General features: G+C 35.4%; 65 protein-coding genes and 1 pseudogene (2 of these 66 running past the window's edge). 41 read left to right on the top strand and 25 right to left on the bottom strand.

All coding sequences use genetic code 11. The features are described 5' to 3' along the window. The 5 genes from AC0L3Q_RS19210 to AC0L3Q_RS19190 form a co-directional block, all read left to right on the top strand. On the top strand, positions 1-1,561 hold the 3' portion of the coding sequence (locus AC0L3Q_RS19210; protein ID WP_473282066.1) for a TonB-dependent receptor domain-containing protein. It extends 1,103 nt beyond the left edge of the window; only the last 1,561 of its 2,664 coding nucleotides appear in the window; the start codon falls outside the window, past its left edge; the stop codon is at positions 1,559-1,561. An 85-nt stretch (positions 1,562-1,646) separates the two neighbouring features. Continuing rightward, positions 1,647-2,951 (top strand): MGH1-like glycoside hydrolase domain-containing protein, encoded by a 1,305-nt coding sequence (locus AC0L3Q_RS19205; RefSeq protein WP_473282065.1) that lies wholly within the window; start codon positions 1,647-1,649, stop codon positions 2,949-2,951. A 26-nt stretch (positions 2,952-2,977) separates the two neighbouring features. Beyond that, complete coding sequence (locus AC0L3Q_RS19200; RefSeq protein ID WP_473282063.1) at positions 2,978-3,580, top strand: GNAT family N-acetyltransferase; 603 nt, start codon at positions 2,978-2,980, stop codon at positions 3,578-3,580. A gap of 4 nt (positions 3,581-3,584) precedes the next feature. Beyond that, a complete protein-coding gene (locus AC0L3Q_RS19195; RefSeq protein WP_473282061.1) occupies positions 3,585-5,192 on the top strand; it encodes a sodium:solute symporter family protein in 1,608 nt (535 codons plus the stop codon). A 10-nt stretch (positions 5,193-5,202) separates the two neighbouring features. Further along, complete coding sequence (locus tag AC0L3Q_RS19190) at positions 5,203-6,330, top strand: glycerate kinase (protein ID WP_473282059.1); 1,128 nt, start codon at positions 5,203-5,205, stop codon at positions 6,328-6,330. Between the two features lie 134 nt (positions 6,331-6,464). On the opposite strand, the gene AC0L3Q_RS19185 is transcribed toward AC0L3Q_RS19190, so the two are convergent. Together AC0L3Q_RS19185 and AC0L3Q_RS19180 are read right to left on the bottom strand one after the other, a co-directional pair. After that, positions 6,465-6,875 carry a hypothetical protein gene (locus AC0L3Q_RS19185; RefSeq protein ID WP_473282057.1) on the bottom strand — a complete coding sequence of 137 codons (411 nt, stop codon included), beginning with the start codon at positions 6,873-6,875 and terminating at the stop codon, positions 6,465-6,467. Further along, complete coding sequence (locus AC0L3Q_RS19180) at positions 6,872-7,780, bottom strand: M28 family metallopeptidase (RefSeq protein WP_473282055.1); 909 nt, start codon at positions 7,778-7,780, stop codon at positions 6,872-6,874. Before AC0L3Q_RS19180 ends, AC0L3Q_RS19185 begins: the two co-directional genes overlap by 4 nt. Before the next feature lie 214 nt (positions 7,781-7,994). On the opposite strand from AC0L3Q_RS19180, the gene AC0L3Q_RS19175 reads away from it, so the two are divergent. From AC0L3Q_RS19175 to AC0L3Q_RS19165, 3 genes are read left to right on the top strand one after another with little or no spacing between them, the layout of a single operon-like run. After that, positions 7,995-8,468, top strand: coding sequence for a histidine kinase (locus AC0L3Q_RS19175; RefSeq protein WP_473282053.1), 474 nt, complete (start codon positions 7,995-7,997; stop codon positions 8,466-8,468). A 53-nt stretch (positions 8,469-8,521) separates the two neighbouring features. After that, positions 8,522-8,791 (top strand): hypothetical protein, encoded by a 270-nt coding sequence (locus AC0L3Q_RS19170; protein ID WP_473282051.1) that lies wholly within the window; start codon positions 8,522-8,524, stop codon positions 8,789-8,791. Next, a complete protein-coding gene (locus AC0L3Q_RS19165) occupies positions 8,788-9,471 on the top strand; it encodes a LytR/AlgR family response regulator transcription factor (RefSeq protein ID WP_473282049.1) in 684 nt (227 codons plus the stop codon). Before AC0L3Q_RS19170 ends, AC0L3Q_RS19165 begins: the two co-directional genes overlap by 4 nt. 34 nt (positions 9,472-9,505) lie before the next feature. Here the strand turns inward: AC0L3Q_RS19165 and AC0L3Q_RS19160 are convergent, their stop codons facing one another. Then, a complete protein-coding gene (locus AC0L3Q_RS19160; RefSeq protein WP_473282047.1) occupies positions 9,506-10,435 on the bottom strand; it encodes a helix-turn-helix domain-containing protein in 930 nt (309 codons plus the stop codon). A gap of 33 nt (positions 10,436-10,468) precedes the next feature. Further along, positions 10,469-11,611 carry an MBL fold metallo-hydrolase gene (locus AC0L3Q_RS19155; RefSeq protein ID WP_473282045.1) on the bottom strand — a complete coding sequence of 381 codons (1,143 nt, stop codon included), beginning with the start codon at positions 11,609-11,611 and terminating at the stop codon, positions 10,469-10,471. A gap of 552 nt (positions 11,612-12,163) precedes the next feature. Here AC0L3Q_RS19155 and AC0L3Q_RS19150 point away from each other — a divergent pair. The 6 genes from AC0L3Q_RS19150 (at position 12,164) to AC0L3Q_RS19125 (ending at position 16,054) form a co-directional block, all read left to right on the top strand. Further along, positions 12,164-12,439: a hypothetical protein gene (locus AC0L3Q_RS19150; RefSeq protein ID WP_473282043.1), complete on the top strand. Its 276-nt coding sequence runs from the start codon at positions 12,164-12,166 to the stop codon at positions 12,437-12,439. Between the two features lie 121 nt (positions 12,440-12,560). After that, positions 12,561-12,716 carry a hypothetical protein gene (locus AC0L3Q_RS19145; RefSeq protein WP_473282041.1) on the top strand — a complete coding sequence of 52 codons (156 nt, stop codon included), beginning with the start codon at positions 12,561-12,563 and terminating at the stop codon, positions 12,714-12,716. Positions 12,717-12,778: 62 nt separating this feature from the next. Continuing rightward, a complete protein-coding gene (locus AC0L3Q_RS19140; RefSeq protein WP_473282039.1) occupies positions 12,779-13,255 on the top strand; it encodes an Hsp20/alpha crystallin family protein in 477 nt (158 codons plus the stop codon). A gap of 78 nt (positions 13,256-13,333) precedes the next feature. After that, the gene (locus tag AC0L3Q_RS19135; RefSeq protein ID WP_473282037.1) at positions 13,334-13,756 is read left to right on the top strand and encodes an Hsp20/alpha crystallin family protein; all 423 of its coding nucleotides are present in this window, start codon (positions 13,334-13,336) and stop codon (positions 13,754-13,756) included. A gap of 150 nt (positions 13,757-13,906) precedes the next feature. Beyond that, positions 13,907-14,395 (top strand): hypothetical protein, encoded by a 489-nt coding sequence (locus AC0L3Q_RS19130; protein WP_473282036.1) that lies wholly within the window; start codon positions 13,907-13,909, stop codon positions 14,393-14,395. Between the two features lie 123 nt (positions 14,396-14,518). Then, positions 14,519-16,054: a Do family serine endopeptidase gene (locus AC0L3Q_RS19125; RefSeq protein ID WP_473282034.1), complete on the top strand. Its 1,536-nt coding sequence runs from the start codon at positions 14,519-14,521 to the stop codon at positions 16,052-16,054. 197 nt (positions 16,055-16,251) lie between these two features. Here the strand turns inward: AC0L3Q_RS19125 and AC0L3Q_RS19120 are convergent, their stop codons facing one another. The 12 genes from AC0L3Q_RS19120 to AC0L3Q_RS19065 form a co-directional block, all read right to left on the bottom strand. Then, positions 16,252-16,929 (bottom strand): SDR family NAD(P)-dependent oxidoreductase, encoded by a 678-nt coding sequence (locus AC0L3Q_RS19120; RefSeq protein ID WP_473282032.1) that lies wholly within the window; start codon positions 16,927-16,929, stop codon positions 16,252-16,254. Between the two features lie 90 nt (positions 16,930-17,019). Continuing rightward, positions 17,020-17,910 (bottom strand): helix-turn-helix domain-containing protein, encoded by an 891-nt coding sequence (locus AC0L3Q_RS19115; RefSeq protein WP_473282030.1) that lies wholly within the window; start codon positions 17,908-17,910, stop codon positions 17,020-17,022. A gap of 49 nt (positions 17,911-17,959) precedes the next feature. Beyond that, positions 17,960-18,217 carry a hypothetical protein gene (locus AC0L3Q_RS19110; protein ID WP_473282028.1) on the bottom strand — a complete coding sequence of 86 codons (258 nt, stop codon included), beginning with the start codon at positions 18,215-18,217 and terminating at the stop codon, positions 17,960-17,962. Between the two features lie 218 nt (positions 18,218-18,435). Then, on the bottom strand, positions 18,436-19,296 hold the full coding sequence (locus AC0L3Q_RS19105; protein ID WP_473282026.1) for a DUF6503 family protein: 861 nt from the start codon (positions 19,294-19,296) through the stop codon (positions 18,436-18,438). A 119-nt stretch (positions 19,297-19,415) separates the two neighbouring features. Beyond that, positions 19,416-19,610, bottom strand: a complete 195-nt coding sequence (locus tag AC0L3Q_RS19100; protein ID WP_473282024.1) for a hypothetical protein — start codon at positions 19,608-19,610, stop codon at positions 19,416-19,418. Positions 19,611-19,648: 38 nt separating this feature from the next. Further along, complete coding sequence (locus tag AC0L3Q_RS19095; RefSeq protein WP_473282022.1) at positions 19,649-20,488, bottom strand: aldo/keto reductase; 840 nt, start codon at positions 20,486-20,488, stop codon at positions 19,649-19,651. A 99-nt stretch (positions 20,489-20,587) separates the two neighbouring features. Further along, positions 20,588-21,208: a helix-turn-helix domain-containing protein gene (locus tag AC0L3Q_RS19090; RefSeq protein WP_473282020.1), complete on the bottom strand. Its 621-nt coding sequence runs from the start codon at positions 21,206-21,208 to the stop codon at positions 20,588-20,590. Beyond that, positions 21,205-21,492, bottom strand: a complete 288-nt coding sequence (locus AC0L3Q_RS19085; RefSeq protein WP_473282018.1) for a hypothetical protein — start codon at positions 21,490-21,492, stop codon at positions 21,205-21,207. Before AC0L3Q_RS19085 ends, AC0L3Q_RS19090 begins: the two co-directional genes overlap by 4 nt. A gap of 92 nt (positions 21,493-21,584) precedes the next feature. Next, positions 21,585-23,054 carry a TolC family protein gene (locus AC0L3Q_RS19080; protein ID WP_473282016.1) on the bottom strand — a complete coding sequence of 490 codons (1,470 nt, stop codon included), beginning with the start codon at positions 23,052-23,054 and terminating at the stop codon, positions 21,585-21,587. An 87-nt stretch (positions 23,055-23,141) separates the two neighbouring features. Continuing rightward, positions 23,142-23,783 carry an NADPH-dependent F420 reductase gene (locus AC0L3Q_RS19075; RefSeq protein ID WP_473282014.1) on the bottom strand — a complete coding sequence of 214 codons (642 nt, stop codon included), beginning with the start codon at positions 23,781-23,783 and terminating at the stop codon, positions 23,142-23,144. A gap of 97 nt (positions 23,784-23,880) precedes the next feature. Continuing rightward, complete coding sequence (locus AC0L3Q_RS19070) at positions 23,881-27,069, bottom strand: efflux RND transporter permease subunit (RefSeq protein ID WP_473282012.1); 3,189 nt, start codon at positions 27,067-27,069, stop codon at positions 23,881-23,883. A 107-nt stretch (positions 27,070-27,176) separates the two neighbouring features. Continuing rightward, on the bottom strand, positions 27,177-28,400 hold the full coding sequence (locus AC0L3Q_RS19065; protein WP_473282010.1) for an efflux RND transporter periplasmic adaptor subunit: 1,224 nt from the start codon (positions 28,398-28,400) through the stop codon (positions 27,177-27,179). Between the two features lie 391 nt (positions 28,401-28,791). Here AC0L3Q_RS19065 and AC0L3Q_RS19060 point away from each other — a divergent pair, with 391 nt between their 5' ends. From AC0L3Q_RS19060 to AC0L3Q_RS18960, 21 genes are all read left to right on the top strand, one after another. Beyond that, entirely contained in the window at positions 28,792-30,036 is a 1,245-nt protein-coding gene (locus AC0L3Q_RS19060) for an alpha/beta hydrolase-fold protein (protein WP_473282007.1), read from the top strand. Positions 30,037-30,184: 148 nt separating this feature from the next. Continuing rightward, positions 30,185-31,978, top strand: coding sequence for a tetratricopeptide repeat protein (locus AC0L3Q_RS19055; protein WP_473282005.1), 1,794 nt, complete (start codon positions 30,185-30,187; stop codon positions 31,976-31,978). Between the two features lie 198 nt (positions 31,979-32,176). Further along, positions 32,177-33,049, top strand: coding sequence for an SDR family oxidoreductase (locus AC0L3Q_RS19050; protein WP_473282002.1), 873 nt, complete (start codon positions 32,177-32,179; stop codon positions 33,047-33,049). An 11-nt stretch (positions 33,050-33,060) separates the two neighbouring features. Next, entirely contained in the window at positions 33,061-33,408 is a 348-nt protein-coding gene (locus AC0L3Q_RS19045; RefSeq protein ID WP_473281999.1) for a DUF983 domain-containing protein, read from the top strand. A 109-nt stretch (positions 33,409-33,517) separates the two neighbouring features. Beyond that, positions 33,518-34,438 (top strand): NAD(P)-dependent alcohol dehydrogenase, encoded by a 921-nt coding sequence (locus tag AC0L3Q_RS19040; protein WP_473281997.1) that lies wholly within the window; start codon positions 33,518-33,520, stop codon positions 34,436-34,438. Between the two features lie 51 nt (positions 34,439-34,489). Continuing rightward, positions 34,490-35,068 (top strand): NAD(P)H-dependent oxidoreductase, encoded by a 579-nt coding sequence (locus AC0L3Q_RS19035; protein WP_473281994.1) that lies wholly within the window; start codon positions 34,490-34,492, stop codon positions 35,066-35,068. 117 nt (positions 35,069-35,185) lie between these two features. Next, a complete protein-coding gene (locus AC0L3Q_RS19030) occupies positions 35,186-35,596 on the top strand; it encodes an NADPH-dependent FMN reductase (RefSeq protein ID WP_473281991.1) in 411 nt (136 codons plus the stop codon). Continuing rightward, entirely contained in the window at positions 35,581-36,141 is a 561-nt protein-coding gene (locus AC0L3Q_RS19025) for a nuclear transport factor 2 family protein (protein ID WP_473281988.1), read from the top strand. The genes AC0L3Q_RS19030 and AC0L3Q_RS19025 overlap by 16 nt, the downstream gene beginning before the upstream one ends. After that, on the top strand, positions 36,141-36,857 hold the full coding sequence (locus AC0L3Q_RS19020) for a GNAT family N-acetyltransferase (RefSeq protein ID WP_473281986.1): 717 nt from the start codon (positions 36,141-36,143) through the stop codon (positions 36,855-36,857). The genes AC0L3Q_RS19025 and AC0L3Q_RS19020 overlap by 1 nt, the downstream gene beginning before the upstream one ends. A gap of 7 nt (positions 36,858-36,864) precedes the next feature. After that, complete coding sequence (locus AC0L3Q_RS19015; protein ID WP_473281983.1) at positions 36,865-37,965, top strand: serine hydrolase domain-containing protein; 1,101 nt, start codon at positions 36,865-36,867, stop codon at positions 37,963-37,965. A gap of 568 nt (positions 37,966-38,533) precedes the next feature. After that, positions 38,534-39,133 (top strand): hypothetical protein, encoded by a 600-nt coding sequence (locus AC0L3Q_RS19010; RefSeq protein ID WP_473281981.1) that lies wholly within the window; start codon positions 38,534-38,536, stop codon positions 39,131-39,133. A 51-nt stretch (positions 39,134-39,184) separates the two neighbouring features. Next, on the top strand, positions 39,185-39,775 hold the full coding sequence (locus AC0L3Q_RS19005) for a hypothetical protein (RefSeq protein WP_473281979.1): 591 nt from the start codon (positions 39,185-39,187) through the stop codon (positions 39,773-39,775). Between the two features lie 2 nt (positions 39,776-39,777). Next, positions 39,778-40,314: a hypothetical protein gene (locus tag AC0L3Q_RS19000; RefSeq protein WP_473281977.1), complete on the top strand. Its 537-nt coding sequence runs from the start codon at positions 39,778-39,780 to the stop codon at positions 40,312-40,314. 54 nt (positions 40,315-40,368) lie between these two features. Beyond that, entirely contained in the window at positions 40,369-40,944 is a 576-nt protein-coding gene (locus AC0L3Q_RS18995) for a Crp/Fnr family transcriptional regulator (protein WP_473281974.1), read from the top strand. 62 nt (positions 40,945-41,006) lie between these two features. Further along, positions 41,007-41,447 carry a carboxymuconolactone decarboxylase family protein gene (locus AC0L3Q_RS18990; RefSeq protein WP_473281972.1) on the top strand — a complete coding sequence of 147 codons (441 nt, stop codon included), beginning with the start codon at positions 41,007-41,009 and terminating at the stop codon, positions 41,445-41,447. A 23-nt stretch (positions 41,448-41,470) separates the two neighbouring features. Then, positions 41,471-42,058, top strand: coding sequence for an NAD(P)H-dependent oxidoreductase (locus AC0L3Q_RS18985; protein WP_473281969.1), 588 nt, complete (start codon positions 41,471-41,473; stop codon positions 42,056-42,058). Further along, positions 42,058-42,804: an HD domain-containing protein gene (locus AC0L3Q_RS18980; RefSeq protein ID WP_473281967.1), complete on the top strand. Its 747-nt coding sequence runs from the start codon at positions 42,058-42,060 to the stop codon at positions 42,802-42,804. Before AC0L3Q_RS18985 ends, AC0L3Q_RS18980 begins: the two co-directional genes overlap by 1 nt. Positions 42,805-42,851: 47 nt before the next feature. After that, positions 42,852-43,166, top strand: coding sequence for a hypothetical protein (locus AC0L3Q_RS18975; protein ID WP_473281965.1), 315 nt, complete (start codon positions 42,852-42,854; stop codon positions 43,164-43,166). Next, entirely contained in the window at positions 43,163-43,888 is a 726-nt protein-coding gene (locus tag AC0L3Q_RS18970) for a S41 family peptidase (protein ID WP_473281963.1), read from the top strand. The genes AC0L3Q_RS18975 and AC0L3Q_RS18970 overlap by 4 nt, the downstream gene beginning before the upstream one ends. Positions 43,889-44,008: 120 nt before the next feature. Further along, complete coding sequence (locus tag AC0L3Q_RS18965) at positions 44,009-44,413, top strand: hypothetical protein (RefSeq protein WP_473281961.1); 405 nt, start codon at positions 44,009-44,011, stop codon at positions 44,411-44,413. Between the two features lie 47 nt (positions 44,414-44,460). After that, complete coding sequence (locus tag AC0L3Q_RS18960; RefSeq protein ID WP_473281959.1) at positions 44,461-44,877, top strand: DUF6326 family protein; 417 nt, start codon at positions 44,461-44,463, stop codon at positions 44,875-44,877. 28 nt (positions 44,878-44,905) lie between these two features. Here AC0L3Q_RS18960 and AC0L3Q_RS18955 read toward each other — a convergent pair whose 3' ends face one another. From AC0L3Q_RS18955 to AC0L3Q_RS18915, 9 genes are all read right to left on the bottom strand, one after another. Next, positions 44,906-46,081, bottom strand: coding sequence for a multidrug effflux MFS transporter (locus AC0L3Q_RS18955; protein WP_473281957.1), 1,176 nt, complete (start codon positions 46,079-46,081; stop codon positions 44,906-44,908). Between the two features lie 53 nt (positions 46,082-46,134). Next, positions 46,135-46,500, bottom strand: coding sequence for a glyoxalase superfamily protein (locus AC0L3Q_RS18950; RefSeq protein ID WP_473281955.1), 366 nt, complete (start codon positions 46,498-46,500; stop codon positions 46,135-46,137). Next, positions 46,497-47,489 carry an NAD(P)-dependent alcohol dehydrogenase gene (locus tag AC0L3Q_RS18945; protein WP_473281952.1) on the bottom strand — a complete coding sequence of 331 codons (993 nt, stop codon included), beginning with the start codon at positions 47,487-47,489 and terminating at the stop codon, positions 46,497-46,499. Before AC0L3Q_RS18945 ends, AC0L3Q_RS18950 begins: the two co-directional genes overlap by 4 nt. A 13-nt stretch (positions 47,490-47,502) precedes the next feature. After that, entirely contained in the window at positions 47,503-48,396 is an 894-nt protein-coding gene (locus tag AC0L3Q_RS18940; protein ID WP_473281950.1) for a ketopantoate reductase C-terminal domain-containing protein, read from the bottom strand. Between the two features lie 8 nt (positions 48,397-48,404). Beyond that, positions 48,405-48,935, bottom strand: coding sequence for a GNAT family N-acetyltransferase (locus AC0L3Q_RS18935; protein WP_473281948.1), 531 nt, complete (start codon positions 48,933-48,935; stop codon positions 48,405-48,407). A 2-nt stretch (positions 48,936-48,937) separates the two neighbouring features. Next, positions 48,938-49,678: a DJ-1/PfpI family protein gene (locus tag AC0L3Q_RS18930; RefSeq protein WP_473281946.1), complete on the bottom strand. Its 741-nt coding sequence runs from the start codon at positions 49,676-49,678 to the stop codon at positions 48,938-48,940. A 446-nt stretch (positions 49,679-50,124) separates the two neighbouring features. Beyond that, positions 50,125-50,727: an NAD(P)H-dependent oxidoreductase gene (locus AC0L3Q_RS18925; protein WP_473281944.1), complete on the bottom strand. Its 603-nt coding sequence runs from the start codon at positions 50,725-50,727 to the stop codon at positions 50,125-50,127. A gap of 76 nt (positions 50,728-50,803) precedes the next feature. Further along, the gene (locus AC0L3Q_RS18920; RefSeq protein ID WP_473286968.1) at positions 50,804-50,941 is read right to left on the bottom strand and encodes an avidin-fold protein; all 138 of its coding nucleotides are present in this window, start codon (positions 50,939-50,941) and stop codon (positions 50,804-50,806) included. Between the two features lie 66 nt (positions 50,942-51,007). Further along, entirely contained in the window at positions 51,008-51,451 is a 444-nt protein-coding gene (locus AC0L3Q_RS18915; protein WP_473281942.1) for a DoxX family protein, read from the bottom strand. A gap of 444 nt (positions 51,452-51,895) precedes the next feature. On the opposite strand from AC0L3Q_RS18915, the gene AC0L3Q_RS18910 reads away from it, so the two are divergent. The 6 genes and pseudogenes from AC0L3Q_RS18910 to AC0L3Q_RS18885 all read left to right on the top strand — a co-directional run. Continuing rightward, a complete protein-coding gene (locus AC0L3Q_RS18910; RefSeq protein ID WP_473281940.1) occupies positions 51,896-52,231 on the top strand; it encodes a single-stranded DNA-binding protein in 336 nt (111 codons plus the stop codon). A gap of 72 nt (positions 52,232-52,303) precedes the next feature. Continuing rightward, a complete protein-coding gene (locus AC0L3Q_RS18905) occupies positions 52,304-52,753 on the top strand; it encodes a JAB domain-containing protein (protein WP_282089234.1) in 450 nt (149 codons plus the stop codon). Between the two features lie 397 nt (positions 52,754-53,150). Next, positions 53,151-53,368, top strand: a pseudogene (locus tag AC0L3Q_RS18900) (BfmA/BtgA family mobilization protein); the annotation flags it as partial. 21 nt (positions 53,369-53,389) lie between these two features. Further along, positions 53,390-53,521, top strand: a complete 132-nt coding sequence (locus tag AC0L3Q_RS18895) for a hypothetical protein (protein ID WP_473287053.1) — start codon at positions 53,390-53,392, stop codon at positions 53,519-53,521. 12 nt (positions 53,522-53,533) lie between these two features. After that, complete coding sequence (mobB, locus tag AC0L3Q_RS18890) at positions 53,534-54,562, top strand: MobB family relaxase (RefSeq protein WP_473281937.1); 1,029 nt, start codon at positions 53,534-53,536, stop codon at positions 54,560-54,562. After that, a protein-coding gene (locus AC0L3Q_RS18885; RefSeq protein WP_473281935.1) for a type IV secretory system conjugative DNA transfer family protein crosses the window boundary here: on the top strand, positions 54,559-55,306 show its 5' portion. 695 nt of this gene lie beyond the right edge of the window; the window shows 748 of its 1,443 coding nt (coding positions 1-748); the start codon lies at positions 54,559-54,561; its stop codon lies off the right edge, out of view. Before mobB ends, AC0L3Q_RS18885 begins: the two co-directional genes overlap by 4 nt.

Below are 55,306 nucleotides of genomic sequence, written 5' to 3'. Positions count from 1 at the left end.
TATAGACGATGGTGTTTTTACCAGAGGAGGATATCTTTTGGCAGATTTTAACTATAATCTGACAGATAATTTAAAGTTTAAAGCCAAAGCAAAATATGCCAATTATCAACACAATTTTGCATTGTATGTAGGAGGAAATGGAGATTTTGGAAACCCAATCACCTTAGCAAATTATGTTTCCGAAATAGCTCCTGGAAACACTGGTTTTAATGCTACGTATCAAGGAGGAACCGGAGCCCAGATAAACGGTACGGATCTGGTAGTAGAGAATTTACATGTAGATCGTTTACGTCCAATGACCGATTATTCTGGAGAAGCGAACTTAATATTAAAATCAGGAGATGGTAATCATACTTTCACATTAGGAACGTATTTGGCAAGAACAGAAGCCGAAGATGTAAATTTCCAGTATAGAGTGCTTTCTGAGTTTAATAACAATCCCCGATTGGTAAATTTAAGTTATACAGATGCAGGTGGTGGAAATGTCATTTATTCTGAAGGAGGTTTATATAACCGAATTGGGATGACTGCTAATAATTTCTTAACCCAAAGTAGAACCGCATTTTACTTTACGGATGAGATGGTATTCGATAGATGGCGTTTTGACGTTGGAATCCGAATCGAAAATACCGAAGGAACTTTCAGAAGGGGAGGATTAGAAGAAACACAAGTATATGACAATCCAGAATTGACTGCAGAATTGCAAAATGTAAGTTTTTCGGATGGAACTTTTACAACTGGAGAGATCGATGATACCGCATGGGCCGTTTCTTTGGCAGGTTTGTATGAGTTGACAGAATCTACCAATCTATACGCAAACTTCTCCAGAGGATTTTTCTTCCCACAGCAAAGAGGTTTTGCTCCAACACCAGGTATTAGAGAAACCAATTATGAAGCAGAAACGATTATCCAGGGTGAGCTTGGAGCCAAGTTTGGAACTGCTGCTTTTTCTGGGTCGGTAGCAGGTTACTTTGTGAATCTTAGTGATCGTATCCGAATTGATCAGGCCATATCCGGAGGACAATTGGTGGATCAGGCCAGAAGTGAACAAACTACCAGAACTTTTGGATTAGAAGCTACTGGACAATACCGTTTGACGGACGCACTTAATATCAATGCTACAGTTACCTATCAGGATCATGAGATCACCAAAAATGAAACCACAGACTTGGTAAATAATACAACATCAACTATTAATGAAGGAAATGAAATAGGACGACAGCCTAACTTTTTAGGTAGTCTTGGAGCCACTTATGATGATTCAAAGATTGATGCAAACTTTACTTTGAATCATACAGGAGCTAAGTTTACCGATGATTCTAATAACGTAGAGTTGGATGCGATTTCTATTGTTAGAATTGGTGGTGGGTATACTTTCAAAACACAAAATACCAACGCTATACGATTAGGATTTTCTGTATTTAACTTGTTTGATAGTGATGGACTTACCGAAGGTAACCCCAGAGCTGGAATCGCTGGTCAATCTGCCGATGGAGAGTTTTTCTTCGGGAGACCTATTCTACCACGTAGATTTTTCCTGACCGCTACTTATAATTTTTAAACCATTTGATGAATTTGTTTGAGTTAAGACATCACTTGCAGTAAAATGCAAGTGATGCACTTTTATTAATCGATTAAGAATTGTTATGACATCATTAGAGAAAAAAGCAATCGAAGTTTTGAACAAAAACTGGAAAGATAACTTTAGCATACCTTGCGCCAATTTATATCCTTTTCAATGGTTCTGGGATTCGGGTTTGATAGCGATTGGTCTGGCACATTTCGATATGCCCAAAGCTGAAAAAGAAATAGTAACCTTATTAGATGCGCAATGGGGGAATGGGTTTATTCCTCATATTATTTTTCATACGGAAACGGACTCGTATTTTCCGGGAGCGGATTTTCACCACTCGAGTTTACACCCACAAGCTTCACAAAAGTATCGGTCTACAGGAATGACTCAACCCCCAGTTACCGGATTTGTATTAGAAGAACTGTATCGAATTAGCACTGACAAAAAAGCTACACTAGATTTTATCAAAACGGTTATCGACAAGGTGTATTTCAATCACAAGTATTTTTACCAGAACCGGGATCCTAAAGATGAGGGGTTGGTGTATATTTATCATAATTGGGAATCTGGAACCGATAATTCTCCCATGTGGGATGATGTTTGGAAAACTATGAACCCACCAGAATACACTTTTGAAAGAAGGGATACTACTCATGTAGACGCCTCAGAAAGACCTTCAAAAAGAGAATATGACCACTATTTGCATATTATAGAAATAGCAAAAGAGCATAATTATGATGATACAAAGATCGCAGAGTTATCTCCTTTTTTGGTTCAGGATCCTTTATTCAATGCGATACTTATCAAATCCAATAAAAGTTTGATCAAACTGTATGAACTAATTGGAGACCATTCTGACAAGATTTCACAATTACAGGATTGGCAAAATAAAGCGATAACTTCGTTTAATGCTAAATTGTTTGACGAAGAAGTAGGCGCTTATGTTCATTATGATCTTAGAAATGAAAAGCCACTCAGGTATTTATCTTCGTCTTCGTTTTCACCATTGTTTGCAGGTATTCCCGATAAGGAAAGAGCTGAGTCTATGATCCAGGTAATGCTCAATAAATTTGGAGGAGATCATCAATATTTATGTGCCTCTTTTGATCCTACCAGTGATCGGTTTAACCCTAAAAAATATTGGCGAGGACCTGTGTGGGTGAATTTAAACTGGATGCTTTATCATGGGGTATCCGAATATGGATATAATGATATAGCCGAGCGCATTAAAAAGGATACTATAGAAATTATAGAGAAAAATGGGTTTTACGAATATTTTGATTCGAGGAAAGAAATTCATGAAAAAGGAAAAGCAGGGTATGGAGGTAATGATTTTTCCTGGAGTGCGGCTTTGCTTATCGATTTGATAAGTTCATAAGTGTAGTAAATACTAAAGATGGGAAGATGTTGGATTTTTCAAAGGATTACGTGCTAGAAAATGAAGTGGTAAGAGTGTCACCTTTACACTTAGATCACATAGAACAACTTTCAGAACAATCCGATGATCCAGATATTTGGGCCTATTTACTGGAAAAAGGTAGGAATACCGAACAATTGCGAGCCTATGTTTCTCAGGCTTTAGAAAATAGAAAAATAGCAAAAGAGTACCCCTTTGTGGTATACGATAAAATCAAAAATAAATATGCCGGAACCACCAGATTGTATGATTATTCCAATCAGTTAAACGTAATCAAAATGGGACATACCTGGTATGGGAAGGATTTTAGAGGAACTGGCGTGAATAAACATTGTAAATACTTAGTTCTAGAATTTATTTTCGAAAAGTTACAAATAGAACGTGTTGGGTTTGGTGTTCATGCAGAAAATAAGGTGAGTATAGCGGCAATGAAAAGCGTTGGTGGCACAAAAGAAGGAATTTTACGCAATTTTATCCCTTCAGTAGAGGGAGACGGAAGAACCGATATTGTATTATTCAGTATTTTGAAAGATGAATGGACAACTTTTGTGAAACCCGAATTGCTTCAGAAGTTAAATAGAAAAGTATAACATTATGAATTATATAGATTACATAATCATTGTAGTTTATTTACTGGGATTCCTTGGGATAGGATATTTTTTTAAAGAAAATAAGAATTCTAAGGACTATTTTTTAGGAGGACAATCCATGGGATGGTTTCCATTGAGTTTGTCTACCATGGCGACACAATTGTCTGCAATTAGTTTTATATCGGCACCCGCTTTTGTAGGACTAAAAGATGGAGGAGGGTTACAATGGCTAACCTACGAGTTTGGAGTCCCGCTGGCGATGGCGTTTTTGTTGATAGCTATTATCCCTTCACTGTATAATTCGGGCATAGTAAGTGTTTATGAATTTCTGGAAAAGCGTTTTGATGCATCTTCAAGGTTGTTGATCAGTTTTGTGTTTCAAATCAGTCGTTCTGTAGCCACAGGAGTGATGGTGTATACCATGGCACTTATTTTACAGGCTACTATCGGAATTGATTTTTGGATTTCTATACTACTCATAGGTGTCATTACCATGATATACTCCTTTCAAGGAGGGATGAAAGCTGTAATTTGGGGTGATGTTGTGCAAATGTGTATTCTTTTCTTTGGAATAGTGGTTTGCCTGGTTTATGGTATAAGTGAGTTAGGTGGATTCGAAAATTTCTTAACCCATGTCGATAAGGATCGACTAACGGCGGTCGATTTTTCAAAATGGGGATTTAATAATGCGGACAAAAATGATGAATTTGGGTTTTGGCCCATGGTGATAGGAGGAGTCTTTTTATATGCTTCATACTATGGAACCGATCAAACCCAATCTCAACGATTATTGTCAGCCAAAGGAATGCCAACTATCAAAAGATTATTGCTTGCTAATGGACTACTTCGTTTTCCGGTAACCCTTACGTATTGTATTATGGGGTTGGTCCTTGGTACCCTGTTGTTTCAGGACCTGGGCTTTCAGGAGTTGATGGATGTGGTATATCAAGAGAACATCAGTAGTTTAGAAGGTAAAAAAGCAGATTTAATGGTGCCAGTGTTTATTATAAAGTATCTTCCTAACGGAATCATAGGAATCTTGATAGTAGCTATTATGTCTGCAGCCATGTCTTCCTTAAGTTCTACAGTAAACTCCTTATCGGCAGTGACTCTAGAGGATTTTATCAAGAGATTCAAACCTGATATGTCCGACAAAAAATATGTGACTTATTCAAGATTACTTTCGGTGTTCTGGGGATTGGTATGTTTGTTTTTTGCATTTTTTGCAGGAAATATAGAAGGTACAGTTATAGAGGTGATCAATAAGATCAGTTCTATATTTTACGGACCAATTTTGGCCGCATTTATATTGGCTATCCTAACCAAGAAAACAAATGCTCTGGGTGCTAATATTGGTATAATCACTGGAGTGGTTTTCAATATGTATTTATGGTTATGTGTACCCGAAGTCTTTTGGTTTTGGTGGAATGCCATTGGGTGTTTAGTGACTATGATCGTAGGATATACCTTCAGTTTGATCATACAAGGAGAACCTAAAGAAGGACTAAAAGTAGTATTCTATAAACAAGGTAAGCGTGAAGTGGTCATCCTTGTGGGGTACTTTGTTGTGATATGTATTTTGGCAATTTCAATAGGTAAGATGTTAAGTTAAAGTAGTTACTATGAAAATAGTTTTGGCTCCAGATAAATTTAAAAATTCTCTAACGGCTTTAGAGTTTTGCCAAGCTGTAGAGAAGGGGGTTAAACAGGTACGATCCGATATCGATATTATACAATTGCCGTTGGCCGATGGAGGGGATGGTACTATAGAGGTTGTCAATTATTACTTAAAAGGAGAAATGGTTACCGTTGAAGTAAACAATCCTTTTTTCAAACCAGTAAAAGCTTCTTATTTATATTCAGAATCTACCCAGACTGCTTTTATCGAGATGGCAGAGGCATCAGGGATGAAGTTATTAAATGAGTACGAAGGCGATTGTAAGAATGCCACTACCTATGGTACTGGTGAAATGATTTTGGATGCCATAAACAGAGGAGTTATCAAAATTATTTTGGGGATAGGAGGAAGCGCTACAAACGATTGCGGTATTGGAATGGCTACTGCTTTGGGTTATCAATTTTTGGATAAAAATTATAATGCAGTCCAACCTATTGGGGCTAATTTATCCAAAATAGCTTCCATCAATACCAATCAGGTGAATCCCAAATTAGGAGATGTGCAATTCCAAATTGCATGCGACGTTACCAATCCGTTATATGGAAAAAGTGGAGCAGCCTATACGTATGCTGCTCAAAAGGGAGCAACGGTAGAGGATATCAAAATGTTGGATCAAGGTTTACAGGATTTTTCGGTGGTGCTACACGAAGTTTTTGATGTAGACCCGCAAACTATAAAAGGAGCAGGAGCTGCTGGCGGCATGGGGATTGCATCTAAGGTGTTTTTAAATGGTAGTTTAGAATCAGGTATTGAGTTGATAAAAACATTAGCCGGGTTTGAAGAAAAGATCCAAGGTGCGGATTGGATGATTTCGGGAGAGGGCAAGTTGGACGATCAAACACTATCTGGTAAAACCATTCTGGGAGTTACTGATGTTATAGATCAGGATACAAAAGTTGCTGTGTTTTGTGGTGCAATAGAGTTAGAAGATGAAGTGATCAAGGATTTGAACATTTGGTATGCCGATGCCGTTATAAAACACGCTGTAAGTGTCGAGGATGCAATGAGTAATGCTAGTAAATATGTAGAAGAAATGGCCAAAACGTTTGCTCAAAATTTTTTAAAGACATGAAGTTGTATCCTTTAAAATTTCAACCTTTTTATAGCTATCGACTTTGGGGTGGAAATAAACTAAAATCCGTACTGCATAAAACGATTTTTCTGTCAGTGATTACGGTTTCGGATTTTTTCATAATATAAATAGCTTTAGTTGATATCGGATAATTTCAATTGAAATGTTACCTGTTTTCTTTGCACTAATAAATAAATTCCCAGAATGACGTACGAAATACTTTTTAGCCCGTACCAAACGGTAAATTGATAGTAAGCTCCTGATGGAACTCCACTGTCATCAACGTAGATAAAAACATTCAAAAGGATACGAATAAGACCATAGCAGATTACCAAAACACTCCAGTATTTAACTGCTTTCTGAAGTTTTTTACCTCCTTTTAGGTACCCATATAATAGCGGCAATAAGAGCAACAGACCTATACCCAAAGGGTATATGACTCCTATAAAAATGTAGACTAACCCTTTTATTAGGAGTAATAACATACTTAGTGTTAATAGAGATGTTTCTCTATTTAAATTTTTGATATCCTGAAAATGTATCATTGCAGTAAAGTTTTGAAGACGTTAAAAATGAAATATGAGGTAGCCGATAGGTATTCAAAATTTACCGTATCATATGTGTCTTTTGGGGTGTGGTAGTAGGGGGTAGAATCTCTTTTTACATACTCTTCAGAGATACCTAAAGCTTTGAATCCTTGATCAATAAATGATTTATGATCTGAAGAGCTCACTTTTGTACGATATACCGGGATGTTCAATTGTTGAGCAACACTATTGTATAATCTTTCTAACTCTGGTGCAGGTAATTCCAATTCGACTCCTTTGTTGTGATCATTATCCCAGCCTACCATATCAATGGTATGCACAGAGTGGACGTTTTTTTGAGTGGTTTTTAGCATTTTGGCATAAGCGCTGCTTCCTACTTCATTATCTTCCTCCTGATCAAAAAACACCAGCATGAAGTTAAATTTTCTGTTCTCGAGTTGTTTCAACTGTCTGGCAACCGATAAGCAAAGTGCTATACCTGTCGCATTATCAATAGCCCCTGGACTACCTCGTTCGGTATCATAATGAGACCCAAAGATAACATAGGTGTCATTGGGTGCTGTTGCAGGCAAAACGGCCGCTACATTAATTCCTTGCATCGGTTTTAAGATCAAATCAAGAAAGGGGTTACCATTAGTAACCTTATAGTGATGATTTTCCAATTTCCACCCTATTGCCGTGAGAGCATTGGACAAATATGCTGCGGTGATTTCTCGTTCTTCAGAAGATGCTCGTTGTGTTAGGAATACCCCGTCTGAGATTTCTGATTTTCCGCAGAGTTTTGCAATAACTTCCTTTTGGAAAGGAATCATTTCCTCCTGAAATACGGGGTCTACCTGCGCTTCTAACTCAAATAAGGGTAATAAGATAAAAGACGGTATAAGAAATAAGGTTGATTTCATTTTTTCATTTGTTTTTTGAAGTTGGCTCATTAAACATAACTATTAAGTAGAGTGCTTACTAAAATTTATGATCTTAGGGAGAGATCCTGGGATAGATAATTCATATGTTAAGTCGAATAGCTATCGATCATTGATTTTGGAGTATCTGTCATTGTATATGTCTTATCCATCACATCGATGTACAGAACTTTTGTAAAAACAGTACCTTTAAGACATGCTTAGAATTTTTAGGAAATACACAACCTTTATAGCTGTTGCTTTATTGATTGCGGAGCTTTTAGGGATGTTACATTTCAAAAGAATGGAAGAATTGTCGGGATTAGAGATCCATGACAATTACTTTTATCTGTTCCAGTATCTGTTTATTTTTACGTTCGGATATTTGGTGCTACGATGGCTCTTTCGACTTTGGAAAGAGTACAGAAGCTTGAAAAATGACAAAAACGAGGCAGAATTGATGTTGTTGAAAAGTAGAGTAGATCCACATTTTTTCTTTAATACCCTCAATAATTTGTATGGTTTGGCGATAGAAAAGTCGGATAGGGCTCCAGAAGTCATTTTAAAACTTTCTGAAGTCATGCGGTATACTATTTATGAGGGAGAAAATGATTATGTTACTTTAAAGAATGAGATTGAATATCTGGAGACTTATCTGGAAATTCATAAGTTGAGGTATCAAAAAAAGTAAGGATTTCTTTTAAAATTCAGATTGATGATATAGAAATCAAAATAGCCCCATTAATGCTTATCATGCTATTAGAAAATGCCATAAAACATGGGGTAGAAAGCATGGTGGATAATGCGTATATCGATATGGACCTTAAGGCTACAAAGAACACTGTGTTTTTCCAAATAATAAATAATTTTAAACCTGTAATACGTGGAACAAAAGGGATTGGGTTGTCTAATTTGAAAAAACGACTTCAACTGATTTACCCGAAGAGACATGAATTACTCCTCAAAAAAGGAGAAGACACCTATCAAGCAACGCTGAAAATTCAAACTTTATGAAATATATCATTTTGGATGATGAACCCATTGCGCATCGTATAATCGAGGGGTTTTCGGAAAAGTTGAAAAGCCTGGAGAAGATAGGGAATGCTTATAATGCCTTCGAAGCCATCCAAATGTTGCAAGAGCAAAAGGTCGATCTTTTGTTTTTGGATATGAATATGCCAGAGATTAATGGATTTGAATTCTTGAAAACGCTACCAGAAACACCTCAAATTATCGTTACTTCTGCACATAAGGAATTTGCTTTAGAGGGGTATGAATTTAATGTGGTAGACTATTTACTAAAACCTTTTTCTTTTGAAAGGTTTATCAAGGCGGTCAACAAAGTAACGATGGCCAACAAGAAAATATCACCCCACGAGTATCACAAAGAACCCCCATTTGTATATCTCAAATCAGGTTCAAAACAGATAAAAGTCTTTTTTAAGGATATATTGTTTATCGAAGCTTCTGGCAATTATTGCAAGGTGTTTTTGCAGGACGAAATGATTGTGATCTTGCAGAAAATCTCAACATTTGAAAAAGAATTGCCCAAAGGATTTCTACGTATTCATAATTCATTTATTGTTGCTAAGGGAAAAGTAAAAGTAATAGAAGGGAATAGGTTACATATTGAACATCATAAAATTCCAATCGGTACTACCTACAAAAGCAGGATAGGGGAATTGTATGAATAAACTAGTGGGTTTAAAATTTGAAGGCAAAGTATTGTCAGTTCAAAGAATGCGCTTCGATATATGCTTTGGGGCTCATGCCCACTTTCTTTTTAAACACTCGGGTAAAATATTGTGGATATTCAAAACCTAATTGATACGCCGTTTCAGATATAGATAAGTTGGGATTTAGCAACATACTTTTGGCTTCTTCTACCAAAAATAAATTGATTTGATCGATCGCTGTTTTACCAGTTTCGGCCTTAATCGTATCACTCATATAGCGATGACTTACATTTAACTGTGCAGCCATCCAATCTACCGTTGGGATGCCTTCTTCTGCCAGTAGATTTTGTTCAAAATAAGCATTTAATATCTCCTTGAATTTTGTGATCAAAATCTTATTATTATCGGTTCTATCAAGAAATTGTCTTTTATAAAATCGATCCGCATATTTTAATAAGGTATCTAGTTGTGAAATGATAATTTCTTTGCTAAATTCATCCTGGTTATTGTGATATTCAATGGTGATGTTCTTGAAAATATCTTTTACAATCTGCTCTTCTTTTGGAGACAAATGAAGGGCTTCGTTCACATGATAATTAAAGAAATTATACTTTTTAATTTTTCGGTATATATCCAAACTTTGGATGTAATCTTTATGAAACGCAATGTGATAACTCTCTGAGCTAAATACTAGATCCTTAAAACTTAATTTTTGATTGGGAGCTGTGAATAGGAGTGTACCGTTGGTACAGTCGTATTTTGTACGACCATAGGTAATTTCTCCCGAGATAATTTTTTTGAAGCCTATCGCATAAAAATCACAACAGAGTTCTATGGGTTCCTCAAACGAATGGGTATCACAGTTTTCTTCTTCCCCTTCTTCCAACTCAGTATGTAATACACTTAATAAGGGATTTTGTGGATCAGGTAATTCAAAGTGTTTATGATACTCGGTGATACTTTTGAAATTAAAACTCGGCATTGTTAGTACGTTATGGTTTATTAAAATTACAACTTATTTTTGATAGCGATTCCACCATTCATTTTGGTGAATATATTCATCATCAATAGCTGTTGATGCTCCTATTTCGGGAGTAACTAGTGTAAGACCTAATTCATCTGCTTTTTTTCTTACACGTTCTATAGGATCTGTCCAGGAATGCTGCGCCAATTTAAAAGCACCCCAATGAATGGGCATTATTCTTTTTGCTTTTACGTCCTTACCGGCTTGTGCAGTCTCTTCTGGAAACATGTGAATCTCGGACCATAGTTCATTGTACTGCCCACATTCGATCATCGCAAAATCAAAAGGGCCATATTTATCGCCAATTTCTTTAAAGTGTGACGCATAACCACTGTCTCCGCTAAAGAATATGTTCTCGTCATTGGATTGAATGATCCATGAACACCATAGGGTGTGATCTCGATCCGACAACCCTCTTCCCGAAAAATGTTGTGCCGGGGTGCTGATAAAAGTCAGGTCTTCAAATGTAGTTTCTTGCCACCAATCTAACTCGACTATCTTTTCTTTTGGGACTCCCCATTCTTGCAAATGAGTTCCCACTCCTAATGGGGTGAAAAACATGCTTACCTTATCCTTTAGCTTCAGTATAGACTCATAATCCAAATGATCATAATGATCATGAGAAATGACTACAGCATCTATTTTGGGAAGCTTTTCAATTTCAATAGGCAATTCTTTATTGAATCGTTTTCCTCCCAATAGGGGGTGAGGAGCGGGAACTTCACTTAGCATGGGGTAAATTATAATATTCTTACCATTCATCTGTAATAAAAAAGCAGAATGCCCAAACCAAATAAATCTTGTTTTTGAATGATAATTGGCAATGTTTAATGAATCTATTTTTTGAACTTCGATTGGAGAATTTGGTTTGGCATTGGGAATGTTCTTAAACATGCCTCCTATAGCTTTCAGCATATTTCCCATGCTCATTTCAGAGGTTACGCCACCTATGTTTATGAATTTCCCTTCGTTATGGTTTTCAGATTTGGCATATTCTATTAATTGCTCTTTTGATATCTTTCCCCCAAATTGAGGACTGAAATTTACAAATAGGATACCAGTGATAACAAGTGCTCCAATAATACCTCCAATAGCTAATAACATTCTTCCTATGATTTTACGTATTCTTTTCATTATTCAATTAAAAATAGAAAATGATCTCCTTAAATAATTTTATGCTGATCATTTGATTGCAAAGTTATATCAGATATAGGGTTGACGACTTACACATTTTGGTAGAAGACTTATACTTTTTGGTCTAGGGTAAAAAACTTATAAGTACGGATTAGTAATGAGTTGAGATTAGACCTAAATTCAGAATAAAAGAGTTATACGATAGTTTAAAATTGATTTAAAGACGATCTATTTGACTTTAAACACTGTTGATGCGACCATTGAGATATGCCAAGTTTCTGTCAATTTTTCAGTTTTTGAAATTTTGACAGTTTAAGTTACAATGGCATTTTGTTTGCTAATTTATAAGTGAACCTTTAATGGTGTAATGGATAAATCCTGCTGAATATAGATGAGTGACAACTTGTTGATACTTGGCTGTTTTACCTGTTAGGTCAAGTATTCTTCAAAAGGTCAAGTAATTAGTACTTGAAAAAGCTCATTTCTTATTCAGTTCAGAAAATAAGGATTTCGGTCCTTATTCACAATTAATTAATCATAAAGCGACAGATTATGAAAGTAATTGATTTGAACAAAAACAGAATTCATCCTGGAAATGAACTGACGCATTTTAAGTTCAAGAAAATAGAAATGAATCTAGAGGATGATTGCCTGAGATATAAAATCACCTCACCTTATCTCAGTTCAAATAACCATGTTATCAAGGCCAAAGATGGTATTTTGAATATTGCGTTCATGATTGATGATTTGGTTACAGTGCCAAAAAGAAAAACGTTTTTTAAAAGAGATTCTTCCAGGTTTTTTTGCTATACCAAAATTTGGTTATAATACCGTCGAGTCTAGTTTTTTTGAAAAGGGGAGTTTACATTTTACTCTTGTAAGAGATGTTAAAATTGAACACGGTAAGTCTACGAAGAAACGAGAAGTAGCCATTGCTTAAAAAAGAATTATGAAAACATTAGCGCTAGGCTTATCATTAACCTTGGTTCTTTTTGGAGCTTTTGCATTCTTAATAAATTCTTTGCTATTAGATGATAAAGAAAAGAATAAAGTCACAAAAGAACCTTTATCGAGTATTAGAAATACATTCAGAAATATCAAGTAAGTATTTATGAATCTAGCATAAAATAAAGTAATTAAATTATTGTTTAACTAAATTTTTTAATCATGGACAAATTAGCAAAAGTTCAAAAAAATGGGAGTTTGGTAAACAAAGATAGATTTACAGATTTCCCAGTTTGGTCATCTTGGATTGATAATTTATTTAGTAATGACCTCCCCAATTTAATGGTGCCAAGTTTTAATACTGGTATGACATTACCGAAAGTAAATATTCGTGAAACGAAAGAATCGTACTTTGTGGATATGGCAGTTCCCGGATTAAAAAAATCTGATTTTCAAATTGATTTGGATAATACTATACTGTCCGTCGGTGCAGATTTGAAAGAATATGAAGAAAATACAGAAGTAAAATTCACCAGAAAAGAATTTGGATATTCATCCTTCAAAAGAACATTTACACTACCTGAAACCATTGAAGAAAGCAAGATCAAAGCTTCTTATGATAATGGTATTCTATGTGTAGAGCTTCCCAAAAAAGAAGAAGCCAAACAGCAACCTGTAAGAGCGATTAAAGTTACCTAAATCCTCGCACCTTGGAGTGGGAAGTTCTGTTTCCCTTCCCGCTCCAAATTTTAAGAAATAATCTAAAAATTTCATGCTATGAAAGTATTTGGAAAGGAGATTGGTACGCCCATTAAATTCCCTCCATTTATAGATAATTTCTTTGGGAAGATATTATCTGGTCATACTAACGGAAGTCAAGAATTAGTTACGATTCCTTCTACTAATATTAGTAGTGAAGAAGCTGTTTTTGAAATTAATGTGGCATTACCAGGATTAGACAAAAAGGATGTGAATATTATGGTAGAAAACCATGTATTAACCATAAGTTATCATCAAAAGCAAACCAAAGAAGAACAAAACAAAAATTGGATTCGAAAAGAATTTATGTCTAATTCATTTTACCGGGCTTTTTCATTGCCGAATGATGCAGATCCTGATAAAGTTCATGCTTCAATGAAAAATGGATTGCTTAAAATTCGTGTAGGAAAGAAAAAAGTCCGCAAAGTAAAAAAACAATAAATATCTCATGAAAAATGGAGAGTGATGAAAAAATTAGGATTGATCCCAACGACTATTTTGGTATTTATTGCATTCTTGACATTGATGATCAATTGTGCATAAAACTAAGGAGTCAATAGTATATGTCTAACCCAAAAACAAAATAGAACAATGAAACTGTATATGATCATGATTACCGCGTTTCTATTGAGTTTGATTAGCTGTCAAGGTCAACATAACAAGGAGGAAGCGGTTATACAAGAAGAAAGTAAAAAAGAAGTCGAACAACCCAAAGGTTCTTGGAAAGTAGATAAAGAATTTGATGAAAGTGGAAACCTAATTCGCTATGACAGTCTGTATTCGTGGTCTTCCGATAATTCATTGAATGATTTAACGAACTCAGATAAAGATAGTTTGTTGAACAATTTTGAATCCAAGTTCTATAAAAACTTCTCTCAATTTAGTGATCAAGGATTTGAAAGTATTTTTAAACAAGATTCTCTTTTCAGTAAAAGATTCTTCAATGATGACTTTTTTGAGAGTGATTTTGGAGAAGAATTTATGGAACTTGATCACTTGAGAAAGAGAATGGTGGAAAAACAGAAAAAATTTCTAGAAAAGTATCGTTCAGATCCGGGAAATAAAGAAAATAAAAATTAATAAATAGCCTATTGTAGTCCTATTGAGGCATTTGAATTAAAATGATCTAGGATTGAAAGCAAACTTTGGAACATGTAAATCTCGATTATCGAGTAACAAGTATAACCTTAAAAAACAATAAACATGAAAAAGACGCATTTGATATCTGCTGCTGTATCACTGGTAATTAGTTTTGGAGTGATGAGTGGGTTCTACTATTTTAAGCCAGAAAACATAACCATTCAACAGGTTATCCCTTCCTCAACCAGTAAGGTGTTGTATGCAGCAAATGAAAAAGGAGAAATAACACCTTTGGACTTTACTAAAACTACAAACAAAGTTCTGGATGCTGTAGTGCATATTCAATCCAAACGCATCTATAATAATCCCGCCCAAAATTATCAATACAGAGAATTACCTGATCCGTTTAGAGAGTTTTTTGGAGAGAGCCCATTCGGGAATTTCTTTAATAAAAGATATTATTACCAAGGCCCGGAAGGACAGCTGGAAAAAAACAAAGCTCCTGCTCCTGTGATGGGAACCGGTTCTGGAGTTATCATTAATAAAAATGGATACATTCTTACTAACAATCATGTGATTGATGGTGCAGATGAAATTGAAGTAAAATTACACGATAATGGTACTTATAAAGCCACAGTGGTAGGAACTGACCCTTCAACAGATTTAGCATTATTGCAGATTAAAGCTAAAGATCTTAAGGCTTTATCTTTTGTGAATTCTGATGATGTAAATGTTGGTGAGTGGGTATTGGCTATTGGAAATCCCTTCAGCTTGAATTCTACGGTAACTGCTGGAATTGTAAGTGCTAAAGCCAGAAATATCAATGTAAACAGAGATAAATTTGCGGTAGAAAGCTTTATTCAAACCGATGCTGCAATTAATCCTGGGAATAGTGGAGGGGCATTAGTCAACTTAAATGGAGATTTGATTGGTATCAATACTGCTATAGCCACTAGAACAGGCACCTATAATGGATATGGCTTTGCAGTTCCCAGCAATATTGCTAGTAAAGTTGTAGAAGACCTTCTTAAGTATGGAGCTGTACAACGTGGTATGCTTGGGGTGACCATTAGAAACTTAGACGGAAATCTTGCCAAAGAAAAAGACATAGATTTGACTCAGGGAGTCTATATAGAAGAAGTGATGGAAGAGAGTGCAGCGGATAAGGCTGGGATAGAAAAGGGTGATGTGATCCTAAAAATAGATGATAAAAAAGTAAATACCTCTCCTGAATTACAAGAATTGATTGCCAGAAAACGACCAGGTGATAAAGTACTGGTAACTCTCAGTAGAAACGGAAAAGAAAAAGATGTTAAAGTTATACTCGCCAATAAAACTGGAAGTACCAAAATTAAAAAGAAAGAGCATCTGGAAATTTTGAATCAATTAGGCGCTGAATTAGAGAATTTAGATAAAGAAACGAGTAATAAACTTGATATTGATGGAGGAGTTAAAGTAACAGAACTCTATGCCGGAAAACTTCGCAAACACACACAATTGAAAGAAGGTTTTATCATTACCCATGTAGATGGACAAAAGATAAACAATATTGAAGAACTTATGGATGTATTAAAAAACAAGGATGGTGGTGTAATGTTAGAGGGGGTTTATGAAAACTTACCAGGGAAACACTTCTATGCTTTTGGGATAGGTTCATAAAAAAGTTTATATGCTCTCTGGAGATAAAAAGGTCTGCATGGTTGTAGACCTTTTTTATTTGTAGCGGCTTCTGTAAAATCATGATGTTATATTGATTATACCGTTTTAGGGGTAGTCAACTATGTACAAATTTATAGTTAGTAGTATGCGGTAGAAATGATATCACAGGGTTTTCCTAAAAAAATAAGCATCAAACTCTAGTTGGTGGCTACAAAACTCTCTATTTGTAATAGATTTAGAAATTCTTTTTCTACTTCTGGGCATAACGTTACTTGGTTGTGGGTACAGTTTTTTGGTCGGATAGGGTCAAAACTTTTTACGTTTATGTTGGTTAATTCGAACTCTTTCCGAAGTACAAGGGTGAACATATCCAGGGCAGCTTTTGCCGTCGAGTATGCAGTCATCTTATAGTCTGAGTAGTTAAAGCTCTCATCATTCATTTTATCCATACTACCTAATCCACTAGTGATGTTGATCACGGTTGCATTTTTACTGTTATCGAGCAATTCAAAAAGTGTTTGTGTAAGATGTATCACAGAAAACAAGTTTTCGTCATATAATCGCTTAACGTCATTCATATCCAACTCGGTGATCTTTTGCCCAAAACCATTGGCAATTTCGGCATTGTTGATAAGAACATCTAGTTTTCCATAAGCGGTTTTGATATGGGAATACAGTTGAGCAACTCCCTCTGTTTGGGTCAAATCTGTTTCTATGAATTGGATCCCTTCAAGATCTAATTCATGTAGATTGAGATGAGCATCTTTTTTTGCTGCGATAATAACTTCAAAGCCTTGCTTCTTTAATATGGAAGCAAATTGATACCCTAGTCCGTTATCAGCTTCTGTAATTAAGGCAATTCTATTCTCTTTCATGGCATTGTACTTTATAATTACAGTACAAAGTTCTGAAGAGATGAAGTGAAAAAATAACCAGTTTCATTGGGAAAATGACACAAATCTTAATTACAGTGTCTGCCGAAATTTATTAGGCGTCGTACCGCTATACTTTTTAAAGAAACGGGTAAAGTGGGTAGGCTCTGAAAAGTTAAGTTGATAGGCAATTTCTGCGATGTCCAAATCTGTAAATGAAAGGATGGTTTTGCTTTCCAAAAACAAACGTTCTTGAATGATGTCTTTGGCAGTTTTGCCTGTGATCTGTTTTACGGTAGTGGTAAGGTAATTAGGGGTCACATTCAACTGTTCTGCATAATCACTTACATTTTTGGAATCGATGTATAATTTGTCGACCAGTTGCTGAAACTGCTGAGCAAGTACTTGCCCTCGTGATAAATGACTTTCAGTGGTTTTAAAACGTTCGTAAATTGATTTACAGTTATACAATACCGAAACTAGCATCCCTTGAAGCATCTTTTCTTGATACGGATGAGGGTTTTCAAACACAGAGTGCATACGTTGCATATCTAGTTCAAGCGATTTTTGCTCTTCAGGAGTCATTAAAAATACACTGTTTTCAGCAAGTTTTAGAAAAGGAAATTCTGCAGTTAAATTTTGAACAATTTCAGTAACAAATTCTTTCCGAAATTGGATATGATATCCAGCAGTTTCGGGACTTCTTACCCAAGAAAATACCTGGCCAGGGACAACAAACCAAAGCGGAAGTTTTTCGAGTTTGACTTCGTTGGTATTAATGTTTATTTGACTGCTTCCAGCGTTACTCAAAATACCAATTTGATAAAAACCTTGTCGGTAAGGAGGCATACACCTTCTGGTTGTAGGGTCCAAAGACTCTAACGTAAAAATATCAAATCCAGGAATATGACTACGATGTTCGTAACCGGTAGCCTCATGAAGGTCATTACTCGTTTCAAAAACAGGTATCGCTTTTTTGGTCATAATTCAAAGTTAGTTAAAAATTTTACGAGACTGACCAAAATCTAATTTTTTAAAAAACAATCACTAGTTGGTAAGCTGCCAGTAATAACAAGGTTGAAACCGTCATATATCCCGAAAGAACTAGGTAGGCTCGAGTCCATTCATTTTGAATAAATTTTTGATAACGGGCCTTTAGTTTGCTATAGAAAAAGGTAAGTGATTTTGTTACGTGATGGTTTACTTTTCTGATTTCTTTCAAGAAAATTAGCTCTGATATAATGATATATAATATCGATGGGGTTTCAAATTGATTATACTCGTTTTTCATGATTTCTAAGATTTTTAAGTTCATTACAAAGCTACTTCCATAATGCTTCTTAGTGTTAACCATAATACGAGACAAAATGACCATTTTTTAATATTAAAGACCTGTAACGAAGGTTACAGGTCTTTTGTGAATGTATTGCATTTCTTTGTGTCAATCCGATCAAGGTTGCTTCTTTGATAATGGACTCAGATAAGGACTTGTCATGAAGATCAATATTTCTATTTTGATTTCGCATCCCCAATAAACTCCAAATTCTTAATGGGATAGAGTAAGGAGACGTCAAAACTATTGAGTTTCAGATCAGAAAAGTGTAGGGTGTGTAAAGTACGTTTTTCTTTTTTCAAATGGCTGAGTTGAACGAACATAGTCTCCGGATAAACTACGCCTTCTTTGTTTGTTTGTAAATTTGTGTACCGAATAGAACCATAGATGTTTTTTGGTGTTGGGAGATACATGCCACGTACGGTATAATTGGCAAAATCCAGAAGGCCTGTTTTCTGATTAATATACAATAAGTATTGGTCGTGTTCTTGGTGCGGTTTCAATTGTTGCCAGGTAGCAAAGACCAAATCATAATCATTATTTTCAAATGTGATTGTTCCCGCGTATTTTAGAATAGGAGCGTTTTTCAAACGAAGCGGTAATTCAAAAAAATATTGAATAGCTGGTAACGTAAAAACAATACTTCTTTTCTTTTTACGAATGATATCCCCATTCTCTTTGATCATGTAGTATTTAAAAGATTGCACACCATGGATGGTTTTTTTCTTTGTTTTCAGGTAATTGAATTGTCCGTCAAATGAATTAGGTCTGAATCGAAGTTCCATAAGTTCATTGTCCTTGGGAAGTGGGTTAACAATTGCCATTAGGCCTTTCCAATTGTCAGAGGCTTTACAAGAATAGGTGTCAGCATCTCTGAGTTTCTGCAGATTGTAAGTTGTAATTACTTTATCAATGAGCAAGATGGCTTTTTCCTCTCTTTTCGGTGTATTTTCATCAATAGCTGTTGTTCTTAGATCTGCTATTTTACAACTTTGAAAAAGAATACTAAGGCTAAGTACTAAAAGTAATTGTTTCATAATCAAAATATTGGTTCTCAAGAATCATGTTACAAAACTAGCATTTAGCCTTAATTTTTATGTGTTTTATAATTTAAACGTTGTGATTATAGTTTGATAACCACAGCTTTACTTTTTATTTAATCTTTTGAAAATACTTTAGTCCAAAATGGAATTAGAAAATACACCATTAAAGGTACCAAAACAATGGTTAAAACAAAAGTCCTAAGCAGAATTGGTAAATGGTTTAAGTATTCTCCAAAAACGATTAGTATTACTGTTATTGCTGGATAAATGGCTATCCATACAATAAGTGTTGATTTTATCTTTTTCATGATTTTATCGTTTTAAACGGATATTGATGTTTTGGTTTTTAACCTAAAAAATCAAGATCTGATTGGGTTAAAGGAATATGAGCGGCCACCACATTGTCTTCCAAATGCTTTGGATTAGAAGTTCCGGGGATTACGATAATGTTATCAGAATGATGTAGTAACCAGGCAAGAGCTATTTGATGTGTACTGAAGCCATATTTTTTGGCAATAGTTTCTAATTTTTGTTTGCCGTAAACGTTCCCTGCATCTAGAGGGTACCAAGGTAAAAATGCGATGTCATGTTGAGCGGTAAACTCCAGAACATCTTCCCATTTTCTATTCCCGTAGCTGTATTGGTTCTGTACACTAGCTATGGGAGCGTAGGTCATTGCTTCCTGTAGTTGTTGTAGATTCACTTCGGATAATCCAATATGTTTGATCAATCCTTCTTTTTGTACATCTACCAAAAAACCAATCTGTTCTGACAAAGGGATAGAAGCATCTACACGATGTAATTGATAGAGATCGATTTGCTCCACTTTTAATCGTCGTAAACTTCCTTCTAAGGCTTTACGCATGCGATTTGGGTCATTATTAACGATCCAGCTTCCATTAGGGCGTTCGTACCCTACTTTGGTTGCGATTAGAGTTTCTTTACGATATGGATGTAGTGCTTCTGCAATAAGTTCTTCGGAAATGTGAGGCCCATAACTATCTGCAGTATCGATGAAGTTGATCCCCAAATCTATCGTTTTTTGCAGTAGGCGTAACATTTTTTCTTTGTTCTTAGGGTGTCCATACCCTCCAGGACCAGTGGTTTGTAAAGCCCCGTATCCGAGACGGTTTACTTCTATCTCTCCGCCTATCTTATACGGGCTATTTTGTGCTATTGTTTTCATTTTTGTAGTGTTATAAAATTATTATTCTGTTTAACACTACAAATATACTTGGCTTAATAGCCTTGTATTAAACCAAAAAACAAGAAGGGATGACCAGTTTTAAGTATTGCGTAGTTGAAGCGGTGTTTTACCCGTCTTTTTCTTTACGAAACGCACAAAATGAGTAGGGTTGTCAAAGTGTAAATCGTAGGCTATTTCACTAACGGTTTTAGACGTTTGAAATAATAAAGACTTCGCTTCCTGAAGTTTTCTGTTATGGATAAGCTGTAAAGCGGTATTGCCCGTTAGACTTTTTACCACATAGTTAAGATGGGTAGGGTGGATAGAGATGTGATCGGCAAACTCTTTTACCGATTTAAGTACATTTTCTTGGTCCAAATTATACTGTTGCTCTATGAGTTGATTAAAGCTATTCAATATTCGTTTATCAGAATCTTGAACCACCGCCGCGGTCCCCAGTTTTTCTTCGTAGAGATTTTTGGATTCCAGGAGTACGATATTGAGATAAGACCTAAAAATATCTTCTTTATTCGATAAATCTTGATGGGATAGCGAAATGATATTTTCGCAAGTTCGTTGCAAGTGTTCACTTTCATTTTGAGTTATGGAGATACTCATCGATGCATTTTGAGTAAAAAAAGGAAAATCAGAATGTAATTTATTCTTTTTATGAACTACAGAATAAAAGTCTGAGGTAAAATAGATGATATATCCGCTCATAGGAGCAATACTTTCCCAGGATTGGATATGGCCTTCGCCAGAAAAAATAAAGTATTGGTGCTAAGGTGACCTTCATTCTCATTGTTATGCATATCAATTTCCCCGCTTAGAATGAACATAATCTTATAAAATCGTTTACGATACGGAGGCATTTTTTGAGGAATCACTTTTGCCGAATCTTCCAATCTTCCAATAGCAAATCCGTTAAAAACAGGGCAGTCGAAGTTGATAAAATCAAAATACTCTTTGATCGTAGATAAAGTATGTATTCCATCTATTTTCATTTCTAAAAGATAGTACATTTTAAGATAAAAACGGCGACACTCATTTCTGAAATATCACCGTTTTATCCAACACTAAAATTTGTTGTATGTGGTTATTTGGATTCTGCCAATTTCATAGTATCTAGTTGTTTATCCAGTTCTACTTCAGAGATAATTTCCCAACCCCCACCAAGTGCTTTGTAAATAGCTATTAGAGATGTAGCAGAAGCTATTTCGCTTGTAGCCAATCTGTTTTCTGCTAGCAATAGCGTATTGTCTGCGTTTAGGTAATCGATAAAACTATCTAGTCCCGCGTTGAAACGTTTTTTGGCAATTTCAGTAGCTTTGGCACTGGCTAAAGATGATTTTCTTAATATTTCTCTACGTTCTAATTCGTTGGTGTAATTGGTCATTGCGGTTCTGATTTCTTCTAGAGCCTTTAGCACTGTTTTTTCGTATTGTTGCAATGCGGCAAGAGTCAGCGCATCTTCTTTATTGATTTGTTGTTTTACTCTACCTAAGTTGAACGCTGCCCAACTAATACTGGGAAAAATGCTCCATGTAAATGATTCGTTGCTGGCAAAGTTTGAAAAGTCAACAGCAGAAAACCCTATCGATCCACCAAACTGAATTTTTGGATACAATTCGGCAACCGAGAGATTATATTTCGCAATCTGAAGTTGTAATTCGGCTTCGGCATGTTTTACATCAGGACGTCTGCGTAATAAATTAGTTACATCTCCAATAGATATAGTTTCAGGAAGACTAGGTAATGGTTTTTTGGTGACAATGTTGGTGTCCAAACTACCAGGTACTTCACCGATTAAAACACTGAGGCTATTTTTTAATGCTTCAATTCTCGCTTTTAATGGGGGGATAGTGGCTCTCGTGTTTTCCAATTGTGCTAATGCTCTTGATACATCCAATTGATTACTGGTTCCCGCATCTGATAAACGAACAGTTAGATCATAAGTTTCTTGTTGTCCATTAAGATTACGGTTTGCAATATCCAATTGGTATTGTGCGCCTCTTAGTTCGATGTAATTTCTGGATACTTCGGCAAAAATGCTTACATATACGCTTTGTAGGTCGTTTAGTGCTAATTGTTGATTTGCAACAGCTCCTTTTATTCTATTAGATACACGTCCAAATAAATCTGTTTCCCAAAAGGCATCAAAGCTGCCATTGTAGGTGGTAAATGTTGGATTTGCACCAGGGACAAATATGTTTTCCCCTAGTCGTGTTCTAGTGACATTTCCATTGGCGGTAACGGTTGGTAATCTGTCAAGTTTGGTTTCTTTTACCAAAGCTCTGGAGGCATAAAAATTGGCTATTGCAGTATTAATATCTAAATTATGTTTTCTTGCTTTTTGGATAAGGGTATCCAAAATAGGATCGTTAAATTCGCTCCACCAATTTATCGTAATTTGCGTATTTGCTTGAGTGAAAACTGAATCTTGCGACGCAGTTTCTAAGTAATTTTCACTTACAGTAAGAGGAGCGTTTACTTCAATATCTCTTTTGGTAATCCCACAGGAAACCAACAGTAGAGATAATATGGTTATTAGTGTTAGATTTTTCATGATTTCTATGTTTTAATTTCTTATTACAAATTTCGGTCTCAAAGGGTGTTTATAGATAACCAATAACACTCCTTGTATGACCAAAATCTAATGTGTTTGAATTGCTTCATCAAATTGTTTTAGAGGCAATGGCTTATTCCAAATCGAACTTCCTGGATCTTGAGGTTTTGATTGTGAAAGATCACCCAAATCGTAGGGATGAAACCCCGAATCCATAATTAGTTGAGCTACTTTTTGTTTATCTGCTTTGTCACCACCACTTAGCGGCATTACTAGTAATCCATCTTTTCTATTGGATTCGGTTTCTAGATATTTGGACCAAAGTGTGGTGTATGATTTCATAATTTTTGCATCGGGGAGTAACCGTTGCATTCTTTCACCAGCAGTGGTGTTCTTTGGAATCATATTTTGATAGACATTTTCTGTTTTCACCAATGGATTGGTAGCGTCTATAATGATTTTATCAGTCACTAGCCCTTTAATTTTTTCGATAGCTTCATTTATTGAACTGTAATTCACAGCCAGCAGAATAATATCTCCAAATTGAGTCGCCTCTTCTACAGAACCGAATTGCGAATTGTCTCCGGCTTTTTCAACTAACGTAGCTAGTTTTTCAGGATTTCTCGAGCTAAACATTACTTTGTGTCCAGCTTGTGCCCAGTAGGTTCCCAAGATACCACCTATGGCACCCGAACCTATAATTCCTATATTGTATGATGTAGTTTTCATTGTTATTAATGTTTTGATTTCTTGTTACAAATTTCGGTTACAACAGGTGTTATTAGTTAACCAATAACACCTGTACACTGACCAAAATGTAATATCCTTAAGCAGTTTGAATTTGTTTTGAGATCATCTCTTTGGATTCCAATTTTTCAGTCTTTGATCTTTTTGTAGTTAATCGTCGTCCCAAATAATAGAATACTGGTGTTAAGAAGATTCCGAAGAGCGTAACTCCAAGCATACCGCTGAATACTGCAATCCCTAAGGATACTCTCAATTCTGCACCGGCTCCGGTGGCTATAGCAAGAGGAACAACACCTAGAATAAATGCCATTGCTGTCATCAAAATAGGACGTAATCGTAGTTTGGAAGCTTCGATCACTGCCGTTTTTAAGTCATTACCCTGATCTTCCAGTTGTTTGGCGAACTCGACGATCAGAATAGCATTTTTACTTGCCAATCCTACGAGAACCACCAATCCAATTTGAACCATGATGTTATTGTCCAATCCAGCAAAATCCACACCAATCATTGCAGAGAGTAATACCATGGGTACGATAAAAATGACTGCGAGGGGTAGTACCAAGCTTTCAAATTGAGCTGCTAACAATAAGAAGACAAACACTACGGCCAATAAGAATGCAATTGCTGCTGTATTTTCTGTTTGTTTTTGTTGATAGGCCATTTCTGTCCATTCAAAAGAAATCCCTTGGGGTAATACTTCTGCGGCCAGTTTTTCCATACGATCAAGTGCTTGACCTGTACTGTATCCCGGTGCAATATCTCCAACTAATGATGCCGATGGATATAAATTGAATCTGGGGATTCTATTTGGGCCGGCAATATCCTTTTGAGTACTAATGGTGCCTAGAGGCACCATTTCACCCTGATTATTTCTTACCTTAATTCTGGAGATGTCATCCGGTGTTAATCTGTTTGGGGCATCTGCCTGGGCTGTTACTTGATACGTTCTTCCTAAATAGTTGAATTCGTTGACAAAAGCAGAACCTAAGTAGACTTCTAAAGATTGGAAGACATCCGCAACATCAATTCCTAATTGTTCCGCTTTTACACGATCGATATCCAAATATAATTGGGGGGTTTGGTTATTAAAGAATGTAAATACACTGTTGAGTGCTGGATCCTGGTTAGCAGCAGCGGCTAGGGTATAGGTGGCGTTAATTAATTCGTCTGTACCTAGATTTGCTCTATCCTGAACCATCATTCTAAATCCACCTGCGTTACCAATACCACGTACCGATGGAGGTGGTATCACAACAACGAAAGCCTCATCGATTTGTGCCATTTTACCTCGCAGTGTAGCGAGTAAATCGTTGTAACCAATTCCTTTTTCGTTTCGAACATCAAAATCTTCAAGTGTTACGAAAATTGCGGCAGCATTGGATGCATTGGTAAATGATGCTCCGTCAAAACCAGTAAATGATACTGCAGTTTCAACCCCGTCTACTTTGAGTAATACATCTAACGCGTCATTTACCACTTTATCCGTTCTGCTTAAAGAAGATCCCGGTGGTAACTGGATTGCTGTTATAAAATACTGTTGATCCATTGCTGGTACAAATCCAGTGGCTACACGATTAAATTCAAATCCAGTAAATGCAATAAGCCCTCCATAGACCACCATGACCATGGCACTGGTTCTAACTAATTTACGAACGCTGTTCCCATATCGATTGGATAGGTTGTCCATAAAACGGTTAAAACCATCACCAATAAATTTTAATGGTCTTAGTAATAGGGGAGTTTTCTTATTGGGATTATGTACTTCGTGTTTCATTAATAAAGCGGCCATTGCGGGACTTAGTGTTAATGAAACAAAAACTGAAATTGCTGTGGCTACCGCTATTGTAAGTCCGAATTGTTTGTAGAATTGTCCTGAGATACCTTCTAAAAATGTAGTAGGGATAAATACGGCGATTAATACTAACCCAATAGCAACTAATGCACCACCAACTTCATCCATGGTTTTACGGGCAGCATCTTTTGGGGATAACCCTTGTGCCAGATAACGTTCCATGTTTTCTACCACAACAATAGCATCATCTACCACAATACCAATGGCAAGGACTAGTCCGAAAAGGGTTAAGTTATTCAATGAAAACCCGATAGCCTGCATTACGGCAAATGTTCCGATAAGAGAGACTGGGATAGCCAAAATAGGGATAATTGCCGCTCTCCAGGATTGTAGGAATAATAGAATAACGAATACTACTAGGAGCACAGCTTCAAAAATGGTGTGATAGACTTCATCAACAGATTTTTGTACAAACTCTGTTGGGTTGTATGCTATTTTATATTCTAAATCTTCTGGAAAGTTTTTGGAGAGTTCGACCATTTTGGCTTGAATTTCTGCAGCTGTTTCTAATGCGTTTCCTCCAGGTTGCTGAAATATAGGCATTGCAATTGCCGGATCTTTACCCAAATATCCTTTGGTAGCATAGTTTTGAGCGCCAAGTTCTACACGTCCTACATCTTTTAATTGTACAATTCGTCCATTTTCTCCTGATTTAATAATAATGTTTTCAAATTCTTCTGTAGTGACTAGTTTTCCTTGGGTTTGTATGTTAATTTCAAATGCAGATTGGCTTCCTGAAGGTAATGTATTTAGTGTCCCACTGGCGATTTGAACGTTTTGACCTCGAAGTGCGGTTAACACTTCTCCGGCAGTCATATCCAGATTGGCAATTCGATCTGGATCCAACCAGATACGCATTGCATATTCTGCTGCACCAAATAGTTGGATATCTCCAATTCCCTTAATACGAGCCAATTCATCCTTTAATTGTAATGTCGCATAGTTACCGATATAGGTCTGGTCGTAGGTTTTGTTTGGAGAATACATATTGACAACCAATAAGATATCTGGTGATATTTTCTTTGTAGTGATCCCTAATCTTCTTACAGATTCTGGTAACCGGGGTTCTGCAATGGCAACTCGATTTTGTACTTGTACCTGAGCTTTATCCAGGTCGGTTCCTAACTCAAAAGCAACTTGAAGAGTTACCCGACCATCTGCTGCAGATTGTGAGGTCATATAGATCATATTTTCAACACCGTTGATTTCTTTCTCCAGCGGAGTGGCAACGGTTTCAGAAAGTGTTTGTGCGTTGGCTCCAGGATAAGCTGCTACTACTTCAATGGTTGGAGGAGCAACATCAGGAAACTGTGATACTGGCAAGGATACGTATGCCAATCCGCCCACGATCAATATCAGGATGCTCAACACCGCTGCGAAAATGGGTCTTTTTATAAAAATGTGACTAAATTTCATGATTTCTATTTTTTAGTATTGGAAAAAAGAATCCCCTGTCACTGTCCGTTAGTCCATGATAAAGTGTTGGTGGACAGTGATGTAATGGATTCGTTATGTGATTGTGTTTATTCTTCTTTTGTAAAAGCTAGAATGTCTTTGTTATTGGTAGTTAATACGGTTTCTTTTGGACTTACTGCAACCCCAGGTCTGATCTTCTGAATGTTATTGGTAATCAATTTATCCTCTGGCGTTAACCCTTTTCTAATAATTCGTAAGCCATTGGTATGTAATGGACCAAGTTCTACATTCTTTATGGTCACTTGATTATCCTCACCTAGAACATAAACGAACCTTACGGATTGATTAGTACCTATAATTTCGTCGGGAATCATTAGTGCTTCATGCTCTGCACTTCCCAATAGTCTGGCTTTACCAAACATTCCAGGCTCAATAAGACCATCCTTGTTTTCTAAAGTTGCTCTACCTTCAATAGTTCCCGTACTTCTGTCGATTTCGTTGTCTACAAAATCCATTACGGCTTTGTGTTTGTATTCATCCTCATCTTGTAGTTTCAGAAAAACAGGGTTGGCTGTAGAACGAGATGATCCTCTTTCTCCATTTTGAGCTAGACGGGAATATTTTAGAAAATCTGATTCACTTCCTTTAAAATAAAAGTGAATTGGACTTGTAGCAACGATTGTAGTAAGCAATGTCGAATTTGAAGACCCCCCATCAATCAGGTTTCCTTCATTGATCAAGTCACGACTTACACGTCCAGAAATAGGTGCTTTTACTTTAGTAAATTCAAGATTTAGTTTGGCATTATCTACCGAAGCCTGTGCCAATTGTAACGAAGCTTTTGCACCAGCTAAGGCTTGCTTTCGGTTATCATATTCTTCTAGAGATACGGCTCCAGATTCTCTTAGAGATTGTACACGATCAAAGTTATCTTTTGCGATAGTTAATCTGGCTTGTGCCTGACCATAACTTGCTCTGGCTTGACTTAACGCAATTTTAAAAGGTCTTTGATCAATGGTAAATAAAACATCTCCTTTAGTAACCGATTGTCCGTCTTTGAAACTTACGTTTTGGATATAACCGCTAACTCGAGCTCTTACAGCTACGCGATTACTCGCTTCAAAACGTCCGGTGTATTCATCCCATTCTGTAATTTTTTCAAATACAGGTAGTGCTACTTCTACGGGCATTGCCTGTATAGTAGTAGCTTGATCTTCGTTAGTGTTGTTTTTGCTTGTAAGAGCTATAATAGCTAATACTGCAAGAGCTAATCCAGCAAATATGCTTATTTGCTTGGTGCTTTTTTTGATGTTTGGAAGTATTGTTTTCATTGTATTGTTGTTTTCGATGTTATTAAAATTTGATAGTACAAATGTATTGACGATGTAGGCCAATGAGTTAACCAAAAACAAAGGGTAAATGACCAAAATTTAATATTCAGGTGTTTTTTGCTCTAAATGAAGGACAGAACGAGGCCAATAAGACGTGATTATATTTTCTATATTTGGAAAAATAGTGATCTAGAGCCGTAGGTATACGTTATAAAGCATTATATGAATTTAAAATTTTTCACCTTATTTCTGATTTTACCAATTTTGAATTTTGGAGAAGGTTTTATATTAAAGGAACCTGTAATAAAACAACCATCCAATTTATTGTAGGGGCTAAAACTGTTTACAACAATGGATACACTAATCATTTTCAATCAATAAAAGAATCGTAATGTTTAAAAAAGTAATTGTACTCTTTGTTTTTATCCTTATATCCAAATACTCCTATGGACAAGAGTCCTCAGAAAAAATAGGAGTTACCAGCACTATTGAAATAGCATCAAAATACTTAGACGAAAAAAGAGCAATTGAGATATACCTACCGCCGAGTTATCAAAAGTTAACGACAAAAGAATATCCAGTGATGTATGTAATGGATGGACAAGAATATTTTTTGCATCCAGTCGCTTATCAAAGAATGTTAAGATTCAAAGACAAATCTCCAGAGTTTATTGTAGTTGGTATTAACACAGATCGAAAGAAAAGAAGAAAACTCCTGTATGAAGATGGAGATAAGTTGATCAACTTTTTGATTAATGAACTAGTCCCGCATGTGGACAAGAATTATAGAACATTAAAAGAGAAAGAGCGCATGTATTTTGGTTGGGAAATGTGTGGAGGTTTCGCATTAGAGATTTTGGCGCATCATCAAAATGCATTCAATGCCTTCTTTATGGCAAGCCCTACGCATATTACACGCGATAGAGTTGCTGTTTTGAGTAAGGAGATAACCAATGATCGTTCTAAAGCCGTTTATCTATATTTTACCAAAGCCCCAGAAGAAACTTATATAGAACAATCCCTGAACAAAACTGATAGCATCTTAAAAACCAGGAATTCCTCTGATATCGTATGGAAAATTGATAATCTATCAGAAGAAGACCATTATACAACACCATTCAAAACTATAAATAATGGGTTAAGAGACCATTTTCAAGACTATAACACACTACGCTTTTATACCTTGAAAGAGTTTGACGAGTTTGGAGATTTAGAGGATATTAAGCGTTATTACAATCATCGAGGTCATCGTTATGGTATTTCTCCCGACGTTCATAGAACTACAAAACATTTTTTGTTACTCAATGCTATGAAAGAGGATAATTTTGAGCGTTTTGAAATGTATGTGAATGAGTTTAAGGGGTATCTTGATGATCCTACTTTGGAAATATGGGCGATTAGATTTGGAAATTATTTTGCTAAGAATAACAGGGATGAAGATGCTTTGAAAACATATCAGGCAGGACTAAAAAAATTCCCTGAATCAGCGGTTATCCATAATGCAGTGGGAGAGTTTTATGCAAACAAAGGAGACAAACCAAAAGCAATACGATATTACAAAAAGGCGATTGGATATGCAGAAACAAAAAAGGATTCAAATTTAGAGGAATATAAAACTAACTTAGAAAAACTGTAAGCGAGTTCAAATCTCATTCAAATAAAAAAGTATGGAGTCATTGAATAGGTGAGATGATAAACTGTTTTTAGTTAGGCATTCAAAATTCTCTATTAGAGTATTACATATTTTTTAGCACTTTCTTAAATTTATCATGGAGTTGTAAACGTTGAATTTATCAAATTCCAATATATCATCTATAGACAAATCTATTGTCGTCTTACCATTCAAAAATCTGAGTGGTGATAGTTCTTATGAATATTTTTCCGATGGTATTACCGAAGAAATTATTAATGCGCTTACAAAGATTGATGGACTTAAAGTTACCGCTCGTACTTCATCATTTACATTTAAAAATAAACCAACCGACATTCGGATTATAGGGAATGAACTAGGTGTAACCAATGCGGTAGAAGGAAGTATCCGGATTGCGAAAGAGCGAATACGCATTTCTGCGCAACTTACACGAACAGATACCGGTTTTCTGTTGTGGTCCGAAAAGTTTGATAGAGAACTCAATGATGTTTTTGAACTTCAGGATGAAATTAGTCTTCTGATAGCCGATAAAATCCGAGAGAATTTTGGACATATCGAGATTGACGAAACTCTATCCACTGTTCGTACACAAAACCTTACGGCGTATCAACTCTATTTGAAAGGAAGATATTTTCAGCTCACCTGGAATTTGCCAAATATTGAAAAGGCTATTGGTTTTTATCAAAAGGCTGCAGATTTTGATGCTTCTTATGCCGACCCCGTAATAGCTATCGGCTGGTGTTATGCCATTAATGCAAGTTGGGGACATATGGATAGAGAAAATGGGCTTAAAAAAGCAAATGAATTCCTGGATAGGGGTTTAGTAATGAACCCTGATTCTTATACTGGGTATTTTGCTAGAGCAACAATACATTTTTGGGGGAATTGGCGGTTTGAAGAAGGGTATCACGATCTCCAAAGTTGTTTCAAAATAAATTCACATTTCTCTGAAGGTATGGAAGCCCTTGCAGAATTGTATACGGCAACAGGTTTTTTTGACAGGGCTTTGGAACAGACTGAACAGATTCTAAAAATTAACCCATTATCTCCAAATCATTATTATACCCAAGGAAATATACATTATTTGCAAGGAGACTACGAAACTGCATTAGATAGCTTTGAAAATTCGCTCAAACTTGACAATAGTTTTGCATTAAGCCGACATTTAAAGGTAGCATGTCTGTTGTTTTTAAAGCAAAAAGAAATAATGCTTACGTATGCCAAATCCTTTCTGAGTGATAATTTTGTGACTATGATTAATGCTATTTATGAAGCAGTTCACCATCAAAAGATTCCAGAATACGATGAAGCGCTAGTGTCAGAAAATTTGAACTTGATGGTGTATTGGGATTTTTATTATTTGGTACATTGTCAAAAAACGGATCTTGCGCTCGAACACTTTGAGAAAATGGTGGATGAGCGTATTGGGCAAATCATTAATTTTCAATTTGATCCATTCCTAGAGCCTATACGAGGAACTAAAGTTTTCAAAGAATTAAGGGATTCAGTGTTTAAAGGAATCGAAGCCACAACCTTCTCTGTTGAAACCGCAAAAACGGATAACATCCCATCCTTTACCCAAAAAGAATCTGATGAATTAAAAAATGAGTTGGACGAAGTTTTAATTGGTAAAGAGGCTTTTCTTTGGCCAGAATTATCGCTTCGCTCTTTGGCAGAAGAATTGGCCATCCACCCCAATCGATTATCAAAATTCATTAATGATGGTCTTCAAACAAATTTCACTGAACTAGTGAACGGTAAGCGTCTCGAGTATTTCAAAAAAATAGCTTTGTTACCAGAAAACAACCATTTGACCTTGTTGGGATTGGCCTACGAAAGCGGTTTTAACTCCAAAACCGTTTTTAATACATACTTTAAAAAAGTAGTAGGCATGACGCCCAAGCAATGGTTGAAGAATAATGCCTAGTTGGGATGCTCGTGCACAGTTTCAAAATCTCATTTCTAGCATCTGAGTTGTAATCACAAGTATTTAATGCTACTTATTCAATTTTTTCGAGAATCGTAGTCAAAAAGTTCTGATTTTCATTTTATAGGTTCTGAATTTCATTTCAGAACGATTGTCTTTCCTTTCAAAATCATCTTTGTACCATCAAAATTTATTATGATGTTAAGAAAGGCAAATAACAAACGTATTCTACTTGCAGGGGCAACAGGCTATTTAGGAAATCATATAGCACAAATCATGATAGCACAGGGATTGGCAGCAAGACTGCTTACCCGAAAGAAAGAAAAATTAGCGCAATATCAGTCTCCAGAGATAGAAATTTTGGAGGCTACGGTTACAGAACCCAATACGCTTTCTGGGAGTTGTGAAGGAATTGATACAGTGATTTCTACCATAGGTATCACGCGTCAAAAAGATGGATTCACGTATATGGATGTAGATTACCAAGCTAATTTAAATCTACTTCAAGAAGCCCAAAGATCAGGTGTGCGGAAGTTTATTTATGTATCCGCTATTAATGGTGACCAGCATCGAGACCTTAAAATTTTTGAAGCTAAAGAAGCCTTTGTAGATGAACTAAAAAAGTCAGGGTTGGAGTATACCGTGATTAGACCCAATGGATTTTTCTCTGATATGAAAGACTTTCTGCAAATGGCAGGTAAGGGACGCGTATTTCTCTTCGGAAAAGGGGAGCAATTGATGAATCCCATTCACGGAGCAGATTTGGCAGAAATCATCTTGACAATGATTGACGAATCTGTTAATGACTGTTCAGTAGGAGGACCAGATGTACTAACGCAAAATGAGATTGCAGAATTGGCATTTGATGCCCATGGTAAAGTACCTAATATTTGGCATTTGCCAGATTGGATAAGGCGTTTCTCTCTTTGGTCGGTCCGAAAATTTACTACTGTAGAGACCTATGGCCCAATTGAATTCTTTTTGACCCTGATGGCCAATGACAACGTGGCAATGCGCTACGGAAAGCATAAGCTAAGAGATTTCTATTTCGCAGAAGCAAAAAATAATTAAAATTTAAAGTCATGATACATAAAATGTTAAGTAACAAATGTCCAAACTGTGGTAAAGGACATGTTTATAACGAAAAGAACATTTACTTCAATTTTAGTAAACCTAGAATGAACAAAGAGTGTGAGCATTGCGGATTTGCATTCGAAAAAGAACCAGGGTTTTTCTTTGGTGCGATGTACGTAAGTTACGCTTTGGGAATTGCTGAAGCAATTACAGTATTTGTCATTGGAACTTTCTTTTTTGAAAACGCATTTGATCTACGAATCCTACCATGGATAGCCATCACTATTTTGTTGTTATCCTCTTTTAATATGCGGATTGCGCGAATAATCTGGATTTACCTATTGAAAGGCGTTTAAAAACAGAAATTAGTTCGGGATTTCATTTCAGAACGACTGACGACCTTGTCATTCGCATCTTTGAACCATCAAATTATCAATTAAACCAGCAAGTATAAAACTTCTAAAAATGAAAGCAGTAGTGTATTCTAAATATGGTTCGTCAAAAGTCCTAGAATTGAAGGAGTTGGAAAAACCCACACCAAAATCTAATGAAGTTTTGGTGAAGGTACACGCTACTTCGGTTACTGCTGGTGATGTAAGGTTACGTGCCTCTGATTTTCCAGCAATGGTATGGTTACCCGCACGTTTGATTTTTGGATTGTTCCGTCCAAGGAAGCGGATCTTAGGTCACGAATGGTCCGGAGTGATTGAACAAGTAGGAAGTAAAGTATTAAAGTTTAAAGTAGGAGATGAGGTTTTTGGTACCACGTCCATGCTAAAAACAGGAGCCTATTCTGAATATATGTGTATCCCTGAGCGTTGGAACCATGGTGTGGTTGCCAAAAAACCAAGGAACCTCTCTCACAAGGAAGCTGCTGTATTACCAATCGGCAGTATGACCGCTCAGTATATACTGGAAAAAGCGAATATTAAAAGAAACCAGAAAGTACTCATTTACGGAGCTTCTGGTAGTGTGGGGAGCTATGCGGTGCAAATTGCCAATCATTTTGGGGCACAGGTTACGGGAGTGTGTAGCACCGAGAATGTAGAGATGGTTGAACAATTAGGTGCTGAAGCTGTAATCGATTACAAAAAACAGGATTATGCTAACCTATCTGAACGCTTCGATATTGTATTTGATACCGTAGGTAAAACTTCAAAGTCTGATGCCAAAAGGGTATTAAACAATGGTGGGAAGTTTGTTTCCACAAAAATGCTCACCAAAGAAAGCGTCGAACTGCTTTTAAAGATACGTCAACTGGCAGAAACTGGGCAATTAAAACCATATATAGACAAAGAATACGGTTTAGAAACCCTTCGTGAAGCGCATCGATATGTGGATTCGGGAAGAAAACGAGGAAACATTTCAGTCGTCATTCAAAATTAAAATTATCAATCTGTGCTAAGCCTGGTTGAAGCATTAAAAAAATGAACAAACATGAAAAAAGTACTTATCATCAACGGACACCCTGATAAAGAAAGTTTTAACTGGGCATTGGCCGAAAGTTATAAAAAAGGGGCAATCTCAGGAAGTGCGAGGGTAGAAACTATAAACCTTTCGGAGCTTCAGTTTGATCCGAATTTGAAATACGGCTACAGAATTCCATATGCATTGGAGCCTGATTTGGAGATGGCTATCAAGAAAATAAAGGAAGCCGAACATTTAGTCTGGGTTTTTCCGATGTGGTGGTATGGCATTCCTGCTTTACTGAAAGGCTTTATCGATCGTACTTTTTTACCAGGGATAACTTTCAAATATCAAAAAGGAAAATTGTTTCCAGATAAATTATTGAAAGGGAAAACAGCACGAATTATTGTAACCGCAGATACGGTGAGTTGGTACAATAGTTTGGTGATGAAAAACCCAGCCATTAATCAGTTTAAAAAAGGAGTTCTGGAGTTCTGCGGTGTAAAGCCGGTAAAAGTCACATATCTCGCTGCAGTCAAAGACTCGACAGAAAAACAACGTAATCATTGGCTTACCAAAGTAAATCAACTAGGAGCAAGAGTACAATGAAAATGAAATAACGTACAAACGAAATCACTTTTAGAACAAATCAAATTTCTGCTCAAACAAATGTTTTGAGATAGGTATCAGGAAATTTGTATCAGTATTAATTAAAAATAGAATGAAATGAAAAATATTTTAGCCTTTTCTGGCAGTAACAGCCAGGATTCCATTAACGAAAAACTGATCCATTCAGTAATTAAAAGATATCCCAATCATGATATCCGATTTATCGATCTTAAAAAATTTGAAGCCCCCATCTATTCACCTCAAATACAGGCTACGGGAATTCCAAAATCAATACAAGAGTTGTATGCGATTTTTCAAGAAAGTGAGGGTTTTATTATAGCCTCGCCAGAACACAATGGTTTGCCATCTGCATTTTTGAAAAACACTTTGGATTGGCTCTCTGTGATCACTCAACGTTTCTTTGGAGAAAAACCGGTCTTGTTGTTAAGTACTTCTCCTGGCGCTACAGGTGCACGAACCCACTTATCAATATTGGCAAAATTAGTTCCATTATGGGGGGAGTTCTAAGTGCTACCTATTCTCTTGGCAGTTTTAATGAGGCTTTTGATACGGATCAAAATGTCATCAAAGATGCAACAGAGTTACATCATCTGGATAAAGCGTTTTCCGCTTTTGTAGCATCAAACCCTAAACCGAAGAAAACCAATGCAGAAGTAGTGCAGGCCTATTTCAATGCTTTTCAACATGGAGATTTAGAAGCGGTACTTAGTGTTTTTCATCCAGATTGCTATATCGTGAGTGTAAAAGAAGAGGAGCGACCCACAGAACAGCTTCATGGTATTTATCGCACCCGAAAGGAAGCAAAACAATTTTTGAACAACATTGTAGCCCTTTTTGAAACCAAAGCATTTGTAGTAGAAACCGTTGTTGAAGCAGCCGATAATTTGGTGGTTGCCAAAGGTACCTTCTCGCATTTGGTTAAAAGCTCAGGGAAACTGTTCAATAGCAATTGGGTACAACTTTGTGTGATTGAAGATGAAATGATAAAAGAATATCGTTTCTACGAAGATTCTGCAGCTCTTATTGAAGCTTCAACTATTGAATATGCATAATGATGATACCTGCGGCTATAGAACATCAATTTGAATTTTGGAGACATATCGGTCAAGTGGGAGAATATTTCCATCAATATGATGGGTTTTCCAGTCTTTCCCCCAAAGATGCCACTTGGCCCTCTAAAATATTCGATCTTAAAGAATATCATATTGAAACATTAAAACAAAAGATCACAAATCATCATCTCTCCAAATTCGCAGCGGTAGAGGAAAATGAAGCACTTGAAATGCTCTTACGATCAAAGGGATTTACTCAGACATCTTCTGTAGCGGCAATGACGAAAAAAATTAACGAGAAGATTCATGCTACTTTCTATCCTGAAATTGAAAAAGTAACAGACATTTTGAGTGCACGAACATTTGCAAAAATTGCGTCTGCAGCATTTGGTTACCACATTTATGAGAGTACTATCGCGCCTTTAATTCAAAGTACAAAAGTTCAGTTATTCTTAGGAAAACATGAAAATAAATATGTAAGTTGTGGAATCGTATTTGTAGATGCTAATGGTGATTCGGGACTACATATGATTGGAGCTAAAAAAGAATACCGAGGATTGGGATTAGGCAAGAAAATGACCCAACATTTACTTTCTGTAGCATTAAGAAACGAAAGTGATTATATTCATCTGGTAGCTTCAAAATTAGGAGCACCTATTTATCAGAAGCTTGGTTTTCAGAACCAGGGATATTTAAAGTCATACACCATTCAATAGAACAATTATGAAGTACATTTGTTTAATCCTGTTCAGCGTTATGATTCCTGCTAATGCTCAAAATATAAATCAACTTTTGTCTAGTAAATTAGACTCCATATCAGAAAACCCTGTATATAGCATTTCTGTGTATATAAAAAACCAGGATGGCGTACTTATGGATCAAGTGGTTGGACTGCGTAAAAAAGAAGGAGAGAAAGCATTATCAACAGACCAGTTTAGAATTGCCAGTAGTACAAAGTTGTTTGTATCCACCATTATTTTGCAATTACAGGAAGAAGGAAAGCTTAGTCTTTCGGATAAGATATATCCATACCTTAAAGATATCGAGTATTTGAAGTTGGATGAATTTCATTATTATGACAACTTAGCTTTTGCTAAAGAAATAAGTATTGAACAGCTACTATCTCACAAAAGTGGATTAGCAGATATTTTTAATGACAAACAGGAGGCTTTTTTTGAGCGTGTCATGCAAAATCCAGAACGGCAATACCAACCTAAAGATATAGTCGATTTGTATTTTGAATTTGGGTTACATAAAGAAACTAAATCTAGACCTGATAAGGGTTGGCATTATTCTGACATGAACTATGTACTGCTAGGTTTATTAATAGAACAATTGGAACAAAAGTCATTATCGCGATCCATTCGAGATCGTATTTTGCGTCCGCTGGATTTAAAAGATACTTACTTTGAGTTTTATGAAAAAACCGACACCCATAAAGCCAGATTGCATCAGTATATAGGTAACATCGATTTTGATACGGTAAATACCTCTTTTGATTGGTCTGGAGGAGGGTTGGTGAGTACGCACCAAGATTTGGCTACTTTTATTGAAGCCCTTTTTAACAAAAAACTTATTTCTGAAACATCATTACAGAAAATGATTGCGGTACAGCCTACTATAAATGACCACCTTCCATATGGGTTGGGAGTTTATAAGTCTGTATACAATAATCATACTTTCTTTGGGCATTATGGATTTTATGGTACGTATATTGGGTATTGCGTAAGCACCAAAACCGTGCTTTCGTATTGTATATCACAGGCCACGCCTTCGTTTAATACCTATGAATTGGTAAATGCTATTGTTGAAAGTGTAAAATGATCACTTAAAAATCATAGTTATTCTGTATTTCTCCTAAGTAGTCTATAATTCAAATAAAAAAGCTCACCAATCGGTGAGCTTTCTATTCTTAAGTGACCTCGGCAGGATTCAAACCTGCCTTCAGTGACCATGGCAGGATTCAAACTACCTATTTGTGACCACGGCAGGGTTTAACTCCTTGTCCTTATGACTTCCACATACTTCTAGCTTTTCGGCGAATGTGGAGATTTTTCTGGTTCTAAAAACTTCGTTACAAAATCTGTTGACCGAATTGTTGACGGTCTACTTGATTGCAAATGATGCTATTTGACTTTCAGTACAAAGATAAAAAACTATAATAGCTAAATCAAAAACAAAGCAATTCTGAAATACGCTTTAGTTCCATTTTCTCCTATTTTAAGCTTTCTCTATTTAAATTAACTCACCTAGCTTACCTCTTAATACTATTTTGCAAGCAAAACACCAATTTAGATTTTAACATTACATCAAACCATTCTTAAACTAGCTTAAGTTTTTTATCAAAGTAGCCTGATAGATTTATCGCTATTAATTTCTAAAGAAAATTAAAGTGAAAATTCAAATCAAAACAACGCTACTTTTATTAGTAATAGCATTATCAGGATGTAATTCAGATGATGACAAAGTTCCGATTATCAACCTAACAAATGAGTTCATTGTAAATAGCTCAACTACTTATTTAACCCCGAATGGATATTTGGAGGAGTACCCATTCGAATACTATCAGGACTTCCAATCCAATGAAGAATTCGGTTGGTTTGCCTTAAAATTTATTGACGGAGAATACGCCTCTTTAGACCCACAAGTACGCCCTCCTTGTCCAAGTGCTGAAAATTTGAATCACGGGGTTTCGATTTGGCTTCGTTTAGACCATGATAGCAGACTAGAATCAGGCACTTACAACTATACTGATAATGATGCAGAGTTGGGTATTATGGGTAACTCAGAGGTGTTTTTCGATTTCCGATATATCGAAACCAATTGCTTTGGTATTCCCGATACCAAGCTAAATATAGTAGATGGAGAATTGAAAGTTACAAAAACCATTGATGGCTATTCAATATCCTATAACCTCACTTCAGAAAACGGCACAGAAATCACAGGCACTTATTTTGGCGATTTAACAGAACGTACTGTATCAGAATGGTAATAAGCATAGAACATTTTTTAACACAAATACTTAATTTAAAACACATTCATCATGAAAAAAACATTCTTCATTGCAATTCTATTAGGTTCTATTTTAACAGCTAAAGCCCAAGACACGCAAACAAGTAATTCACAAAATGCTAGCGTAGAAAAATCAGTCTTTGGCATTCAAGCAGGATTTGCAGGACTATGGGTTCACAATGAACTAAAACTAGCCAATCAACTAGCCTTACGAACTGAAATAGGTTTTGATGCCTATGAAAATGACGACTACTACCCTGATGCAGGCTTTTTATTCTCTACAGTATTGACACTAGAGCCTAGATGGTACTATAATCTAAATAAGAGAGCGAGCCAGTCAAAATCAATTGATGGTAACAGCGGTAACTTCTTTGCATTAAAATCTAGTTTACGTCTTGAAGATTTACTAATTGAGTTCGGAGATGATGAGGATGTAAATATGGTAAATAATCTTTCTATTGTTCCAACTTGGGGAATAAGAAGAAACTTAGGAAAGCACTTCAATTATGAAGCGGGAGCAGGAATTGGCTACATACACTTTTTTGCCAAAGATGCAGGATTTGAAAAAGACAAAGGAGAGCTGGCCATAAATCTCCATTTAAGAATCGGCTACAGGTTTTGATAATGAAAAAATATGCTCAAATACAGATTTCAAGGTATAGTTTTATAACTATAGTGGGATTTGGGTTGTTATTTTCTATAGTAATAAATAGTCAAGAGCAAAAGGCAATAGAAACTCAGTTTCCTATTGCCTTTACAGGATTAACTGTTAGCGATTTTGCTTACCCCAGAGTTTGGTGGAGTTCAGAACAACATGCAAACTTCAAATTTAGTCATAGGGTTAGTAAAAATGTTTTTTTGGAATGGCAAGGAGAGTACGATACTTTTCTGATAGCTGATGTTTTTAAAACTCCGCTTCTGACTAAAATATATTTTACAGATAGACTATATCTATACACAGGAATAGAACTAGAAATGGAACGTGACAAATTACAGATTGATTTACCACCACCCCAACTCAAGTTTAAAAATGGCTGGGGGTATGATATTAAAAGTAATTTTTCTTTAGAAGTTGAGCATGACCTTCATTTCAACAAATCTGTTTATGGAGCTTATGGAACTCCTAGCTTATTGTCTTTACATGGTAAATTTAAATTTTAAAGGGCGAGATTTTTATCTTTGTAAGACTAAAATACACAGTACTATAGACCAAAAATGTTGATACAATTTTTAGAACATATTAAAACATTTACTCAATTCGATAAGGAGGACTTTGATAGAATTCAAGACTATTTCGATATTCAAATGTATCGCAAAAAGGATATTATTCTTTCAGCAGGCTCTAAATGTAATTGTAATTATTATGTTTTAGAAGGTTGTCTTCATATGTACTTTACAGGAGAAAACGGAATACAAAGAACTGTTCAGTTTGCTATCGAAAATTGGTGGATGACCGATAACTTAGCTTTCAATAAAGGTGTGGTTACCGATTTTACTATTCAAGCTGTTGAGAACACTACGCTCCTTAGAATTAGTCGTGAAAATCAAGAGAAGCTTCTCAAAAATTTTCCTTCGCTAGAAACCTATTTCAGAAAAATCTATGAGATTTCTTATGGAGCTTCATTAATGAAAATGAAATATGTATTCGATTATTCCAAAGAAGAAATTTACTATCATTTTACAGAAAGATTTCCGCAGTTCGCACAGCGTGTGCCACAATATTTGATTGCCTCATACTTGGGGCTTACTCCAGAATATGTAAGTGAGATAAGAGCCAAGAAACGTTCTTAAACCAGTTTAAGTTTTTAGCCTTGACCATTGAATAGTTTTGCCCAAAACAAAATTATTTATCGATGGAAAGAATACAAATTGACATAGCAGAACCTACTGCTTACCAAGCCATGTTTGCGTTAGAAGGGTATTTGGCCAAATCTAACTTAAGTGAAACCCAGAAAAATTTAATCAAGATAAGAGCTTCCCAAATTAATGGATGTGCTTTCTGCATTGATATGCACATTAATGAAGCCTTAAAGGCAGGTGAAAACCCAAGACGTATTTATGTGTTAGATGGTTGGAGAAAAACAGACTGGTTCTCTGATGATGAAATCGCTTTACTAAAAATGACTGAAGAACTAACGGTTTTAAACAAAGATGGCTTAACAGAAGCTATCTATAAAGATGTGCTAAAGCATTTTGATGAGCAGACGTTTTCTCAAATAGTTATGGCTATAGTAACCATAAATGCCTGGAACAGAATTGCTATAAGTACAAATAAACCTTTACCTCAGGATTAAAAGGCCTAAACCAATCACAATCAATGAAAGCATTATTAATAAACGGGCATGAAAAAGTAAGCCATGTAAAAGGTGAGCTTAACCATGCCTTTTTTACCGTAGCTCAACATACCCTCAAAGTGTTAGGCTACGAAACCAAAAGTATAATTATAGACGAAGGTTATGATGTTGAGGAAGCCATACAAAACATCATATGGGCGGATGTGCTTATTTATCAAACCCCTGTTTTTTGGTTTTCCATTCCTGGAAAATTCAAAACTTTTATGGATAGGGTCTTTGGTGCAGGTCGCCTACGTTTTTTTATACCTGATTCTGAAACTATGGAATATGGTACAAGAGGAAATCTAACGGATAAAAGTTATATGCTCACAACCACTTGGAATACGCCTGAAAGTGTATTTAACAATAGAGAAGCTTTCTTAATGAAAGACAAAACCCCTGATGATGTGTTTTTACCTTTTCATATGTCAAACCGATATTTTGGTATAAAGCAGCTTCCTTCATTTGGAACATTTGACATTTACCATAACCCTACTATAGAAGAAGATTTGAAAACGTACAAAGAGCACCTCATAGAAAACATCGGACAACTAAATCAATCAACAGAGTAATGGATATTATTATTCCCGAAAATGGTATTCTATCTAAAAGTCAGACGCGTACTTTCAAACGAATGTTGATAAGCGCAAAAATTCAAGAAAATCTCAATAAACTATTCAAAAAGTTAGGATTAAGAACCTACAAGGATTTTAGTCTTGAAAACATTAGAGTCCCAGATTCTAAAATCTCACTTATGGCTGTAGAACGTGTCATGGATGAGTCTAATGAAATGCTTTTTAACCATTGTTTCAGGTCTTATTATTGGAGCGCAGGCTTTTCATTATCTGAAGGATTACGTATTGATGAAGAATTATTGTTTGTTTCATCAATTCTACATGATATAGGGTTAACAGATAACCATAAACATGTTTGTAGTTCTCAATGTTTTGCCAGTTATGGAGGAAAGTTTGCCGAAGATTTTTTAATTGAAAACGAATTTGATGCAAAGCGAGCAAAATTGGCTCAAAACGTTATTGCACTACACCTAAATCCTATAGTAGATAAAGGTATTTATGGCAATGAAGCCTATTGCTTATCAAAAGGCGTTATTATGGATGTTATTGGTGCAAACTCGTTTCAGTTAGATAAAGATTTTTTACAGAGTGTAATTAAACAATATCATAGAACCCAGTTCATAGATGAAATTACCAGAACTATGAAAGAGTTCAATCATAAAAAAAATACAAGGCCTGAAATTCTTTATAATATGGGCTTTGACAAATTAGCACGTAAGAACGCTTTAGACAAGCTCACTTAGCACCAAATTTGTTCAAAAACAAAAACCAATCTTAATCCTATTAAATTATGAAAAAGGCATTAGTTCTTTTCTTTCTATTATTGATTTTTCAGTCCGTCATAGCTCAAAATTCACTAACTAAATCAGAGAAGAAAGATGTAGTTGGAAAAGTATCTCAAACACTTATTAAAAACTACGTATTTCCAGAAATTGCAGAGCAATTAGCAAAGAAAATACAAACAAACCTTGATAAAGGTATTTACGACACTATTACCAATCGACTAGTTTTCGCAAAGCAGCTTACAAAGGATGTTCAGTACCTTAATAATGACAGACATCTAAGAATTCTTTTTGAGCCAGAAAGGATAAAAAAAGAAATATGACCGTAACCCCGCAAGACAGTATTAAAAAACAACAGGATTATATTAATTGGCTGAAACGCACCAATTACGGATTTAAAGAAGTACGTATTCTTGAGGGTAACATAGGCTATGTTAACATAACCCGTTTTAGTGAGCCTGAACTAGCCTCTTCAATTGCTGATAATATTATTGAGTTTATAAGCAATTCGGAAGCCATTATTTTTGACCTTCGCAATAATGGAGGAGGCACACCTCAAATGGTACAATGGATAATCAGCTATTTTTTTGATGGAGACCCTTTTTTATTGAATTCTTTCTACAAGAGAGAAAGTAATTCAACAAAGCAGTTTTGGACAATTCCCCATCCTGAAAATAAAAGACTTCCTAATATAGATTTGTATGTATTAACAAGTGAAAGAACCTTTTCGGCAGCAGAAGAATTCGCTTATGATTTAAAACATCTCAAAAGAGCAATGATTATTGGAGAAGTTACAGGAGGTGGCGCACACCCTGGAGGCCGTATCAATATTTCAAAATATTTTAATGTTTGGACACCAACCGCAAAGGCTATCAACCCTATCACTAATACTAATTGGGAAGGTAAAGGTGTAAACCCTGATATTCTTGTAGAGAAAGAAAAAGCCCTAAATGTTGCTCATAAAAAAGCTTTGGAAAACTTAATCAAAAAGAAGGGAGAATCAGATTTTTATGCTAAAGCATTAAAAAAATTACAGGAGAACTAGGAAGAGTTCAATCATAAAAAAATACAAGGCCTGAAGTTCTTTATAATATAGGCTTTGACAAATTAGCAAGAAAAAATGTGTTAGATACATTTATCTAATTTTAAATAAATAAGAACATCGATGTCATATAAAATTGGAAAAATAACAGGTATTTATCTTATCATAACGGGTATAGGATTTTTAGTGTCTGATGAATATTATTCAAAGATGATTGCTCATACAGATTCCGACCCGGTATTAATTAATCTTTCCGGAATGGTTCATTTTTTTATCGGGATGACAATTTTAGTAAGTCATTGTTTATGGAAAAATATCTTGCAGGTTATGGTTACTTTGCTAGGGTTTATGTTTTTGTTGAAAGGACTTTTTCTAATTGTATTTCCGGAACTTATGCTTCAATCTATTAGCGACACGGCAAAAATTCCTTGGGCAATGCCTATTGGTTTTATAGTAATAGGAATACTAGTTGGCTATTTGGCATTCTTCTATAAGGAAAAATCCAATGACTATGAAGTCAAAGACTAAACTTGAATCTCAATTCCTAAAAATATCAAATCATAAAATAGAATACTATGCTTGTAGACAACAAAGTGAATACAAAAACTAAATTGGCTGCTCACTGGGCGTGCCTTATGACCCTTTATATTTATGCCGATTATTTTGAATTGAAAACACCAGGTAAAATTGAGGAGGTGATGAATCTAAAAACACCTGTTGGCGATGCCACACCAGAATTACTTGTGATTTTTTCTCTAATCTTGATAGTCCCCTCGTTGATGATTGTTCTCTCGGTAATTTTAAAACCAAAAATCAATAAATGGCTTAATGTGGTCGTGGCACTATTATGGGCTTCGATGTCCTTATTAATTGTCATTGGTGAAATTAATGGTATCGGGGGATGGTATTCTTTCTATTTACTATACCAATTTGCAGAACTATTTGTTTTTGGCTCAATTATTTGGCATGCTTGGCATTGGTCAAAACATTAAGCTTGATAACATACAAAGTTGCTCAATTTTAATTATCAATAAATCGATAAATTAATATCGATATAATTCCTATTGTAAAAAAAGAAAACACCAAGATTGATGCTGTACCATCATAACAAGCCCCAACAATAATGGACAAAGGAACAGCTACCAATGTAGATATAGAGCCAATTATTGATGACCCCATACCAGCAATATGGCCAAAAGGAATCATCGCCAGAGAAGTTAAATTACCAACCAAAATACCATAACTAAACAGCAACAGGAACATAAATAAAATGAACATCCAAAGTGAGAGTGGTTGCTCAAACCCTAAAATCATTACAGAAACAATACTACTACATATTATAGCAGATTTCACTAATAACTTCATTCCTAATTTCTCTACCAGTTTGGCATTGAAAACCAAAGCTAGTCCTATACTAAAAGCTAAGAATCCGAAATAAAAAGGATATTGATTGCCTAACTGATATTGAAACTCAAAAATCTCTTGAGACAGGTTTAAATAAGCAATAAATACTCCTGAAAACAAACCAGCTATTATTGTATATCCAATAGATTTCTTGTTTCTAAATATTTCTAAGATTGCTTTTGATATCTGTTTAAAAGTGAAACTTTTTCTTTTCTCATTTGATAATGTCTCTTCTATCCTAAGACCAAACAGGAAAAAAGCAATTAAACCGAAGCAAAAGAATGTAACAAACAACATTCTCCAGCTTGATGCTTCCAAAATGAACTTTCCTAAGATGGGAGATACTACTGGGACAATAATATTAATCGCCACAACAAGTGATATGGTTTTAGCCATTTTTTCACCTACAAATTTATCCCTCGCAATAGTGATACTTAGCACTCTTGGTGCCCCCAACCCAACACCTTGTATAATCTGGCCAACAAGCAGACTTTGGATATTCCATGACGAAAAAGAAAGTAAGCAGCCTGTTAAGAATAGGATATATCCTAAATAAATAATCTTCTTTCTACCAAAAGCATCTGCTAATGCTCCATAAAATAGTTGGCTAATTCCTGTTCCCATATATAGCAAAGAAACACTTAGCTGAATTTGACTTTTATCGTCCAACTTTAAACTTTTGGACATAGCGTCAAATGCAGGAAGCAACATATTAATAGTCAGGGTATAAGATGCCATTAACAATGCCAGTATAATGACAAATTCGGTGTGGTTTGATTTTTGAAAATCCATGAAGTCAAAGGTGAGCCTTTGACTTCATGGGCTTCTTAAACTGGCTTAAGAAATTAAGTAGTCATTCCAAAAGTAAGTATATGACCGTCTAAGTCCATAACATCAAAATCTGCCATTCCATATTTTTGGTCATTCAAATCCCGATGAAAAGCTACTTGCTTTGAAGTATACTCTTCATGCAAGCGTTGAATATCATTAACAAACACATAAATATTGGTATGAATAAATTCTCCTTTTTTATACCCTTCTTTTAAGGTTAAATGAATTTCAATTTTTTCTCTTTTTATGATAGCATAATCAATTGGTGAATTCCAAGAAAAGATAACTTCAAATCCAAGTTTATTGGTGTAGAATTCAATGGACTTATCGATATTTGATACGGGCAATACGCAAGATGCGTGCGAAAATAGCTTACTCATTTATAGTTTGGTTTTGGTTTACAGACCTCAATGATTATTTTTCCACTTTTACTTTTCTTATCGTAGTGTATTAAAGCTTCCTTGGCTTTTTTTAAATTATAAACCCAATCTACGTGGGTTTTAACAGCCCCAGACTTCAATAAAGAAGCAATAGTATTTAAGTCGCTTTGTTTTACTTTATGGGTAAGATTGGTAAACTTTTGCTTATCTAAAAAAGATAATAAAGGCCCTAATAGTAGTGCTTGAAAAATCTGTTTCATTTTTCCGCCTATAACTACATATGTACCTTCTTTTGAAAGGATAGATTTGTATTTAAAAATCGAACGAAAGCCAGCAATGGCTATTATAAGGTCATATTTTATTCTTCCATTTACAAAATCTTCTTTTTTGTAATCAATTACGTGGTCTGCTCCCAAAGACTTCATTACATCTAAATTTTTTGACCCGCAAACCGCTGTAACTTCCGCTCCAAATGTTTTGGCTATTTGTATTGCAAAAGTTCCAATACCTCCACTAGCTCCACAAATAAGTACTTTTTGATTTTCTTTTAATCGCCCTTTATCTCGGAGTCCTTGTAAAGCTACCACAGCAGATTGAGCACATCCAGCAGCTGCTTCAAAAGACACGTTCGAAGGCTTATGCACAAGGTTACTTTGGTTAACGCAGACATACTCCGCAAATGCACTCATCTTGTCATCACCGTTATCCCCAAAAACAACATCACCTACCTTAAAATTTGATACATTTTTTCCAACTTCTTCAACGTAACCTGATATATCTCCACCAATGATATTTTTTTTAGGTTTAGATATCCCTAACCATAAGCGAATTAAAAAGGGTTTTCCTTTTACGTGAGATACATTAGCATAGTTTACTGAGGAACATACCATTCTTACTAAAACCTCGTTATCAGAAGGTTTTGGTTTTTCAACATCTTCGAATCTGATATTATCAAAATCACCGTATGTAAGAACTCTGATAGCTTTCATTTATGATAATGTCTCAATTTCTAGACTCAGTATTCGTTTTTTTAAGCAGCGTTACAAACAAATCATTAATTGGCGTTGGCATACCATTTTGTTTGCCTCGTTCTACAATGACTCCATTCTTGGCACCTAGTTCTATTGGTTTTCCATTGAGTCTATCTGTGAGCATTGAACTAGACTTTTCTGGAGGATAAGACAACAATTTAGTAACCATTTTATCAATAAAATCAACTTCTATTTTAGCTCCGTCCGCTATAGCTACTTGCGTAGCTTCTTTTAAAGCTGTTTTGTACAATTCGAGCAATTCTTCATCTTGAAAAATCCAGCAAGTTTCACCACTTAAACATAGAATGGAACCAAGTGCAGAACTCTCACATACCTTTTTCCAACATGATGTTTTAAAATCGACGGTTTGTTCAATCTCTATACTTTCACTTTTGAAAAGATTTTCAAAATCCTGCGCCAACTTGCTCTGAGGTGCTGTTAGTTTAGATGTATTTAGTCTTTCGTAAACGCCATCTTGCCTACGCTGCGTAGGACAATCGATAATACATTCTAAAATGTTTTCTTCTTCTGTGTATTTCAACAAGGGAATTTTATGATATAATCCATTTCTAATAGATACTAATTTGGTATACGGTTTTATCAATTTTAAAAACACATCATCAGCACTATCGTATTGATGTTCTTTTAGACATATTATTAACCAGTCCAATTCTTGATTGTAATTGTTTATGACATCTACCAGAATTTCACTTTCTATACCATTATATAGGACCCTTATAGTATCTTTTGGAGTTCGATTGTAAAAGTGTAAGTCGAGTGATATATTTTCTTTCAATAGACAAGAAATGGCACTACCTATGGCACCAATTCCAAGTATACCGATATGTGTTTTTCCATTACTCATATTTGAAACTACTTTAACTTACCGTAATAAATCAAATCAATTAATTCACCGGAGGTTGTTTTATAATCCATTCTTATAATACCTTCTTTCTCAAACCCACATTTTTCTGCAATAGCTTGTGCTGCTTTATTGGACTCATGAGTTCTTAAATATATTTTCTTGAACCCAAATTCCTCGAAGCAATATGCTACGAAATACTTCATAGCTTTCGAAGTGATACCCTTGCCAGCAAAATCTTTATCAGTATAGCACCCTATTTCTGTTTTGGGTATTGACCAGTCTACATTCTTTAAATCAAAAAAGCCAATAAAATGCCCTGTTTTACTATCCACTAGTACAAAAGGAAAATAGGTTTTTGCTTCTCTTCTTTTTATCATTTCAGCTAAGAAAACTTCGGTATCTTCCTTACTTTTTGTTCTTGACGTAGTTCCTGTGAAAAAATCTTCCAGTCGTTTTCTATTTCTTTCTACCAAAACAAAATAAGGGGCTAAGTCGTTATTTTCAAGAGGTCTTATGATATAATTTTCGAATTTCACCATATTTATTTTTTCCAATTTTGTAAACGGTCAAGATATAAATAAGATTCCACGAACTCTCTATGCTCCTTTGATGTCATTTTTTCGACTAAGTTCAAAGCTGAGATATAACTTGCTAAGTTGCCATTTGAGGAACTAAATTTACCATCTTCAACAAATGTGGTCTCAGCATCATCTTGGACCAATAAGTCTGGATAATCCTTTTGAAGCTGCTCTCCACCACCTATATAAGTAACTATTTTTTTGCCTTTGGCTATACCTGAAACACCAACCAACTTAGCTCCAGCACAGTTACTTACGGTATATTTCGTCTCTTTATTTTTCTCTTGAATGAACTGTATCAAATTCTTGTCCCTAACCTGAGAATACATATCATATGCACTTGGTATAAAAAGTGCTTCTAATCCTGGGCATTCGTCAAAAGTGTAATCGGCTATCAAGGTTAAACCCTCTTCGGCTACAATCGGATTTTTATGCCCTGCTACGGTAATAACATTAAAAAGCTGTTCTTTATCTTTTGTTGGTTTAGAGAAAACATCGGCAGTAGCCGTAACTTCAGTTATGAGTACTCCATCATAAATTAAAAGTCCAATCGTAGGCAGGTCTTTATTGAAAGGTTTTATGTGTTTTGCTATTGTCTCAACTTTAGCTTCTTTGGGAACTGAAGATTCTTCTTTTTGTTCCTTTGAGTTACAACTAAGTACTAAAATTGTTGTAAAAATTAATAATGATGATATAGTTTTCATGGCTTTAAATTTTAATAATATGCTACAAAAATATTATCCAAAAACAGGGAAAGAATTAAACTGGTTTAAGAAAGCAAATTTTCTTTAGGCTTTAAATTATCTTGGGATATAATATTAAACGGGAATTTTTACTCTGGTTGAATTTAGAAAGAATCATTTTCACTATTCAATTCGTCTTACATAATACGTTTTACCTAATCTTTTCAAACTTTTTACTATTAGGATAACGTATGTAATGTATTCTAGTTTAAATAGAATAAAAAAAGTAAAGCTAGCCATTATATATGTTTTCAATTAGAATGAAACTTATATGCATAGTTATAGCCTTGGCAGATTAATAAATAAACCTATTCCAAGATAAAGCTTCCTTTTCGTTATTTTTCTCATTTTAAAAATTAACGGACTAGTTTGAGGATAGCAAGGATTTTTACGAACTAACTTTTCGATTAAACACAGTATTTTTTAATTCTTTTTCCTAACGAATTTAGTATTTCCGAATGAGATTTTCTCACTTTATCCTTATCCAACGTTCCTCCTAAAATTATCATTTCTTTGTTCAAAAAACGCTGCCCAAGTCTATCATCAATCATAACGTTTCTCATACTTTCTGCAATTCCAATTTCATGCAAAAATTCATTTGGATGACCTGCAGTACATAATGCTAATCCGTATTTCAAGATTTTCATTCTCTTAATATTATTTGTGGTTTTAGAACCATAAGCATAGCCAACTGAATAAACTCTATCAAACCAACCTTTTAATTTTGAAGGGCAATCACTCCACCAGACAGGGTAAAGAAAAATTAGGCAATCTGCTTTTTCTATTTTTATGTGTTCCTCTTTTATGTCTTCAGGAATCGGTAAACCCAAGTTAGCAAAGCCTTCTCTTTCGTATTCTTCCTCTGTCATATCGGTTTTGAAGTTCATTGCGTATAAATCCGAAATTTCGTACTCTAATTCCTCATCATCCAAATGGGATTTCAATTGTTCTAATATTTGAAATGTATATGATTTTTCGCTTGGATGGCAATAGACAATCTGTATTTTCATATTAAACTTTTAATTAAAGTTGATTTTCCTTTACTTAAACTTTTGCGAATCCATACCTTAGTTTATTTGCCAATAATCAGCCTTCCGAGATTGAACCACCTTTATATTTTCCAATAATTGTTTCACCACTATGGGAATAATGAAAGACCGTTTCGTTTGATGGTAATCCGCTTTTATTTTCGGTAGTCACAAATTTTTTATTGTCTAAGTTTATTTTTCGTTCGTTTTTAATTGGCTACAACTTCTAGTAAATGTAAAAAAGTCTATGACTTATTTTGTTTTAAGACAAAGAAATAAACCCAAGCAATGAAAAAAACTGTAGTGGCACTCTAAACCATAGATATATCAAGCCTGGTCCATTTGTTAGTCCTGTTTTGTAGTCCACATGTTCAATTGCCGCTTTAATATTACTTGGTAATACCAAAATGAAAAATAGTATAAGTGAACACCCTAAGAAAGTCTTATATTTTGGAATTAGTAAACCGATGGCAAATAAGATTTCTAGAACTCCTGTTACTACAACCAAACCCTGTTTAAACGGAATAAAGTCAGGAATCATAGCTGCCATTCCCTCGATGAAAATGAAATGCCCTATTGCAGTAAAAATTAACATGATGGACATTGCAATCTTTCCCGATAGTTTGTAGTCAACCTTTTTCTTGAGAAATCTTAAGATGATAACACAAATGATAAAAGATGTAATGAGAACAATTAATGGTTTCATGATGAACACTTTTTCTGCAAAGTAAAAAGTGGATTTTAAAATAAAACTTAAACTGGTTTAATAAGTTGTAATTGTCACAATTAAGATTATGAGTTAGCCCCACTTCCTTCCATTTTAAGCTTCTCGTAGTTTTTTAATTCACTTACCACGTACTCGCCATCACTCTTTTTTTGTCAGCAAAACAACAACATTCAGTTTTGAACTACGGCATAAACCAGGCTCGTACCTCGCTCTTTTTTATACGTCTTATCAAACCTGAATATTGAATCATACAGGGCATCAAAAAAAGGTAACAACGAAGGCTCTATGGGAAGTAAATCAAAATATCGAACTATGAAATCATCTCAAAATATCCAAAAAGGAAGTGGAACTAAAAAATCAAAAAAGGAAAACACTCAGGATATAATAAGTAAATCAATTTTTTAATCATTTAAATCTATAATTATGAGTATTATCAAAAATCATGTACAGTTAATCGGAAATGTGGGTATAGACCCAACCATTACCAATCTTCAAAACGGAAAGAAAGTAGCTCGCTTATCCTTGGCAACGAATGAAAATTACAAGGATAGTAGAGGAGAAAAACAAACTGAAACCAATTGGCATACCATTGTTGCTTGGGGCAAGGTTGCAGAAATCATTGAAAAGTATGTCACCAAAAGGAAAGAGATTGGTATTTCGGGAAAACTAAAAACTCGAACCTATGAAACTGAAAGTGGCATTACAAGATATGTTACCGAGGTTGAAGCAAACGAAATATTGCTTTTAGGTAGTAAGTAAACCAAAAAACAAAGAGGGTGATACCGTGGAAAGTCGCACCCTCTTTTTCATCATTCACTTAATAAGAAAATAATGAAAGGCAAAGTTAACGAAATAAGCATCAGTTACAAAGAGCGTAACACCATTGAAAACGCACTAAGTATAAAAAGTTCATGCGATGCAGCAGAACTACTTTTTGAAAATTGGGATGAAAATAACATCGAATTACATGAAAGTTTTAAAATCTTGCTATTGAATAACTCGAATAAGGTCAAAGGAGTTTATGAACTATCTAAAGGTGGGATTACAGGAACATTAGTTGACATGCGAATATTATTTGCTACAGTTCTAAAATCTCTATCCGTAGCAATTATTTTAGCACACAATCACCCTTCAGGAAAATTACAAGCCAGTGAAGCGGATATTCGATTGACCAAGAAAATACAGAAAGCTGCAAAACTTTTGGACATTTCGGTTTTAGACCACTTAATCATTGCACCAAACGGAAACTACTACAGTTTTGCCGATAATCATATAATTTGAAGGTAATTGACTTAAATTACCTATGGTCGGGTTTCGTTAAATTTCTTAGATTTAAGATGTCGGAACCCGACTTTTTTTATGTATGGTTATCCTATCATGATTTGACTTTCCTGATAATCATACCCATCAAAATTACAACTAAGAGCAACTGACCTTTCGACAAGCTCAAGACAGGCTTTTTGGTCAGGTTGTTTGGAATTTTGTTCGCTTTTGGCGAACGAAATGGAAAAGCAAGAGGGTAACACGCTGCGCGATGTTTCAGCAAGCTTCTTGTTTTTAAACAACTGTTTTACAGTGATTTAAAAAAATAATTTCAACGAGAATAATATTTAAAGTACTGGTTTTTAGAGTAAAAAGGCGTTCAGCCCAGAAAAACCAATGAATTTTTAGAGTAAAAATGGATAATGGATACGAAAAAGAACAATTTACAACCATCAGTTTTAAAAGCTCGATAGCTAAAAAATTTCGGTCTTTTAGCAAGAAAATGGGAGCATCCAATTCCATGACCTTGTTGATGATGCTGGACTTTTTGAAACCAATAACCTTTCCCCAAAAGAGTCCATTGGTCCGACAGTCCATACCCTTGAAAATTTGATTAAAAAACGAGTAAGTGCGGTCATTGCCATTCTAAGGGATATGGAAAAAAGCCAGACCCGACCTACAGTCGCCATGATGCAATCGCTCTTTGAAGAAGCGGAACCCAAAAACAAACCGCCATTGGTCGAAAAGAAAGTGTTATTTCAGGAAAAGAAAAACAACGAGAATTAATCATAAATCAGAATGTATATCACCATAACACCACAAAAACTTGGAGATTCATATTCACAAAGTGTTGCTGATTATGTGGACTATCTGGAAAAAGAAAATCAAGGTTTGGAGCGGCAAGATATGGAACATTTTTTCAATCAATACGGTGATGAAATAACAGCTAAAGAGGTCATTAAAGAAATTGATGGGAACACAGCAAAACTAAAAAAGACCGAACCTAAGTTTTATTCCATTACTATAAGTCCGAGCAAATATGAACTGAAACAATTACAGAATAGCAGTAAAGATTTAAAAGCCTACACCCGTGAAGTGATGAAAGACTATGTGGCATCGTTCAATAGGGAAATCAATGGCAAACCCATTTCCATCGATGACATAAAATACTATGCGAAGATAGAACACCAACGCAAGTTTAAGGGAACAGATTTTCAGGTCAAGGAAAACCAACCCTATGCCACAAATATACTTCAGCTAAAGCAAGACATTCGAAAAATTGAAAATGGCAAACTGGAAGGTAATATTTCAAAATTGAAATATAGAATCAATCAACTTGAAAAAGAAGCTCCATACCAACAGAACGGGAAGCGAATTGTACAAGGGATGAAAAAAGACGGTAACCAAAGTCATATCCATATCATCGTAAGCCGAAAAGATGTCTCTAATTCCGTGAGCCTGTCTCCAGGAAGTAAATACAAAGCTTCAGAAGTCATGATGAACGGAAAAAACGTAAAACGTGGTTTTGATAGAGATTCATTCTTTGCCAATGCAGAAAAAACCTTTGATAAGCAGTTTGACTACAAACGAAACTATGCAGAAACCTATCAAGCGAAGAAGGATTTTATCAAAAATCCCAAGCTCTATTTTTCAGTATTGATGGGCTTGCCTCCTAATGAAAAGGCAGCGGCTTTTATAATTTTGGGTAAATCAGGAGTGCCAATGATAAACATTCCAGCCAACAAGGCACAATTGGCTATCAAAGCATTTAAACGACTTAAAAAAGGTGTGGATATTGCCATTAAATCAAGTTCCATTGGTATATGAGTTGGTCAATGGCACATATTATTTTTTATATAGTTGCTCCAGCACTATTTTTATGCACAGTGCTTTATGTGTTTTTAAGTTCTTCAAATAGTAAAGCAGACAAAAAATATCAAGTCCAATTTAAAGTAAAATCAGGTAAATTTCAAATTGATAATATCAAACGAGGTGCATCGGTCATCGGTTCTGCAGGGAGCGGAAAAACCGAGAGCGTGGTCTATAATTTTCTAAAGCATTTTAGTCGGAATTCTTTTTGCGGAATCATTCACGATTACAAACATTTTGAACTTACGGAGATTGCTTATCCTTTATTCAAAGCAGATGAAATTCCGTTTTATATTGTATCCTTTGATACTATTTATCATCGGGTAAACCCTATTGCACCTCGCTATATGATAAACGAAGAAAGTGTCAATGAAGTTTCCAGAGTGTTGATTGAAAATTTATTGGAACAAAAAGAATCAGGTAGTTCAGGAACATCCAAGTTTTTTACCGACGTTGCAGAGGGTTTGATTGCGGGGCTGATATGGAAACTAAAAACATCATATCCCCAATATTGCACCTTACCTCATTTAATAGCCATCTATCAACTTTTGGACACCGAAAGCCTCATTGCTTTTCTGGAAAGCAACATAACTGCTAGAGCTATGGCTGATGCTTTTATAAGTGGCAAAGATTCAGATAGACAGACTGCAGGAGTAAAAAGCACCTTGGCCAATGCGTTTAAAAAGATAAGCACGCAGCGCA

The organism is Aquimarina sp. KJ22-3, assembly GCF_055808215.1.
This window is presented reverse-complemented; position numbering and strand designations above follow the sequence as displayed.

What these genes read in the sequence shown, in the direction of transcription:
- AC0L3Q_RS19205 (WP_473282065.1), top strand. Translation starts at nt 1,647, where the DNA reads ATGACATCATTAGAGAAAAAAGCAATCGAAGTTTTGAACAAAAACTGG.
- AC0L3Q_RS19200 (WP_473282063.1), top strand. Translation starts at nt 2,978, where the DNA reads ATGTTGGATTTTTCAAAGGATTACGTGCTAGAAAATGAAGTGGTAAGA.
- AC0L3Q_RS19195 (WP_473282061.1), top strand. Translation starts at nt 3,585, where the DNA reads ATGAATTATATAGATTACATAATCATTGTAGTTTATTTACTGGGATTC.
- AC0L3Q_RS19190 (WP_473282059.1), top strand. Translation starts at nt 5,203, where the DNA reads ATGAAAATAGTTTTGGCTCCAGATAAATTTAAAAATTCTCTAACGGCT.
- AC0L3Q_RS19185 (WP_473282057.1), bottom strand. Translation starts at nt 6,875, where the DNA reads ATGATACATTTTCAGGATATCAAAAATTTAAATAGAGAAACATCTCTA.
- AC0L3Q_RS19180 (WP_473282055.1), bottom strand. Translation starts at nt 7,780, where the DNA reads ATGAAATCAACCTTATTTCTTATACCGTCTTTTATCTTATTACCCTTA.
- AC0L3Q_RS19175 (WP_473282053.1), top strand. Translation starts at nt 7,995, where the DNA reads ATGCTTAGAATTTTTAGGAAATACACAACCTTTATAGCTGTTGCTTTA.
- AC0L3Q_RS19170 (WP_473282051.1), top strand. Translation starts at nt 8,522, where the DNA reads ATGCTTATCATGCTATTAGAAAATGCCATAAAACATGGGGTAGAAAGC.
- AC0L3Q_RS19165 (WP_473282049.1), top strand. Translation starts at nt 8,788, where the DNA reads ATGAAATATATCATTTTGGATGATGAACCCATTGCGCATCGTATAATC.
- AC0L3Q_RS19160 (WP_473282047.1), bottom strand. Translation starts at nt 10,435, where the DNA reads ATGCCGAGTTTTAATTTCAAAAGTATCACCGAGTATCATAAACACTTT.
- AC0L3Q_RS19155 (WP_473282045.1), bottom strand. Translation starts at nt 11,611, where the DNA reads ATGAAAAGAATACGTAAAATCATAGGAAGAATGTTATTAGCTATTGGA.
- AC0L3Q_RS19150 (WP_473282043.1), top strand. Translation starts at nt 12,164, where the DNA reads ATGAAAGTAATTGATTTGAACAAAAACAGAATTCATCCTGGAAATGAA.
- AC0L3Q_RS19145 (WP_473282041.1), top strand. Translation starts at nt 12,561, where the DNA reads ATGAAAACATTAGCGCTAGGCTTATCATTAACCTTGGTTCTTTTTGGA.
- AC0L3Q_RS19140 (WP_473282039.1), top strand. Translation starts at nt 12,779, where the DNA reads ATGGACAAATTAGCAAAAGTTCAAAAAAATGGGAGTTTGGTAAACAAA.
- AC0L3Q_RS19135 (WP_473282037.1), top strand. Translation starts at nt 13,334, where the DNA reads ATGAAAGTATTTGGAAAGGAGATTGGTACGCCCATTAAATTCCCTCCA.
- AC0L3Q_RS19130 (WP_473282036.1), top strand. Translation starts at nt 13,907, where the DNA reads ATGAAACTGTATATGATCATGATTACCGCGTTTCTATTGAGTTTGATT.
- AC0L3Q_RS19125 (WP_473282034.1), top strand. Translation starts at nt 14,519, where the DNA reads ATGAAAAAGACGCATTTGATATCTGCTGCTGTATCACTGGTAATTAGT.
- AC0L3Q_RS19120 (WP_473282032.1), bottom strand. Translation starts at nt 16,929, where the DNA reads ATGAAAGAGAATAGAATTGCCTTAATTACAGAAGCTGATAACGGACTA.
- AC0L3Q_RS19115 (WP_473282030.1), bottom strand. Translation starts at nt 17,910, where the DNA reads ATGACCAAAAAAGCGATACCTGTTTTTGAAACGAGTAATGACCTTCAT.
- AC0L3Q_RS19110 (WP_473282028.1), bottom strand. Translation starts at nt 18,217, where the DNA reads ATGAAAAACGAGTATAATCAATTTGAAACCCCATCGATATTATATATC.
- AC0L3Q_RS19105 (WP_473282026.1), bottom strand. Translation starts at nt 19,296, where the DNA reads ATGAAACAATTACTTTTAGTACTTAGCCTTAGTATTCTTTTTCAAAGT.
- AC0L3Q_RS19100 (WP_473282024.1), bottom strand. Translation starts at nt 19,610, where the DNA reads ATGAAAAAGATAAAATCAACACTTATTGTATGGATAGCCATTTATCCA.
- AC0L3Q_RS19095 (WP_473282022.1), bottom strand. Translation starts at nt 20,488, where the DNA reads ATGAAAACAATAGCACAAAATAGCCCGTATAAGATAGGCGGAGAGATA.
- AC0L3Q_RS19090 (WP_473282020.1), bottom strand. Translation starts at nt 21,208, where the DNA reads ATGAGCGGATATATCATCTATTTTACCTCAGACTTTTATTCTGTAGTT.
- AC0L3Q_RS19085 (WP_473282018.1), bottom strand. Translation starts at nt 21,492, where the DNA reads ATGAAAATAGATGGAATACATACTTTATCTACGATCAAAGAGTATTTT.
- AC0L3Q_RS19080 (WP_473282016.1), bottom strand. Translation starts at nt 23,054, where the DNA reads ATGAAAAATCTAACACTAATAACCATATTATCTCTACTGTTGGTTTCC.
- AC0L3Q_RS19075 (WP_473282014.1), bottom strand. Translation starts at nt 23,783, where the DNA reads ATGAAAACTACATCATACAATATAGGAATTATAGGTTCGGGTGCCATA.
- AC0L3Q_RS19070 (WP_473282012.1), bottom strand. Translation starts at nt 27,069, where the DNA reads ATGAAATTTAGTCACATTTTTATAAAAAGACCCATTTTCGCAGCGGTG.
- AC0L3Q_RS19065 (WP_473282010.1), bottom strand. Translation starts at nt 28,400, where the DNA reads ATGAAAACAATACTTCCAAACATCAAAAAAAGCACCAAGCAAATAAGC.
- AC0L3Q_RS19060 (WP_473282007.1), top strand. Translation starts at nt 28,792, where the DNA reads ATGTTTAAAAAAGTAATTGTACTCTTTGTTTTTATCCTTATATCCAAA.
- AC0L3Q_RS19050 (WP_473282002.1), top strand. Translation starts at nt 32,177, where the DNA reads ATGTTAAGAAAGGCAAATAACAAACGTATTCTACTTGCAGGGGCAACA.
- AC0L3Q_RS19045 (WP_473281999.1), top strand. Translation starts at nt 33,061, where the DNA reads ATGATACATAAAATGTTAAGTAACAAATGTCCAAACTGTGGTAAAGGA.
- AC0L3Q_RS19040 (WP_473281997.1), top strand. Translation starts at nt 33,518, where the DNA reads ATGAAAGCAGTAGTGTATTCTAAATATGGTTCGTCAAAAGTCCTAGAA.
- AC0L3Q_RS19035 (WP_473281994.1), top strand. Translation starts at nt 34,490, where the DNA reads ATGAAAAAAGTACTTATCATCAACGGACACCCTGATAAAGAAAGTTTT.
- AC0L3Q_RS19030 (WP_473281991.1), top strand. Translation starts at nt 35,186, where the DNA reads ATGAAAAATATTTTAGCCTTTTCTGGCAGTAACAGCCAGGATTCCATT.
- AC0L3Q_RS19025 (WP_473281988.1), top strand. Translation starts at nt 35,581, where the DNA reads ATGGGGGGAGTTCTAAGTGCTACCTATTCTCTTGGCAGTTTTAATGAG.
- AC0L3Q_RS19020 (WP_473281986.1), top strand. Translation starts at nt 36,141, where the DNA reads ATGATGATACCTGCGGCTATAGAACATCAATTTGAATTTTGGAGACAT.
- AC0L3Q_RS19015 (WP_473281983.1), top strand. Translation starts at nt 36,865, where the DNA reads ATGAAGTACATTTGTTTAATCCTGTTCAGCGTTATGATTCCTGCTAAT.
- AC0L3Q_RS19005 (WP_473281979.1), top strand. Translation starts at nt 39,185, where the DNA reads ATGAAAAAAACATTCTTCATTGCAATTCTATTAGGTTCTATTTTAACA.
- AC0L3Q_RS19000 (WP_473281977.1), top strand. Translation starts at nt 39,778, where the DNA reads ATGAAAAAATATGCTCAAATACAGATTTCAAGGTATAGTTTTATAACT.
- AC0L3Q_RS18995 (WP_473281974.1), top strand. Translation starts at nt 40,369, where the DNA reads ATGTTGATACAATTTTTAGAACATATTAAAACATTTACTCAATTCGAT.
- AC0L3Q_RS18990 (WP_473281972.1), top strand. Translation starts at nt 41,007, where the DNA reads ATGGAAAGAATACAAATTGACATAGCAGAACCTACTGCTTACCAAGCC.
- AC0L3Q_RS18985 (WP_473281969.1), top strand. Translation starts at nt 41,471, where the DNA reads ATGAAAGCATTATTAATAAACGGGCATGAAAAAGTAAGCCATGTAAAA.
- AC0L3Q_RS18980 (WP_473281967.1), top strand. Translation starts at nt 42,058, where the DNA reads ATGGATATTATTATTCCCGAAAATGGTATTCTATCTAAAAGTCAGACG.
- AC0L3Q_RS18975 (WP_473281965.1), top strand. Translation starts at nt 42,852, where the DNA reads ATGAAAAAGGCATTAGTTCTTTTCTTTCTATTATTGATTTTTCAGTCC.
- AC0L3Q_RS18970 (WP_473281963.1), top strand. Translation starts at nt 43,163, where the DNA reads ATGACCGTAACCCCGCAAGACAGTATTAAAAAACAACAGGATTATATT.
- AC0L3Q_RS18965 (WP_473281961.1), top strand. Translation starts at nt 44,009, where the DNA reads ATGTCATATAAAATTGGAAAAATAACAGGTATTTATCTTATCATAACG.
- AC0L3Q_RS18960 (WP_473281959.1), top strand. Translation starts at nt 44,461, where the DNA reads ATGCTTGTAGACAACAAAGTGAATACAAAAACTAAATTGGCTGCTCAC.
- AC0L3Q_RS18955 (WP_473281957.1), bottom strand. Translation starts at nt 46,081, where the DNA reads ATGGATTTTCAAAAATCAAACCACACCGAATTTGTCATTATACTGGCA.
- AC0L3Q_RS18950 (WP_473281955.1), bottom strand. Translation starts at nt 46,500, where the DNA reads ATGAGTAAGCTATTTTCGCACGCATCTTGCGTATTGCCCGTATCAAAT.
- AC0L3Q_RS18945 (WP_473281952.1), bottom strand. Translation starts at nt 47,489, where the DNA reads ATGAAAGCTATCAGAGTTCTTACATACGGTGATTTTGATAATATCAGA.
- AC0L3Q_RS18940 (WP_473281950.1), bottom strand. Translation starts at nt 48,396, where the DNA reads ATGAGTAATGGAAAAACACATATCGGTATACTTGGAATTGGTGCCATA.
- AC0L3Q_RS18935 (WP_473281948.1), bottom strand. Translation starts at nt 48,935, where the DNA reads ATGGTGAAATTCGAAAATTATATCATAAGACCTCTTGAAAATAACGAC.
- AC0L3Q_RS18930 (WP_473281946.1), bottom strand. Translation starts at nt 49,678, where the DNA reads ATGAAAACTATATCATCATTATTAATTTTTACAACAATTTTAGTACTT.
- AC0L3Q_RS18925 (WP_473281944.1), bottom strand. Translation starts at nt 50,727, where the DNA reads ATGAAAATACAGATTGTCTATTGCCATCCAAGCGAAAAATCATATACA.
- AC0L3Q_RS18915 (WP_473281942.1), bottom strand. Translation starts at nt 51,451, where the DNA reads ATGAAACCATTAATTGTTCTCATTACATCTTTTATCATTTGTGTTATC.
- AC0L3Q_RS18910 (WP_473281940.1), top strand. Translation starts at nt 51,896, where the DNA reads ATGAGTATTATCAAAAATCATGTACAGTTAATCGGAAATGTGGGTATA.
- AC0L3Q_RS18905 (WP_282089234.1), top strand. Translation starts at nt 52,304, where the DNA reads ATGAAAGGCAAAGTTAACGAAATAAGCATCAGTTACAAAGAGCGTAAC.
- AC0L3Q_RS18895 (WP_473287053.1), top strand. Translation starts at nt 53,390, where the DNA reads ATGGAAAAAAGCCAGACCCGACCTACAGTCGCCATGATGCAATCGCTC.
- mobB (WP_473281937.1), top strand. Translation starts at nt 53,534, where the DNA reads ATGTATATCACCATAACACCACAAAAACTTGGAGATTCATATTCACAA.